General features: G+C 63.7%; 59 protein-coding genes (1 of these 59 cut by a window edge). 31 read left to right on the forward strand and 28 right to left on the reverse strand.

The features are described from left to right. Positions 1–44 precede the first annotated feature (44 nt). Positions 45–410, reverse strand: coding sequence for a hypothetical protein (locus tag BMI91_RS11895; RefSeq protein ID WP_078605036.1), 366 nt, complete (start codon positions 408–410; stop codon positions 45–47). Then, a complete protein-coding gene (gene dapD, locus BMI91_RS11900; RefSeq protein WP_078521584.1) occupies positions 403–1,230 on the reverse strand; it encodes a 2,3,4,5-tetrahydropyridine-2,6-dicarboxylate N-succinyltransferase in 828 nt (275 codons plus the stop codon). The genes BMI91_RS11895 and dapD overlap by 8 nt, the downstream gene beginning before the upstream one ends. An 81-nt stretch (positions 1,231–1,311) precedes the next feature. Here dapD and BMI91_RS11905 point away from each other — a divergent pair, with 81 nt between their 5' ends. Then, entirely contained in the window at positions 1,312–2,133 is an 822-nt protein-coding gene (locus BMI91_RS11905; protein ID WP_078571149.1) for an LOG family protein, read from the forward strand. 10 nt (positions 2,134–2,143) lie between these two features. Here the strand turns inward: BMI91_RS11905 and BMI91_RS11910 are convergent, their stop codons facing one another. From BMI91_RS11910 to BMI91_RS11925, 4 genes are all read right to left on the reverse strand, one after another. Continuing rightward, positions 2,144–2,854 carry a gamma-glutamyl-gamma-aminobutyrate hydrolase family protein gene (locus BMI91_RS11910; protein WP_078521588.1) on the reverse strand — a complete coding sequence of 237 codons (711 nt, stop codon included), beginning with the start codon at positions 2,852–2,854 and terminating at the stop codon, positions 2,144–2,146. Further along, positions 2,851–3,810, reverse strand: a complete 960-nt coding sequence (locus BMI91_RS11915; protein WP_078542488.1) for an amidoligase family protein — start codon at positions 3,808–3,810, stop codon at positions 2,851–2,853. The genes BMI91_RS11910 and BMI91_RS11915 overlap by 4 nt, the downstream gene beginning before the upstream one ends. A 59-nt stretch (positions 3,811–3,869) precedes the next feature. Continuing rightward, positions 3,870–5,051, reverse strand: coding sequence for a dual-specificity RNA methyltransferase RlmN (rlmN, locus tag BMI91_RS11920; protein WP_078600955.1), 1,182 nt, complete (start codon positions 5,049–5,051; stop codon positions 3,870–3,872). Between the two features lie 133 nt (positions 5,052–5,184). After that, entirely contained in the window at positions 5,185–5,706 is a 522-nt protein-coding gene (locus tag BMI91_RS11925; RefSeq protein ID WP_425274937.1) for an invasion associated locus B family protein, read from the reverse strand. A gap of 160 nt (positions 5,707–5,866) precedes the next feature. Between BMI91_RS11925 and BMI91_RS11930 the strand changes: the two genes are divergently transcribed. Next, positions 5,867–6,859 (forward strand): asparaginase, encoded by a 993-nt coding sequence (locus tag BMI91_RS11930; protein WP_078605037.1) that lies wholly within the window; start codon positions 5,867–5,869, stop codon positions 6,857–6,859. 3 nt (positions 6,860–6,862) lie between these two features. Here BMI91_RS11930 and BMI91_RS11935 read toward each other — a convergent pair whose 3' ends face one another. From BMI91_RS11935 to BMI91_RS11960, 6 genes are all read right to left on the reverse strand, one after another. Beyond that, on the reverse strand, positions 6,863–7,681 hold the full coding sequence (locus BMI91_RS11935) for a DUF1217 domain-containing protein (protein ID WP_078605038.1): 819 nt from the start codon (positions 7,679–7,681) through the stop codon (positions 6,863–6,865). Beyond that, positions 7,678–8,082: a flagellar biosynthesis repressor FlbT gene (flbT, locus tag BMI91_RS11940; RefSeq protein WP_078571144.1), complete on the reverse strand. Its 405-nt coding sequence runs from the start codon at positions 8,080–8,082 to the stop codon at positions 7,678–7,680. The genes BMI91_RS11935 and flbT overlap by 4 nt, the downstream gene beginning before the upstream one ends. After that, positions 8,079–8,498: a flagellar biosynthesis regulator FlaF gene (gene flaF, locus BMI91_RS11945; protein ID WP_244176615.1), complete on the reverse strand. Its 420-nt coding sequence runs from the start codon at positions 8,496–8,498 to the stop codon at positions 8,079–8,081. The genes flbT and flaF overlap by 4 nt, the downstream gene beginning before the upstream one ends. A 42-nt stretch (positions 8,499–8,540) precedes the next feature. After that, positions 8,541–9,782: a flagellin gene (locus BMI91_RS11950; RefSeq protein ID WP_078605040.1), complete on the reverse strand. Its 1,242-nt coding sequence runs from the start codon at positions 9,780–9,782 to the stop codon at positions 8,541–8,543. Positions 9,783–9,990: 208 nt separating this feature from the next. Further along, the gene (locus BMI91_RS11955) at positions 9,991–10,329 is read right to left on the reverse strand and encodes a hypothetical protein (RefSeq protein ID WP_078605041.1); all 339 of its coding nucleotides are present in this window, start codon (positions 10,327–10,329) and stop codon (positions 9,991–9,993) included. Continuing rightward, positions 10,322–10,717, reverse strand: coding sequence for a rod-binding protein (locus tag BMI91_RS11960; RefSeq protein ID WP_425274938.1), 396 nt, complete (start codon positions 10,715–10,717; stop codon positions 10,322–10,324). The genes BMI91_RS11955 and BMI91_RS11960 overlap by 8 nt, the downstream gene beginning before the upstream one ends. Between BMI91_RS11960 and BMI91_RS11965 the strand changes: the two genes are divergently transcribed. After that, the gene (locus BMI91_RS11965; RefSeq protein WP_078605042.1) at positions 10,716–12,821 is read left to right on the forward strand and encodes a flagellar hook-length control protein FliK; all 2,106 of its coding nucleotides are present in this window, start codon (positions 10,716–10,718) and stop codon (positions 12,819–12,821) included. The genes BMI91_RS11960 and BMI91_RS11965 overlap by 2 nt on opposite strands. A gap of 9 nt (positions 12,822–12,830) precedes the next feature. After that, entirely contained in the window at positions 12,831–13,514 is a 684-nt protein-coding gene (locus tag BMI91_RS11970; RefSeq protein WP_078605043.1) for a flagellar hook capping FlgD N-terminal domain-containing protein, read from the forward strand. On the opposite strand, the gene ubiB is transcribed toward BMI91_RS11970, so the two are convergent. Together ubiB and ubiE are read right to left on the reverse strand one after the other, a co-directional pair. Further along, positions 13,511–15,040, reverse strand: coding sequence for a 2-polyprenylphenol 6-hydroxylase (gene ubiB, locus BMI91_RS11975; protein ID WP_078605044.1), 1,530 nt, complete (start codon positions 15,038–15,040; stop codon positions 13,511–13,513). The genes BMI91_RS11970 and ubiB overlap by 4 nt on opposite strands. 3 nt (positions 15,041–15,043) lie before the next feature. Continuing rightward, positions 15,044–15,796 (reverse strand): bifunctional demethylmenaquinone methyltransferase/2-methoxy-6-polyprenyl-1,4-benzoquinol methylase UbiE, encoded by a 753-nt coding sequence (gene ubiE / locus BMI91_RS11980; RefSeq protein ID WP_078571138.1) that lies wholly within the window; start codon positions 15,794–15,796, stop codon positions 15,044–15,046. Between the two features lie 76 nt (positions 15,797–15,872). On the opposite strand from ubiE, the gene mutM reads away from it, so the two are divergent. The 9 genes from mutM (at position 15,873) to gyrB (ending at position 25,863) form a co-directional block, all read left to right on the forward strand. Then, on the forward strand, positions 15,873–16,718 hold the full coding sequence (mutM, locus tag BMI91_RS11985) for a bifunctional DNA-formamidopyrimidine glycosylase/DNA-(apurinic or apyrimidinic site) lyase (protein WP_078605045.1): 846 nt from the start codon (positions 15,873–15,875) through the stop codon (positions 16,716–16,718). Between the two features lie 86 nt (positions 16,719–16,804). Beyond that, the gene (locus tag BMI91_RS11990; protein ID WP_075776776.1) at positions 16,805–17,581 is read left to right on the forward strand and encodes an enoyl-CoA hydratase; all 777 of its coding nucleotides are present in this window, start codon (positions 16,805–16,807) and stop codon (positions 17,579–17,581) included. Between the two features lie 208 nt (positions 17,582–17,789). Beyond that, positions 17,790–18,056, forward strand: a complete 267-nt coding sequence (gene rpsT / locus BMI91_RS11995) for a 30S ribosomal protein S20 (protein WP_078521610.1) — start codon at positions 17,790–17,792, stop codon at positions 18,054–18,056. 497 nt (positions 18,057–18,553) lie between these two features. Beyond that, positions 18,554–19,945 carry a chromosomal replication initiator protein DnaA gene (gene dnaA / locus BMI91_RS12000; protein WP_078605126.1) on the forward strand — a complete coding sequence of 464 codons (1,392 nt, stop codon included), beginning with the start codon at positions 18,554–18,556 and terminating at the stop codon, positions 19,943–19,945. Between the two features lie 114 nt (positions 19,946–20,059). After that, the gene (gene dnaN / locus BMI91_RS12005) at positions 20,060–21,178 is read left to right on the forward strand and encodes a DNA polymerase III subunit beta (protein ID WP_078605046.1); all 1,119 of its coding nucleotides are present in this window, start codon (positions 20,060–20,062) and stop codon (positions 21,176–21,178) included. 52 nt (positions 21,179–21,230) lie between these two features. Further along, a complete protein-coding gene (recF, locus tag BMI91_RS12010) occupies positions 21,231–22,289 on the forward strand; it encodes a DNA replication/repair protein RecF (RefSeq protein ID WP_078605047.1) in 1,059 nt (352 codons plus the stop codon). Beyond that, positions 22,286–22,714 carry a VOC family protein gene (locus BMI91_RS12015; RefSeq protein ID WP_078605048.1) on the forward strand — a complete coding sequence of 143 codons (429 nt, stop codon included), beginning with the start codon at positions 22,286–22,288 and terminating at the stop codon, positions 22,712–22,714. The genes recF and BMI91_RS12015 overlap by 4 nt, the downstream gene beginning before the upstream one ends. Continuing rightward, positions 22,711–23,331: a LysE family translocator gene (locus BMI91_RS12020; RefSeq protein WP_078521619.1), complete on the forward strand. Its 621-nt coding sequence runs from the start codon at positions 22,711–22,713 to the stop codon at positions 23,329–23,331. The genes BMI91_RS12015 and BMI91_RS12020 overlap by 4 nt, the downstream gene beginning before the upstream one ends. 81 nt (positions 23,332–23,412) lie before the next feature. Continuing rightward, positions 23,413–25,863 carry a DNA topoisomerase (ATP-hydrolyzing) subunit B gene (gene gyrB, locus BMI91_RS12025; protein WP_078605049.1) on the forward strand — a complete coding sequence of 817 codons (2,451 nt, stop codon included), beginning with the start codon at positions 23,413–23,415 and terminating at the stop codon, positions 25,861–25,863. A gap of 389 nt (positions 25,864–26,252) precedes the next feature. Here the strand turns inward: gyrB and BMI91_RS12030 are convergent, their stop codons facing one another. Genes BMI91_RS12030 through BMI91_RS12040 form a run of 3 tightly spaced genes read right to left on the reverse strand, consistent with a single transcriptional unit; the run spans position 26,253 to position 28,730 of the window. Continuing rightward, entirely contained in the window at positions 26,253–27,002 is a 750-nt protein-coding gene (locus BMI91_RS12030; RefSeq protein WP_078605050.1) for a formylglycine-generating enzyme family protein, read from the reverse strand. A 16-nt stretch (positions 27,003–27,018) separates the two neighbouring features. Further along, positions 27,019–28,242 (reverse strand): copper-containing nitrite reductase, encoded by a 1,224-nt coding sequence (gene nirK, locus BMI91_RS12035; protein ID WP_078549572.1) that lies wholly within the window; start codon positions 28,240–28,242, stop codon positions 27,019–27,021. 59 nt (positions 28,243–28,301) lie between these two features. After that, positions 28,302–28,730 (reverse strand): pseudoazurin, encoded by a 429-nt coding sequence (locus tag BMI91_RS12040; protein ID WP_078605051.1) that lies wholly within the window; start codon positions 28,728–28,730, stop codon positions 28,302–28,304. 210 nt (positions 28,731–28,940) lie between these two features. On the opposite strand from BMI91_RS12040, the gene BMI91_RS12045 reads away from it, so the two are divergent. Then, on the forward strand, positions 28,941–29,648 hold the full coding sequence (locus BMI91_RS12045) for a Crp/Fnr family transcriptional regulator (RefSeq protein ID WP_078605052.1): 708 nt from the start codon (positions 28,941–28,943) through the stop codon (positions 29,646–29,648). Here BMI91_RS12045 and BMI91_RS12050 read toward each other — a convergent pair. Then, entirely contained in the window at positions 29,590–29,856 is a 267-nt protein-coding gene (locus tag BMI91_RS12050; RefSeq protein ID WP_078605053.1) for a DUF1858 domain-containing protein, read from the reverse strand. The two genes, BMI91_RS12045 and BMI91_RS12050, sit on opposite strands and share 59 nt — an antisense overlap. Before the next feature lie 125 nt (positions 29,857–29,981). Here BMI91_RS12050 and BMI91_RS12055 point away from each other — a divergent pair, with 125 nt between their 5' ends. The 9 genes from BMI91_RS12055 (at position 29,982) to BMI91_RS12095 (ending at position 37,455) form a co-directional block, all read left to right on the forward strand. Continuing rightward, positions 29,982–30,434, forward strand: a complete 453-nt coding sequence (locus BMI91_RS12055) for a c-type cytochrome (protein WP_078549580.1) — start codon at positions 29,982–29,984, stop codon at positions 30,432–30,434. A 12-nt stretch (positions 30,435–30,446) separates the two neighbouring features. Further along, positions 30,447–31,796, forward strand: a complete 1,350-nt coding sequence (locus tag BMI91_RS12060) for a cbb3-type cytochrome c oxidase subunit I (protein ID WP_078549583.1) — start codon at positions 30,447–30,449, stop codon at positions 31,794–31,796. Then, complete coding sequence (locus BMI91_RS12065) at positions 31,793–32,596, forward strand: CbbQ/NirQ/NorQ/GpvN family protein (protein ID WP_425274939.1); 804 nt, start codon at positions 31,793–31,795, stop codon at positions 32,594–32,596. The genes BMI91_RS12060 and BMI91_RS12065 overlap by 4 nt, the downstream gene beginning before the upstream one ends. A 10-nt stretch (positions 32,597–32,606) precedes the next feature. Beyond that, the gene (locus BMI91_RS12070; protein ID WP_078605055.1) at positions 32,607–34,511 is read left to right on the forward strand and encodes a nitric oxide reductase activation protein NorD; all 1,905 of its coding nucleotides are present in this window, start codon (positions 32,607–32,609) and stop codon (positions 34,509–34,511) included. A gap of 1 nt (position 34,512) precedes the next feature. Next, the gene (locus tag BMI91_RS12075; protein ID WP_078605056.1) at positions 34,513–34,686 is read left to right on the forward strand and encodes a protein NnrT; all 174 of its coding nucleotides are present in this window, start codon (positions 34,513–34,515) and stop codon (positions 34,684–34,686) included. Then, complete coding sequence (locus tag BMI91_RS12080; RefSeq protein ID WP_078605057.1) at positions 34,683–34,907, forward strand: NnrT protein; 225 nt, start codon at positions 34,683–34,685, stop codon at positions 34,905–34,907. The genes BMI91_RS12075 and BMI91_RS12080 overlap by 4 nt, the downstream gene beginning before the upstream one ends. 12 nt (positions 34,908–34,919) lie before the next feature. Continuing rightward, entirely contained in the window at positions 34,920–36,119 is a 1,200-nt protein-coding gene (locus BMI91_RS12085; RefSeq protein ID WP_078605058.1) for an NnrS family protein, read from the forward strand. Further along, entirely contained in the window at positions 36,116–36,778 is a 663-nt protein-coding gene (locus tag BMI91_RS12090) for an NnrU family protein (protein ID WP_078605059.1), read from the forward strand. The genes BMI91_RS12085 and BMI91_RS12090 overlap by 4 nt, the downstream gene beginning before the upstream one ends. Before the next feature lie 452 nt (positions 36,779–37,230). Beyond that, positions 37,231–37,455, forward strand: coding sequence for a DUF2798 domain-containing protein (locus BMI91_RS12095; protein ID WP_078605060.1), 225 nt, complete (start codon positions 37,231–37,233; stop codon positions 37,453–37,455). A gap of 121 nt (positions 37,456–37,576) precedes the next feature. On the opposite strand, the gene BMI91_RS12100 is transcribed toward BMI91_RS12095, so the two are convergent. From BMI91_RS12100 to BMI91_RS12115, 4 genes are all read right to left on the reverse strand, one after another. Beyond that, positions 37,577–38,635 (reverse strand): 4-oxalomesaconate tautomerase, encoded by a 1,059-nt coding sequence (locus BMI91_RS12100; RefSeq protein WP_078605061.1) that lies wholly within the window; start codon positions 38,633–38,635, stop codon positions 37,577–37,579. An 82-nt stretch (positions 38,636–38,717) separates the two neighbouring features. Continuing rightward, entirely contained in the window at positions 38,718–39,389 is a 672-nt protein-coding gene (locus tag BMI91_RS12105; RefSeq protein ID WP_078605062.1) for a 4-carboxy-4-hydroxy-2-oxoadipate aldolase/oxaloacetate decarboxylase, read from the reverse strand. A 10-nt stretch (positions 39,390–39,399) separates the two neighbouring features. Further along, a complete protein-coding gene (locus BMI91_RS12110) occupies positions 39,400–40,365 on the reverse strand; it encodes a VOC family protein (RefSeq protein WP_078605063.1) in 966 nt (321 codons plus the stop codon). Between the two features lie 93 nt (positions 40,366–40,458). Continuing rightward, the gene (locus BMI91_RS12115; RefSeq protein WP_078605064.1) at positions 40,459–41,190 is read right to left on the reverse strand and encodes a PIG-L deacetylase family protein; all 732 of its coding nucleotides are present in this window, start codon (positions 41,188–41,190) and stop codon (positions 40,459–40,461) included. A gap of 156 nt (positions 41,191–41,346) precedes the next feature. On the opposite strand from BMI91_RS12115, the gene BMI91_RS12120 reads away from it, so the two are divergent. From BMI91_RS12120 to BMI91_RS12140, 5 genes are all read left to right on the forward strand, one after another. Then, the gene (locus BMI91_RS12120; RefSeq protein WP_208607979.1) at positions 41,347–42,228 is read left to right on the forward strand and encodes a DUF1932 domain-containing protein; all 882 of its coding nucleotides are present in this window, start codon (positions 41,347–41,349) and stop codon (positions 42,226–42,228) included. Then, positions 42,225–43,388, forward strand: a complete 1,164-nt coding sequence (locus BMI91_RS12125; RefSeq protein ID WP_078605065.1) for a LysR family transcriptional regulator — start codon at positions 42,225–42,227, stop codon at positions 43,386–43,388. The genes BMI91_RS12120 and BMI91_RS12125 overlap by 4 nt, the downstream gene beginning before the upstream one ends. Positions 43,389–43,522: 134 nt before the next feature. After that, on the forward strand, positions 43,523–44,506 hold the full coding sequence (locus tag BMI91_RS12130) for a TRAP transporter substrate-binding protein (RefSeq protein ID WP_078605066.1): 984 nt from the start codon (positions 43,523–43,525) through the stop codon (positions 44,504–44,506). Then, the gene (locus BMI91_RS12135; protein WP_244176616.1) at positions 44,503–45,018 is read left to right on the forward strand and encodes a TRAP transporter small permease; all 516 of its coding nucleotides are present in this window, start codon (positions 44,503–44,505) and stop codon (positions 45,016–45,018) included. The genes BMI91_RS12130 and BMI91_RS12135 overlap by 4 nt, the downstream gene beginning before the upstream one ends. Continuing rightward, positions 45,015–46,319, forward strand: a complete 1,305-nt coding sequence (locus tag BMI91_RS12140; RefSeq protein ID WP_078605067.1) for a TRAP transporter large permease — start codon at positions 45,015–45,017, stop codon at positions 46,317–46,319. Before BMI91_RS12135 ends, BMI91_RS12140 begins: the two co-directional genes overlap by 4 nt. Positions 46,320–46,822: 503 nt before the next feature. On the opposite strand, the gene BMI91_RS12145 is transcribed toward BMI91_RS12140, so the two are convergent. The 6 genes from BMI91_RS12145 to BMI91_RS12170 are packed head-to-tail and all read right to left on the reverse strand — an operon-like array spanning position 46,823 to position 52,723. Then, the gene (locus tag BMI91_RS12145) at positions 46,823–48,211 is read right to left on the reverse strand and encodes an acetyl-CoA carboxylase biotin carboxylase subunit (protein WP_078605068.1); all 1,389 of its coding nucleotides are present in this window, start codon (positions 48,209–48,211) and stop codon (positions 46,823–46,825) included. After that, positions 48,208–48,456 carry a biotin/lipoyl-containing protein gene (locus tag BMI91_RS12150; RefSeq protein ID WP_244176617.1) on the reverse strand — a complete coding sequence of 83 codons (249 nt, stop codon included), beginning with the start codon at positions 48,454–48,456 and terminating at the stop codon, positions 48,208–48,210. Before BMI91_RS12150 ends, BMI91_RS12145 begins: the two co-directional genes overlap by 4 nt. A gap of 24 nt (positions 48,457–48,480) precedes the next feature. After that, positions 48,481–49,806 (reverse strand): aspartate aminotransferase family protein, encoded by a 1,326-nt coding sequence (locus BMI91_RS12155; RefSeq protein ID WP_078605069.1) that lies wholly within the window; start codon positions 49,804–49,806, stop codon positions 48,481–48,483. Between the two features lie 4 nt (positions 49,807–49,810). Then, entirely contained in the window at positions 49,811–50,893 is a 1,083-nt protein-coding gene (locus BMI91_RS12160; protein ID WP_158522146.1) for a phosphotransferase, read from the reverse strand. Then, the gene (locus BMI91_RS12165) at positions 50,886–51,860 is read right to left on the reverse strand and encodes a 5-oxoprolinase subunit C family protein (RefSeq protein ID WP_078549618.1); all 975 of its coding nucleotides are present in this window, start codon (positions 51,858–51,860) and stop codon (positions 50,886–50,888) included. The genes BMI91_RS12160 and BMI91_RS12165 overlap by 8 nt, the downstream gene beginning before the upstream one ends. Then, positions 51,857–52,723, reverse strand: a complete 867-nt coding sequence (locus BMI91_RS12170) for a 5-oxoprolinase subunit B family protein (RefSeq protein WP_158522147.1) — start codon at positions 52,721–52,723, stop codon at positions 51,857–51,859. Before BMI91_RS12170 ends, BMI91_RS12165 begins: the two co-directional genes overlap by 4 nt. A 170-nt stretch (positions 52,724–52,893) precedes the next feature. On the opposite strand from BMI91_RS12170, the gene BMI91_RS12175 reads away from it, so the two are divergent. The 3 genes from BMI91_RS12175 to BMI91_RS12185 all read left to right on the forward strand — a co-directional run. Further along, positions 52,894–53,556 carry a GntR family transcriptional regulator gene (locus BMI91_RS12175; RefSeq protein ID WP_146673571.1) on the forward strand — a complete coding sequence of 221 codons (663 nt, stop codon included), beginning with the start codon at positions 52,894–52,896 and terminating at the stop codon, positions 53,554–53,556. 87 nt (positions 53,557–53,643) lie between these two features. Next, entirely contained in the window at positions 53,644–54,618 is a 975-nt protein-coding gene (gene pxpA / locus BMI91_RS12180) for a 5-oxoprolinase subunit PxpA (RefSeq protein ID WP_244176618.1), read from the forward strand. Further along, positions 54,615–54,993: the 5' portion of a TCP-1/cpn60 chaperonin family protein gene (locus BMI91_RS12185; RefSeq protein WP_078605071.1), read on the forward strand. The gene runs 1,097 nt beyond the window's last position; the window shows 379 of its 1,476 coding nt (coding positions 1–379); its start codon is at positions 54,615–54,617; the stop codon falls past the right edge of the window. Before pxpA ends, BMI91_RS12185 begins: the two co-directional genes overlap by 4 nt.

Raw genomic sequence — 54,993 nt, forward strand, 5'->3', positions numbered from 1 at the left:
ACGGTTCGTGAGGTTTCAACGGGCGTCACATGACACTCTAAGGCTTACTGGAGCGGCTTCTTGTCGTTGCCGAAAAACGGCTCCATCTGGGCGATGATCACGGAGTTCTCGTCGAGCGCACGCTGCATCAATTCACGTTCCGCATCGTCGATCTCATGGCCCTGTTTCTCGCGTTCCGCGAGCGTGCCGTAACCCGTGACGTCAAGCGGCGCCATCTCGGCCTGCTTGAGGATCGCCACGGTCTCGCGCACGGCCTCTGCCTCGTCCACGCCCGAGGCATAGCACAACAGCCCCGCCCCGGACGCGCCTTTCGGCAGACCGTCATTGGGCGAACGACCAACCTCGACCAGCAGGGTGAAGACCTGCTGGCGCGAGGGTTTCTTCTGCGGCTTTTCCGGCTTCTCAGTCACGCAGCAGCTCGTTGATGCCGGTCTTCGACCGGGTTTGCGCATCGACGCGCTTCACGATCACCGCGCAATAGAGGTTGATGCCGTTCTTGGACGGCATCGAGCCCGACACGACGACCGAATAGGGCGGCACTTCGCCATACATCACGTCGCCGGTCTCGCGGTCGACGATCTTGGTCGACTTGCCGATATAGACGCCCATGCCCAGCACCGAGCCTTCGCGGACGATGCAGCCTTCGACGACTTCCGAGCGCGCGCCGATGAAGCAGTTGTCCTCGATGATGGTCGGGCCGGCCTGCATCGGCTCCAGCACGCCGCCGATCCCGACGCCGCCCGAGAGGTGGACGCCCTTGCCGATCTGCGCGCAGCTGCCGACGGTGGCCCAAGTGTCGACCATCGTGCCCTCGTCGACATAGGCGCCGAGGTTCACGAAGGAGGGCATCAGCACCACGCCCGGCGCGATATAGGCCGATTTGCGCACGATGCAGTTCGGCACGGCGCGGAAACCGCCGGCTTTCCACTCTTTGTCGCCCCAGCCTTTGAACTTGCTGTCGACCTTGTCCCACCAGTGGCCGCCCTGCGGGCCGCCATCCTGCTGTTCCATGTCCTTCAGACGGAAGCCGAGCAGAACCGCCTTCTTGGCCCATTGGTTCACATGCCAGTCGCCGTTCTCGCGTTTCTCCGCAACACGCAGTTCGCCGCGATCCAGCGCGTTGAGCGTATCTTCGATGGCCTCGCGGGTCTCACCGCCGGTCGAGGGCGTGATGGTGTCGCGGGCTTCCCAAGCGGCTTCGATTGCAGTTTCGAGCGCGGCGTTCGACATGGGCAAATCCTCTTTCAGGTGGCCTTTACAGCGTTCACGCTATAGTTGATCAAAGCGAAACGCGCAATGAGCAGGTGCCCCATGAAGGACGACACGACGCATTCGTTCCGCCACTCGCGGGACGACGCGCAGACCGCAAAGAACATTCCCGACACGCCACAGACCCGCGCGCCCGCCTATCGGCTGGCCTATACGGATGTGGATTTCATGCTGCGCGACGAGCTGCGCCCGGTGCGGCTGCAGCTCGAATTGCTCAAGCCGCAGCTGATCATGGACGAGCGCGGCATCGAGTCGACCATCGTCATGTTCGGCGGCGCGCGCATCCCCGCGCCCGAGAACAAGGCCAACGCGAAGACCGAGTATCTCGCGGAACTTTCGGGCTACTACGAAGAGGCCCGCATCTTCGCGCGCGAGATGACCGAACGCTCGATGCAGGAATACGGCCGGGAGAACGTGATCTGCACCGGCGGCGGCCCCGGCGTGATGGAGGCGGGCAATCGCGGCGCGCATGAGGCGGGCGGTCAGTCGATCGGTCTCAACATCGTGCTGCCGCATGAGCAGGCGCCGAACGAATACGTCACGCCCGATCTGACCTTCAACTTCCACTATTTCGCGATCCGGAAGATGCATTTCCTGATGCGCGCCCGCGCCGTGTGCGTCTTCCCCGGCGGCTTCGGCACGCTCGACGAGATGTTCGAGGCGCTGACCCTGATCCAGACGGGCCGGATGTCGAGAATCCCCTTCATCCTGTTCGGGCGGCAGTTCTGGGAAGAGATCATCAACTGGGATCGGCTGGCCGAGGCCGGGACGATCTCGCCCGAGGATCTCGATCTGGTCAGCTTCGTCGAGAGCGCCAAGGATGCGGTCGCGATCATCGACAATTGGAAATACGAGAACTGCTGAGGCGCGGCGCTCAGGCCTTCGCCTCGGCGCTGACCTCGGGCAGTTGCGCGCGGTGCTCATGGCTTGCGCGCGCTGCCGCCACCAGCGCCCGGAACAGCGCACGCTGCCGGTGGGCATAGGTCAGGTATTCCGGGTGCCACTGAACGCCCAGCGCAAATGGCTCCTCGACCCGCTCGACCGCCTGCACCATCCCCGAGCCGTCGCGCGCCGCAACCCGTAGCCCGTCGCCCAGGCGATCCACGGCCTGACTGTGCAGGGCGTTGACCCGCATCGGCGCGAGCCCGGCCAGCGCACCGAGCCGCGAGCCGGGTTCGACACGGACGTCCTTCTTCGGCAGAAGCGTCGTATGTTTATGCGCGTTGTAATGATCGTAGGCGTCCTGATGCAGGTCGCCCCCGAGCGCGACATTGATCATCTGCGCGCCGCGGCAAATCCCCAGCACCGGTTTGCCCTGCGCCATCGCCTCCTCGACGAGGCATTTCTCCAGCTCGTCGCGCGCCGGGTCGAGCACCGCGCTCGCGATCAGATCGCCGCCATAGAGTTCGGGTGAAATGTCATCGCCGCCGCCAACGATCACGCCGTCGACATGCTGCACCTCGGCGCGTTTGCCCGCGACCCAGCGAACCGAGCGCCCGCCCGCCAGCCAGACGCCGAAGGCGATGAACGGGTAGACCCGCCACCCGGTGCGACGCGATGTCGATATGCCGATCAGGGGCTTCATCTATGCCCGGCAAGCCTCAGAATTTTCTCGCAGGTCTCGACCCATTTCCCGCCCAGCAGATGGAATTCGGTCTTCGCCGTCAACCATTCGCGGCACATCAGGCCCAACAGCTCGGGCTCCGCCGCGAGCGTCTCCACGAACCACCAGCGGCGCCATTCGCTGTCGAGTGACCAGGTCTCATCGTCGATACGGCAATCGGGCAGACGGAAATGGAAGGCGGGACGCGGTGAAACGGTGCCCCCCTTCCCTTCCTCCGGTGCAATCAGGTCGGGCCGCAGCTCGCAGAAGATCGGCAGCATATCGAGCCCGTGGTTCCGCGACAGCGTGTGCTTGCGATAGGTGACGATCACCTCGTCGAGCGCAGCATCCGGGCCGAGCCGCGCCAGATCTTCGATCAGCTTCTTCGGATAGGGCGCGGTGAAAGGCAGCACTTCGCGCGTCCTCTCGATCGGCCATGTCTCGCGCATCCACTCCTCGATCAGCGCAAACGCCAGAAGCGGGCGGACGATATCCTCAGCCTTGCGCGATGCGATCTCCGGATTGAGATGAAGGCCGAACCCATAGAGCAGAGACCGCCCCGTGCCCTGCGCGCCTTCGCTGCGCAGCAATTCAATGAAATCAGAGAGTTGCAGAAGGCCTTCGCGGTCCAGCGGCTCGGTCACGATCTCGACCGGAATGACCTCGCGCCCGATGCGCAGACCAAGCTCCTTGAGCGCGCCGTCGGCTTGCTTGCGCACCGAAATGTCGAGATATACCTGCAAATCGCCGAGCTTCGTGCCGGTGACTTCCCAGTCCTGACCGTCGCTGCGCCGCGCCTCGCCCCCAAGGGCCTGCGCGGCGATCTGCGCGATGCGCGCCTCGGTGAGCCCGGCAAACTCGATCTCCACGCCAGTGCGGCGCGGCTTTCCCTCGGCATTACAGGGCTTTGGCAGCGGGGCGATGGCCTCTCGCGTCATGACGTCTCCGGTTACTTCCCACACGCAGCGTCAATGCAGAAGCGGCGAAGCGGGTTCCCTTAAAGCCCCGCTTCCGCCTGAATTTGCGCCCGCGATTTGCGCGCCCGCTCGGTCGCCGATTTCAACTGACCGCAGGCGGCCATGATGTCTTCGCCGCGCGGCGTGCGGATCGGCGAGGCGTAGCCCGCCTTGTAGATGATGTCGGCGAAGCTCTCGATCCGCTCCCAATCGCTGCGCTCGTAAGGCGCGCCCGGCCATTCGTTGAACGGGATCAGGTTGATCTTCGCGGGAATGCCACGGATCAGCTTCACCAGACGGCGCGCGTCCTCGTCGCTGTCGTTCACACCCTTGAGCATGACGTATTCGAACGTGATCCGCTCGGAGTTCGACAGGCGCGGATATTCCCGCAGCGCGTTCAGCAGCGTCTCGATATTCCAGCGCTTGTTGATCGGCACCAGCTTGTCGCGCACCTCATCGGTCGTGGCGTGGAAGGACACTGCCAGCAGACAGCCGATCTCCTCGGCGGTCTTCGCGATCTCCGGCACGACGCCCGAGGTCGACAGCGTGATCCGGCGGCGGCTGAGGCTGATGCCTTCACCATCCATCACGACCTGCATCGCGTCGCGGACATTCTCGAAGTTATAAAGCGGCTCGCCCATCCCCATAAGAACGACATTCGACACCAGACGGGTCTCGTTCTTCGGGCTGTTCTTCTCGGGCCATTCGCCAAGATCGTCGCGTGCGAGCATGACCTGACCGACGATCTCGCCGGGCGTCAGGTTGCGCACGAGTTTCTGCGTGCCGGTGTGGCAGAACGAACAGGTCAGCGTGCAGCCAACCTGGCTCGAGATGCACAGCGTGCCGCGGCTTTCCTCGGGGATGTAGACCGCCTCGACCTCATGGCCGCCCGCGATCTTCAGGAGGTATTTCCGCGTGCCGTCCTCGGAGACCTGCTTCGACACGATCTCGGGCAGGGTAATCTCGAACGTCTCGGCCAGCATCGCCCGGTAATCCTTGGCGAGGTTGGTCATCGCCGCGAAATCGCGCACGCCCCAGTAATAGAGCCACTGCCAGATCTGGCCGACGCGCATCTTCGCCTGCTTCTCGGGCGTGCCCGCCTCGATCAGCGCCGCGCGCAGCTGGTCACGGGTGAGGCCGATGAGGTTCACCTTGCCGCCTTCAGGCAGCTTGCGCGGGATCGTGTGCACGTCTTGCGTGATCGGAGCCTGAGACTGGGTCATCGCATGTTTCCTTGAAATGAGGCGCCTCATATAGGGGATTCGCCCCTGCATTAACAGGGGGCGTCGCGCTTTTGGCTCGAACGCGAAAACCCCGGCGCATGGCCGGGGCTCCAATGTCAGGCGCGACGGTCGCTTACTGGCAGCGCTGCTCGGCTTCGGTGGTCGCGGCGGTGAAGCCCATCAGCGAGAACGTGTCCTCGGTCTGGGTACCACGGCTCGAACGACCGGTCAGCTTCACGTCGGACCCGGCCTTGAGCGCGCCGATGATCTTCGCGTCCTCTTCCGGCGATCCGGCCCAAGCGCCGCCACCATCGGTGAAGAGCGTGTATTTCTGACCGCCGACTTCGAGATCGACCGTCGAGCCATCCGCGAAGGGATAGCCGCCCATGAACGAAATCTCGGGCTTCTTGCCCGGACGGTAGGTCACGAACAGCAGGATATCCCCGCGGTTCACCTGCACAACCTTGCCGCCTTTGGTGTTGACCGTCTTCTTCGGTTTCGACACGCCCCAGCACTCTTTCGGATCGTTATCGACGAAGACGCTCCAATCGGTATTCGCCGCGACGCGGTTGGTGCTTTCCTGCGCCATTGCGCCATGCCCCGCCCCGATCATGAGCACGGCAGCCGCCGCGATCCGCAGACCCTTCATCATCATGCTTACAGCCTCCAGCTGTCACGTTGCCTCTGCATCGCCCGGGCCGGTCACCCTGTTTTCGGTGGCGGATGCGTTTTCCTCTCGATAACACTCATTTAACCTAAAAAAGCCTAGGGGTAAAACCCCGCGATGGCGAGATTTCGCGCATAGGAGGCAGGCGATGACGGCACCGGAGGCAATGATCGAGCTGTGGCGCGGGGGGATGTGTGAATCCGTCCATCATGGACATGCGGTGATCGTCGGTCCTGAGGGGATCGAAGCCTCCTGGGGCGATCCCGAAGCCGTTATTTTTCCGCGCTCATCCGTGAAGATGATCCAGGCCCTGCCGCTGCTGGAAAGCGGTGCGGCGGAGGCTGCCGGGTTGACGACGCGCCAGCTCGCCCTCTCCTGCGCGAGCCATTCCGGCGCGCAGATGCACCGCGCGGCGGTCGAAGACTGGCTCGCGACGCTCGGGCTGGGCGATGACGACCTGCGCTGCGGGGCGCATCTGCCGCGCGACAAGGCCGAGAAGAAGCATCTGATCTGCTCGGATCACGCGCCTTGCCAGGCGCATAACAATTGCTCGGGAAAACATGCCGGGTTCCTGACACTGAACAAGCATCTGGGCGGCGGCCCAGACTATGTGGAGATCGATCACCCCGTGCAGCGGGCCGTGAAATCCGCCTTTGAAGAGGTGACCGAAGAGACCTCGCCGCACTACGGGATCGACGGATGCTCGGCCCCGAATTTCGCGACCAGCCTCGCCGGTCTCGGGCGCGCCATGCAATTTTTCGCGGCAGCGACTTCCGACGGCGATCTGCGGGCGCGCGCTGCGACCCGTCTGGTCGACGCGATGATGGAGCATCCGGAGCTCGTCGCGGGCGAAGGCCGCGCCTGCACCGAGATCATGCGAGAGGCGAACGGGCGCGTCGCCGTCAAAACCGGTGCGGAAGGCGTCTATGTCGCCATACTTCCGGATCAGAAGCGCGGCGTCGCCCTGAAGATCACTGATGGCGCGACTCGGGCCTCGGAAGCGGCGATGATCGCGCTGCTGATCCGCCTCGGTGCGCTCGATGCCGACGCGCCCGTGGTGCACCGCAGATTGACCGGCCCGATCACCAATTGGCGCGGTCTGAAAACTGGCGAGCTGCGCCGTGCTGTGCAGTTTCCTTAAAGCTTAGAGTCGAAGGGACAGGCCCTGCGCCCCCGCGTTTTGCAAAAGGCTGAGCGCTACATTCTGCGACGAGACACTGGTCATGCTAGAGAGCTGCGCACGAAGCAAATAATCCCGCGTCAGGACCTCCAGTGTCTCGGGCCTGGAAAGCTCCGCCGGGTCGGAGGTGCCATAGACGCGTTGCGCCTTGGACGTATAGATCTCGCGCTGCTGATCGACATCAAGCGCGCCAACGCTGTGTGGCAGGTTGAGCGCTGTCTGGAACACCCGGCTCAGGGATGGCGATCCGATAATCGTGTACCACTTCGCAGCCTCGGACATATCCTTCGCCGCGAGCTCAGGTAGATCGCGTTGCAACGACATCGCCATGCGCAGGTCATTATCGACTTCGCCAACCGCGACCTCGAACTCTCGGGTTTGAAATTTCGTCAAAATCTCATCTGCGAAAGTCGAAAGCTTCGTTCGCGGAACGGAGTAATCGCCGAAACCGAAAGCCGTGGTCAGCGCGAGATAGCTTTTATCCGACAGCTTGTTGGCAAGCGTCGTTCTGTCCAAAGAGCCTTCCTCGAGCACTTTTCGGATGAAGTATTTATTGCCGATATCCGCATCGAGACCGAATGCGCCAAGCGCCACACCGAGCAGACGCCGATCGTCCACCAAAGCCTGCGCCGTGTCGATCTGTCCGATCGTCTCCCGGAAATAGCTATCGAGGCGTTGGTTTTCCGTCGACGCCGCGAAAGCGGCTTGCTGCGTCTCCATCGTGCGCGAGAGAAACCGCCACCCCGCAAACCCGGAGAAAGGGACGACCGGCTGATACGTCATGACGCGCCTGCGGCGAGGAGGCGTTCCTCCCGTGGAAGAAGCGTGCGCAGTGCTTTCAGCGCTTGGTAATGCTGGTTCTCGATCACGGCGAGCGTGGCTGCATTGAGCTGCGCACGGCTATCTTGATCCTTGAGAACTTGACTGAGCTGCTCGATCCCCCGAAGCAACTGCATCTTCGCCTCTTGCGGATCGGTGTCGCCGGAGAGCACGAGCTGTGCGATATAGCAAACCCGACGGACCGGGGTGTTCACCTCTCCGGGATGAATCGCGTCGCGCAGCCGAAGAATGTTTGCGTTCGGCGTCATGATCGCGAGTCGCGATCGGCGATCCCCATTTTCGATGACGGCACCGTTGATCAGCACTCTCTCTTTCGGGGCGAGTTTCAGAACGAGGCCGCTCATTGCTTTGCCCCGTCTTGTCGCAACCCGCGCATGATGGCGGTGTTCACGTCGATCAGCGCATCGACCGACCGGTCTTGCGAAAGCACGAGGCGGCTATGCGCGTGCGTGAACTCGTGCAGGAAAAAGATGCGGGCGCGAAGATCTTGCGGCAAGCCATTCTCCGGATCGGCGACATCCGCCGCAAGCGCGGTCCAGAGGCGGCGGTTTTCGAAGATCGCTTCTGCCAGCGCGGCAAAAGGGGCATCTTGCGAAGAGACCTGTTTGAGGCGGCGCGTGATGCGGGCGAAGAGTTCGAATTCGAGCCCTCGCGGCGTGCGCATCGGCTGGCTGGGATTGGAATAGGCCGTTTTGGCCAAAGTCGTCGCGTACACGGGAAATCCTTCCGGTGACTGAAACTGATCATGCGCGCGGCACATGAGGGAAGCGGGGGCGCCAAGTCAGGCGCCCCTACCCGAGCCTTAGCGGAACAGCGAGAGAATGTTCTGCGGCTGCTGGTTGGCGATCGAGAGCGCCTGGATGCCCAACTGCTGCTGCGTCTGCAGCGCCTGAAGACGGGCCGAGGCCTCTTCCATGTCAGCGTCAATCATCGAACCGATACCCGCTTTGAGCGAGTCGCTGAGGCTGGAGATGAAATCGGCTTGCGTGCCGATCCGTCCCTCCACGGAACCGAAGGACGATGCCGCGTCGGTTGCGGTCTGGATCAGCGTTTCGATATTGGAGAGCGCCGCGGTCGCCCCCGCATCACTGGTCACGTCGATCGATGCGACCGCGCCGAGGCCGCCTGCCCCCGCATTGACGAATTGAGACACGATCGTAAGGTCTCCCGCCAGATCGGCGATACCGTCATTTTTGAAGGTGAGAGTCGAATCGCTGGTGGTGCTGACACCGGCCGTGAAGTCGACTTGCAGGTTGGCGATACCCAGCGCATCGATTGCCGATTTGAGGCCTGCTGCGATCAGGTCGGTGCGCGCGGTTCCGGTCTGCGCCGCGTCTGCAGCCGAGAGCGTGTAGCTGACGGTTTGATCACCCAAGGTGACCCTGACGCTATCACCCGCAGCCCAGGTCACCGTATCATCAAGTACGAGGTCTTCCCCGGTCCCATCGGCCTTGGCGAGAGTCGTTGCGGCAACGTCCTTATCGGTGGACACCCCGTCGGACGCCGTGAAGACAGCTTTGGCGGAATACCCACCGACCGACAGGTTCTGCGCGTCGACGTCGATATGACTTGCAGAGACGGTGCCGTCCGACGCGCGATCGAGCGAAGACAGAACCTTGACCGTCGCGGCCGAAGAGCCATCGACCAAGTTCAGCCCGTTGAACTGAGCCGCCCCGACCACCGAGGTCAACTGTTCCTGCAAGGCGTCGATATCGGTCTGGATCTTGTCGCGATCCACATTCGCTTCCTGCGCTGCGACGATCTTGGTTTTCATATCCGTCAGAAGGTCGGTGACGGTTTCGGCCGCCTTACGAGCGACGGCAACGGTCGACTCGCCCAGTGCGAGGCTGTCCGAAATGCCAGAGAAGCTCTTAACATCGGATTCCATGACCTTCGAAATCGCCCAGACAGCCGCGTTGTCTTTCGCCGAGCCGACGGCTTTGCCGGTCGAGATTTCGGACTGCGTGGTGGCGAGGCCGGAATTGATCCCTTTGAGGGTCTGCAGCGCGACCATCGCGCCGGTATTCGTCAGAATGCTGGACATGATTTATCCTTTTAGTGTCGACGCTTTGCGTCACTCGATTGCAAAGCCGCGTGTTCGACGCGGCACTCAAGGCTTTCTGACCAATGCGCCTCCTGAGCCGTGAGGCGCGCCATCGCTTGGATGCGTCGTCACCATGGCCCTCCAAAGGCTAACAATCTGCTAAATCCCGCCCCCGATCTCTCAACAAATTCCTTTCATGATTAACAGCTTATGCACGACGCTCGAAATCTCCGCTGCCGCGGCGGATGGGCCGCGGTCGCCCTTCCTTGTCATAGGACTCGAAGCCTTTCGCCGCCGTCACAATCGTTTTCAAACGAGCCTGCGCCGCGCGAACACCCGCAAGTGCCGAGGCCAATAGCGTCTGATTATCGCGTGCAAGCGCACGGATTTTCTCGACCGTGTCGCCATCAGGTTTCGTCAGCGCAGCCATCGCGCGCTCCTTTCGAGCGCTCAGCCCGACAAGGTCGGAAAAATCCGCCGAACGGATCGCTTCCCGTTCGAGCCGCAGCAGCGAGATCAGCTCTTCCGCAGCATTCGTATCAGACATCCTGCCCTCCGTTCTTGAGCGATTCGAAGATGATTTCCGCAAGGCCAATTCCCCCGGCCTCGACCATGGCCTTGGACTGTTCGGCTCTCAGGAAGGACGTGAATTGCTCTTCGCCAATTCCACCGCCGAAAGCACCGCTTGCGGCTTTCATGCCCACCTCTTTAAGCATTTCCGAAAGGAACCCGGCTTCTAGTGCCTTCGCTTGCGCAAGCAGCTTGGCATCATGCGAAGAGAGACCAGCCGCGTGCGGCAGCGGTGATACGGTCGGACTGTGCATCGAACTCTCCAGTTGCAGATAATTTTCTGCACTCTGCCAGTCGGGCGTAAAGAATCGGTAAGTTCCTGCGGCGATAGTGGCCTCGACACAGACAGAAGTCGTGAGGACCATGATTCCCTTTCCGATTCCAGCAACGCCGAAAGGCCCAAGCGGCCATCTCAAGGCAGCAGCGAGACCTACCGATACGGCGGAGTCGCCGGGCGGAACCTTCACGCTTGAAGAAGACGCCGCACCAAAAACCGTCGCAATCCCTCTTGGCGTTAACTTGGTTGAGGAGCCAGAGGGAGGCGCCGACAAGGACCCGCAGTGTGAGGCTGAAGATGCTCAAGTAGCGCTGACGAACGAATCCGGTGCTCGAGAATTGGCTGGCAGCGATTCTGACATTGTGCTGCCCGGTCAGCAGGGCCCGTTCGGCCCGACGCGGTCGGCGCTCACAGTCGCCCCAGACCATCCCACAAAGCTCGATGGTCAAAAGAAGCCCGTGGAGCGCATTGTCTCGCATGATGGCCGCGCGACGTCTCGACTGAACGAAAAAGTAGACCGGGAGAGGGTTTCGCTCGCTCACACGGAGACGGACAAAATCGAAGCGAATATCCCTGACACGGCTTCGGAAAGCTCATTGCGTTTTGTGCAACTCTCGAACGTGATGACCGTCCAGCCGCAGATCAGTGCACAAAACGCTGGCTTCGTGAACGATGGAACGCTCTCAATACTCGTTAGAAATGTTGCGGCGACCGTTGCGCCTCACGACGCGAGCGGTCGGGTGCAAAGGCCTGCTGAAACTGGCGAAAATTCGGCGATAGTTGTGTCGTCAAAACCCGTGGTGTTTGTCCCAGGGATTGATAGCGCTCAACGTGCCGAGCCCGCATCGAAAGTTCCGACGCTCACAGCATCCGATGCAGAGGGGACAAAGGCAGGGAACGTTGAAACCAAAAGCACACCGCAGGAGAACGCAACTAGCTCGGGCCCTCTTCGTCCCGACGATCGTTCAGAAATGGCGCTTCTACGGGGCCCGAATGCTGCGCCTTCTTTCCATTCACCTGCTGCAACACATAACCCTCTGGCAGGCAAACAACCTGAAAGCGCGCCCGTCTTTGGCCAAAACAGTGCCCAAACCCAACCGACCGAAGCGTCAGCTGGGGCTGCGCGCACCGTTGCTCCAGAAACTGATCCGACGCTGACCGGGATGAAGAGACGCGCAGGAGACCAGGCAGCGCCGGCCTTCTCTCCACTGCCCTCCACGCTCGCCGAGCCGCCCAATGCGAAAACGCGAGCATCGAAGGCTGCAGACGTCAAAGTGAGCGCGAAGGAAGCACCGCAGCCCGTCGAGGCAAGCGTTGTCTCTTCGAGACTGCAGCAGGTCGCGAACGCAAATGCCCCACAGCACGAGCTTGCGACCGAGGCCTCCGCCCCCCCTTCAACTGTCGGCGCCTCTGGAGCGGTTGCGCGCCCCCAGCCTCAGCAGAACATGTCACCGATACTGAGCGTCGCGCAAAGCGATGCGCCGCAGCATGAAAAGGCTGGGGCGCCCGAGAGGTCGACCCGGCTGGAGGCCGCACCCCTCCCTTCGGGTGCCATACCCTATGCCTCACCCGCGCCCGCCCTCAAACGCATGGATCACGCACGGGCAACCTATCTCACGACAGCAGAGTTGGGTGCGACCAAGACCAATATGGACGACGCCGAGCTGACCGCCACGCGGGTCCATGTCGGTGAGACAGCAGAGACATGGGCCGCGGGCTCCGCCTCTCTGATCACCGCGTCGGGTGGGTCCGGGCAGACAAGCGCGGCGGTGCCCCCCGCGCCCGCTTCGATCGCGCAGTCGATCGCCCATCAGATTGGAATTTCGCTGCCACGGATGCCCGATCGACCGGTGGAGATTGCGCTTTCACCGGAGGAACTGGGCCATGTACGCATGACCCTCCATGCGAGCCAGAATGGCATGACGGTGGCGATACACGCTGACCGTGCCGAGACGCTCGACCTCATGCGCCGCCATATCGACACGCTCGCGCGCGAAATGCACGACATGGGCTATGGCTCGCTCGATTTTCAGTTCAGCCAGCGCGACGAGCGTCCGCAGCAACGGCCCGACATGCTCGACGGCTTGGGCGCTGGCCCGGGCCTAGACCCAATTGAGACGCCGATTGCCCCGGCCCCACGCGCGACCGCGCGCCTCGCCCCCCCGCAAAGCGGGCTCGATCTGCGGATGTAGGAGACGACCATGACCACCACTTCCCCCATCACCTCGCCTGCCACCGCCACGTCGGCCGTTACCGCCGCGGAGAACGGCACCAGCACCAAAGCGCCCTCGGCGCTGAGTTCGGATTTCGAGACTTTTCTGACGATGCTGACCGTTCAAATGAAGAACCAGGACCCGCTCAACCCGATCGAAAGCGCGGATTTCGCAGTACAGCTCGCGACCTTTTCGGGTGTCGAGCAGCAGGTCAAGACCAATGACCTTCTGACTGTTTTGTCTGGTCAGATCGGGCTCGGCGGGTTGAGCGAACTGGCGGGTTGGGTCGGGATGCAGGCGCGTGCCGAGGCGCCAAGCTACTTCGACGGCGCGACGCCTGTGGATCTCGCGCCAGCCGCGCGATCGGGGGCCGATGCCGCGGTTCTCGTGGTCACGGATTCCACCGGGCGTCAGGTCGCGCAGAAACCGATCTCGCCCGCACTCGACAGCTATGCCTGGGGCGGCACGAACGACGCAGGTCAGCTACTGGGCGCAGGACAATACAGTTTCGCGCTGCAAAGCTACGCCTCGGGAAGTTTGATCGGCACCGACCCGGTCGCGGCCTACACGCGCGTGACCGAGGTGCAATCCGGCGCGGACGGCGCGCTGCTGACGCTTGAAGGCGGCGCCACGATCGCCGCGGACACGGTCAGTGCGCTACGGGACGGCTAAAGCAATTCGCCCAGCACGACTCCAAGGAGCAGCAAGGCGGTCCCGGCAGAGATCAGCGCGGCATAGCGCCAGCGGGTCACCGTCACGGGGGGCGGCGTCGGCTCGGTCTGTTTGCGGATCGCCGCTTTCACGAGGTCGGGGAGTTCCGGCCCGAAGCGGCCCAGCACCTGCACGGTCTTGCGCAGGTCATTCGCGATGGCGCGCGGGCCGAGGCTTTCGCGGATGTATTTTTCCACGACCGGCTTGGCGACTTCCCACATATTGATCGACGGGTTCAGCGAGCGGGCGACCCCCTCGACAACCACCATCGTGCGCTGCAGCAATATCAGCTGCGTCTGGGTCTGCATCCCGAACCGCTCGGTCACCTCGAAGAGATAAGCCAGCAACCGCGCCATCGAGATATGCGTCGCATCCATCCCGAAGATCGGCTCGCCGACAGCGCGCAGCGCCAGAGCGAACTCGTCGACATCGCGATCGGCGGGGACATACCCGGCCTCGAAATGCACCTCGGCCACGCGTTTATAGTCGCGCTGGATGAAGCCCATGAGAATCTCGGCATAGACCCGGCGGGTATATTCGTCGATCTGCCCCATGATCCCGAAATCATAGGCAAGGATATCGCCGTTCCCGGCCACCTTGAGATTGCCGTGATGCATGTCGGCATGGAAAAAACCGTCGCGTAGCGCGTGGCTGAGAAACAGCTGCAAGACGCGCTCGCCAATGCCGGAAACATCATGGCCCGCCCCGCGCAGACCGTCCGGGTCGCCCATCGGCAGCCCCTCGGCCCAGTCGAGCACCATCACCCGCTTGGCCGAGAGGTTCCAGACCGGCTGCGGCACCACGAAACCTGCATCGCCTTCAGTATTCGCGCCGAATTGCGAGGCCGAGGCCGCTTCCAGACGCAGGTCCAGCTCGCCCAGAACCACGGATTCGAAATGCTTGATCACCTCGCTCGGGCGTAGACGGCGCGACGCGGGCGAAATCCGTTCGATCATCGCGGCGGCGAAGTGGAAGGCGTCGAGATCGCGGCGGAAAGCGCGCTCGATCCCCGGACGCAGCACCTTCACCGCGACGCGCTCGCCCGTATCGGCGCGGCGCGCGGAATGGACCTGCGCGATCGAGGCGGCCGCGACGGGCTCGGAAAACTCCATGAACAGCTGATCGGCGGGCGCACCCAGTTCTTCCTCGACCATGCGTTTGGCCACGGAAGTCTCGAAGGGCGGCAGCTTGTCCTGCAGCACGCGCAGCTGATCGGCCAGCTCCGAGCCGACCACGTCGGGCCGTGTCGAGAGGACCTGACCGAACTTGATATAGGCCGGGCCCAGCGCGGTGATCGCGCGCGTTACCGGCGGCAGGTCCGGATCGCCCTTGTAGCCGAGCCACGCGAAGGGCGCGCTGATCGCATAGGCCACGGCGCGTAGCCGCGGCGGCGCGTCCATCGCTTCGAGCGCCTGATGCATCGCACCCGTGCGGATGAAGGTCGCGCCCGTCCGGATCAGGCGCCAGATATTATGGGGTCCGCGCATCGGTTAAAGTTTCCAGCCCGAATGCAGCGCCGCGATCCCCATCGAGAGGTTCCGGTAGGAGACATTCTCGAACCCGGCCTCGCGGATCATCTGCGCGAATGTCTCCTGCGTCGGGAATTTGCGGATCGATTCCACCAGATACTGATAGCTGTCGCGGTCATTCGCGACGATCTCGCCCATCTTCGGAATCACGTTGAAGGAATAGAGATCATAGGCCTTCTGCATCATCTCGTTCGGAATCTGGCTGAATTCGAGCACCATGATCCGCCCGCCGGGCTTGAGAACCCGGTAGGCTTCCTTGAGCGCATCAGGAATCCGCGTCACGTTCCGGATGCCGAAAGAGATCGTGTAGACGTCGAAGGAATTATCCGCGAAGGGCAGTGCCATCGCATCGCCCACGACCCAATCGAGACTGTCGGCCATGCTTTCGGCCTCGGCGCGTTTGCGGCCCTCGACCAGCATCGATTCGGTCATATCGCAGACCGTGGCGTGGCCCGAGCCCGCGCGCTTGAGGAAGCGGAAGGACACGTCGCCCGTGCCGCCCGCCACATCGAGCAGCTTCTGACCCGGTCGCGGCGCGAGCCAATCCATCATCGCATCTTTCCAGACGCGGTGGATGCCCATGCTCATCAGGTCGTTCATGATGTCGTATTTCGATGCCACCCGCGAAAACACGCCGTGAACCATGCCTGCCTTGGCATCTTCGTCCACGGTCTGAAAACCGAAATGCGTGGTCTTTGATTGCTCTGCGCTCATGGGCCCTTGCCGTTCCTCATTTCACCCCCTTCTTATAGGGGCCCTTTGCCCCAAGACAATGCGATGAGGAGGAACAATGCCCGAATTGCCCGAGGTCGAGACGGTTCGTCGCGGGTTGGTCCCGGCCATGGAAGGCCATCGGATCGAACGCGCCGAAGTCAATCGGCCCGACCTGCGCTGGCCCCTGCCCGAGCGGATGGCGGAGCGGTTGCAAGGTGCCCGCATCGACCGACTGCGGCGACGGTCGAAATACATCCTGGCCGATCTCGATAGCGGGGAGAGCCTGCTGATCCATCTGGGGATGTCCGGGCGGATGCTGGTGTCGGGCGTGACGCTCGGCGAATTTCATCTCGATCATCCGGCGCCTGCCAAGCACGATCACGTTGTTTTGCACATGTCCGGCGGCGGACGCGTGACCTTCAACGATGCGCGCCGTTTCGGGGCGATGGATCTGGTGCTGACCGAGCGCGAGCAGGCCCATTGGCTGCTGGCGGGGCTGGGCCCCGAGCCCTTCGGCAACGACTTCCACGAAGACTATCTGGTCGAGGCGCTCAAACGCCGCGCGACGCCGATCAAATCCGCGCTGCTCGATCAGCATATCGTGGCGGGTCTGGGCAACATCTATGTCTGTGAAGTGCTGCACCGGGCAGGTATCGACCCGCGCCGTCAGGCGAAGCGGATTTCGAACCTGCGGCTCGCCTCGCTCGTGCCGATCATCCGCGAAGTACTGACCGAGGCGATCTCGGCCGGCGGCTCGTCCCTGCGCGACCATCGTCAGGCGGATGGGGAGCTGGGGTATTTCCAGCACAGCTTCCATGTCTACGACCGCGAGGACACGCCCTGCACCACCTGCGGCACGCCAATCCGGCGCATCGTTCAGTCGGGACGTTCGACCTTTTTCTGCCCGTCTTGCCAGAAATGACGCAGCGCCCTCGCGTCATAAGACGCTTGATCTGATTTGATGCTCTGCTAGGAGTCCCGTTCAGAGACAAGGAAAGGCAAGACCGAATGGCCTACCAGACCCTGATCGTCGAGATCGAGGATTACGTTGCCCTGATCCGGCTCAACCGCCCCGACGCACTGAATGCCCTGAACTCCCAATTGCTGGGGGAACTGGCCGAGGCGCTGAAATCGGCGGAAGAGAATGACAAGGTGCGTTGCATCGTCATCACCGGTTCGGAAAAGGCCTTCGCGGCTGGCGCAGACATCAAGGAAATGTCGGAAAAGAGCTTCGTGGACATGTTCACGAGCGACTTCTTCGGCAAAGAAGCGGATGCCATCAATCGCATCCGCAAACCGATCATCGCTGCAGTGGCGGGCTACGCGCTCGGCGGCGGCTGTGAACTGGCGATGATGTGCGATTTCATCATCTGTGCGGAGAACGCCAAGTTCGGCCAGCCCGAGATCAATCTCGGCGTGATTGCCGGGATCGGCGGCACCCAGCGCCTGACGCGCTTCGTGGGCAAGTCCAAGGCGATGGACATGCACCTCACGGGCCGCTTCATGGATGCGGGCGAGGCTGAACGGTCGGGGCTTGTCAGCCGGGTCGTTCCGAACGCCAAGCTGATCCCCGAGACGATGGCCGCGGCGCAGAAGATCGCCGAGAAATCGATGCTCGCCACTCGCGCCGCGAAAGAAGCGGTCAACCGCTCCTACGAGACGACGATGAACGAGGGCATCCTGTTCGAGCGTCGTCTGTTCCACGGGCTGTTTGCGACGGACGACCAGAAAGAGGGCATGGCCGCCTTCCTCGAAAAGCGCGAGCCGCAATTCCGCGACAAGTGAGCCCTTAGGGCTACCAACGCGACAGCAGATGGCGGGGCTTCGGCCCCGCTTTTCATTATTCCCTTTCCCTTTCACGCATTTTGGCTTATGAGGCCGCCTCACATGCGCGTGGAGCCCGCTTAGGCTAGAATCATCTAGGTTCGCTGGAGCCCGGGGTCTGTCGTGCGATTGAAAGATTTGAACAGACCCGGAAAGTGGGAAGATACACATGGCTAACACGCCCCAGTCCAAGAAACGCGCCCGTCAGAACGAGCGCCGCCAAGACGTCAACAAAGCACGTCGTTCGCGCATCCGTACCTTCATCCGCAAAGTCGAAGAAGCCATCACTTCGGGCGACTACGAAGCGGCAACCAACGCCCTGCGCGCGGCTCAGCCCGAACTGGCTCGCGGCGTCACCAAAGGCGTTCTGCACAAGAACACCGCATCGCGCAAAGTCTCGCGCCTCGCTTCGCGCGTGAAGGCCCTCAAGGCCTGATCTGCGTCCCCGAGCGAACTGGCTCGGGAATACGCTGGATTCCTTAAGAAAAACGCGTCTGCCTATCTGGCAGGCGCGTTTTTTCTTGGACAATCAACGCCTTGACACAAAACTGTTGCAGTTTTGCGCAGCCCCCTCAGATTCGTTTCGGGGAATCTCACGTCAAGCGCAAAGGTCGGTTGCCTGCGGGCTCACCAGCTTGCTAGCTTCTACCTGCGATTCACGTCGCCTTGGGGGACATGACGCATTTATCTGGCCGTCGAGGGCAAATAAGTCTGCCACGACAAATGAAAAAGCCTGGCGGCGACCAGCGAAATGCGATTCCGATTCTCGAGGGGGTATAACCCCTCACTTTCGGCAACTCTGCCTGACACCGGGTTTTAGCCCCGGCAGGTAGGTCGTGTCTGTTTGTATTCGAGTTTGGCCTGCCAGCCGGACTCACCGCAAAGCCAAGGGACGAAGACGCACCTGATTTGTGTTTGGCGATGGGCGGAAAAATGACGGACGACACTTGGGGGCAGGTTTGCAATGAGCTTCAAAAAGCGGTTGGGCAGAACAACTACACGACCTGGATCGCTCCGCTCGAGCTGATCGACCTCGAGGATGGTATCGCCTCGTTCCAAGCACCGACGAAATTCATGTGCGACTGGGTCTCGCGCAACTTCGCGGAACCGATCCTGAGCGAATTGCGCCGGGCTGGCGTCTCCGCCGAGCGCGTCAACATCTCGGTCCCGTCGCGCCGCCCGATGAACGGCACGGCGAATGGCGCCACGCGCCCGACCGTTCCGGCCCCTGCCCCGGCCGCTCCTGTCGCGAAGCCGCGCAAGACCCCGCGCCCCGACGAGCCGCTTCCCGGCGCGCCGCTGGATTCGCGTTTCACCTTCGACAGCTTCGTCGTCGGCAAACCGAACGAGCTGGCCCATGCCGCCGCCAAACGCGTCGCCGAAGGCGGCCCCGTCACCTTCAACCCGCTGTTCCTCTATGGCGGCGTCGGCCTTGGTAAGACGCACCTCATGCACGCCATCGCGCATGACCTGCAGCATCAGCGCCCCGATCTGCGCGTGCTCTACCTCTCGGCCGAGCAGTTCATGTATCGCTTCGTGCAGGCGCTGCGCGAAAAGCAGATCATGGACTTCAAGGAGATGTTCCGCTCGATCGACGTTCTCATGGTCGATGACGTGCAGTTCATCGCCGGCAAGGATTCCACGCAGGAAGAGTTCTTCCACACGTTCAACGCGCTTGTGGATCAGGGCAAACAGATCGTCATTTCGGCGGATCGTGCGCCGGGCGAGATCAAGGACCTCGAAGAGCGCATCAAGTCGCGCCTGTCCTGCGGCCTCGTCGTCGACCTGCACCCGACCGATTACGAACTGCGCCTTGGCATTCTGCAGACCAAGACCGAAGCCTATAAGAGCGAGTATCCCGATCTAAAGATCGCCCCCGGCGTTCTGGAATTCGTGGCGCACCGGATCACGTCGAATGTGCGTATCCTCGAAGGCGCGCTGACCCGCCTGTTTGCCTATGGCTCGCTGATCGGGCGCGAGATCACGATGGATCTGGCGCAGGAATGCCTCAAGGACCAGCTGCGCCAATCCGAGCGTAAGGTCACCGTCGAGGAAATCCAGCGCAAGGTCGCGGAACATTACAACGTCCGCCTCTCGGATCTCGTGGGCCCCAAACGCCTGCGTGCCATCGCACGGCCGCGTCAGGTGGCGATGTTCCTCGCGAAATCGCTGACCACCCGTTCGCTGCCCGATATCGGACGCCGCTTCGGTGGGCGCGATCACACCACGATCATGCATGGCATCCGCAAGATCGAAGAGCTGCGCGGCACGGATTCGCAGCTCGCCGAAGATATCGAGTTGCTCCGCCGCCTCCTTGAAAGCTGATCTGGCCCGCTGGGCTTGACGCTCCGGACAAAGCGACCGAATGTCTGCGAAAACCGTTGTGCCGGTGGCGCGAGGTGCTACCTTGCCAGCCCCGGAAAGTCGTGAGGGATCGACATGAAATTCAGCATCGAACGCGCCGCTCTGCTCAAGGCCGTCTCGCAAGCGCAATCCGTTGTGGAACGCCGCAACACGATCCCGATCCTTGCAAACGTCCTGATCGAAGCCGAAGGCGACACCGTCCAGTTCCGCGCGACCGACCTCGATATCGAGGTGGTCGACAAGGCGCCCGCACAGGTCGAACAGGCCGGGGCCACGACCGTCTCGGCGGTCATGCTGCATGAAATCGTGCGCAAATTGCCCGACGGCGCGCTGGTCTCGATCTCGGACGATCCGACCGCCGGACGTCTGAACGTGCAGGCCGGCCGGTCGAGCTTCAACCTCGCCACGCTGCCGAAGGAAGACTTCCCGGTGATGGCCTCCTCGGAATACACCGCGAATTTCACGGCCAAGGCCGGGGTGCTCAAGCGCCTGTTCGACAAGTCGAAATTTGCGATCTCGACCGAAGAGACCCGTTATTACCTCAACGGCGTCTATATGCATATCGCCACCGGCGAAGACGGTCAGGTCTTGCGCTGCGTCGCGACAGACGGCCACCGTCTGGCACGCATCGATTCCGGCCTGCCGGAGGGCGCCTCGGGCATGCCCGGCGTGATCGTGCCGCGCAAAACGGTGAACGAGCTGCGCAAGCTCTTGGAAGATGACGATCAGGAAATCGCGGTCTCTGTGTCGGAAACCAAGGTCCGTTTCGCGACCCCGGTGATCACGCTGACCTCGAAGGTCATCGACGGCACCTTCCCCGATTACACCCGCGTCATCCCGACCGGAAACACCCGCCAGCTGGAAGTCGACGCGTCCGAATTCGCGAAAGCCGTGGACCGTGTGGCGACCGTCTCGTCGGAGCGCTCGCGCGCGGTGAAACTTGCGCTGGAAGCCGACAAGCTGGTGCTGTCGGTCAACGCGCCCGACGCCGGTGCTGCGGAAGAAGAGCTGGTCGTGGCCTATGCCGACGAACCGCTGGAGATCGGTTTCAATGCGAAATACCTGCTCGAAATCGCGAGCCAGGTCGATCGCGAGAATGCAGTCTTCCTGTTCAACTCGTCGGGCGATCCGACCCTGATGCGCGAAGGTGGTGACACCTCGGCGGTCTATGTGGTCATGCCGATGCGCGTGTGACATCTGCCGGGAGCCTCCGGCGGGGATATTTTGACCAACACGAAGAGGCGCGATGCTGCGTGAACTGAAGATATTGCAGTTCCGCTCGCATCGCCGTGCCGAGATTGCGCTCGATGGTCGGCCCGTGGCGATCTATGGGCCGAACGGCGCGGGCAAGACGAATATCCTCGAGGCCGTGTCTCTGCTCTCGCCCGGGCGCGGGTTGCGCAGGGCGCAGGCCGATGAGTTGATGCGCCGCGCCGAGGCCGTGGGCTGGAAGCTGCGTGCCGTCACCGACACCCATGAAATCGAGACCTCCGCCCTGCCCGGTGAATCCCGCCGCGTCGAGATCGACGGGAAAGCCGCGCCGCAGGTCGCGCTGGCGCAGATCCTTCGCGTGCTCTGGCTGGTGCCCTCGATGGACCGGCTCTGGATCGAAGGCGCGGAAGGACGCAGGCGGTTTCTCGACCGGATGGTGATGAGCTTCACCCCCGCCCATGCCGAGGTGACGCTGGCCTATGAAAAAGCGATGCGCGAGCGGAACCGCTTGCTCAAGGACATGGTCCGCGATCCGAACTGGTATCACGCGCTGGAGGCGCAGATGGCTGAGGCTGGCGCTGCGATCCGGGCGAACCGGGCCGAGGCTCTGACGCGGATCATGCAGGCGCAGGCCGATGCGGCGACCGCGTTTCCCGCGGCGCATCTGGTCCTTGAGAACGAAGGCCCCGAGGATTTGGCCGCTGCGTTCGACGCGAACCGGCATCGTGACATGTCCGCGGGCCGGACGCTGGAGGGACCGCACCGTGCCGATCTGCTGGCCACTTACGTCGAAAAGGACGCCCCCGCCGCGCAATGCTCCACCGGGGAGCAGAAGGCGCTGCTGATCTCACTGATCCTCGCCAATGCGCGGGCGCTTGCGGGCGAGGATGTGGTGCTTTTGCTCGACGAGGTCGCGGCCCATCTGGACTCCGGCCGGCGCGCGGCGCTTTATGACGAAATCTGCGCAATGGGCGCACAGGTGATGATGACGGGCACCGGCGCGGAACTGTTCGAGGCGCTTGGCCCCCGCGGTCAATATCTGGAAGTGATCGAGGGGCCGCAGGGCTCTGAAGTGAGGGAGGCAACGCCATGAGCTATCCGCAGCAACGCGTGACGCTGATCACACTGGGCGTGGCCGATCTCGATCAGTCCAAGGCCTTCTACGCAGCCCTCGGATGGCAACCCCAAGCCGAGCAGGACGACGTCGCCTTCTACCAGCTCCACGGGATGGCGCTGAGCCTGTTCTCTCTGCCCGCGCTGGCCGCCGATCAGGGACGCACCCGCGCGCGGCTGGGCACCGGAGCGATGACGCTGGCGCAGAACTTCGACAGTCCTGAAGAGGTGGATGCCGCCTTCGCTGCCGCGCTCAAAGCGGGCGCCACCGAATTGAAAGCCCCGGAAAAGACCTTCTGGGGCGGCTATGCGGGCTATTACGCCGATCCAGACCACCATGTCTGGGAACTCGCCCATAATCCTTTCTGGCCGCTGGCCGACGACGGAAGCCTCACCCTGCCATGACCCTCACGCTCTCGCAGATCGCACTCTATTCCGGCGCACTTCTGGTTCTCTTCCTCACCCCCGGGCCGGTCTGGCTCGCCCTTCTCGCCCGCGCCATGTCGGGAGGGTTTGCCGCCGCCTGGCCGCTCGCCTTCGGGGTCACCGTGGGCGACATGATCTGGCCCGCGCTCGCCATCCTCGGGGTATCTTGGCTGGTGGGCGAATTCAGCTGGTTTCTGGATGCCCTGCGCTGGGTCGCGGTGGCAATGTTCGTCGGGATGGGCGCGCTCCTGATCCGCCATGCCGACCATCAGATCAGCTCCGACAGCCGCCTGACGCGCCCCGGCATGTGGGCAGGCTTCGTCGCCGGGCTCATCGTGATCATCGGCAATCCCAAGGCGATCTTGTTCTACATGGGCATCCTGCCGGGCTTCTTCCCGATCGCCACGATGACATGGGTCGACATCGCCACGGTCAGCCTGATTTCGGCCATCGTGCCGCTGACCGGCAACCTGATCCTCGCCGCCTTCGTCGACCGCATCCGCAACTTCGTGCAAAGCCGCGGCAAGCTGGCAAAGCTCAACCGGATCGCGGGCGGGCTGATGATCCTTGTAGGCCTTCTTATCGCCGTGACGTGACCCCCTAAATCTTGTGTCTGACACGTGACATTCCTCTGCCCAGCCGATATAAAACCGGCAACAGATAAAGGACGGGCAGGCATGACCGACGACACCCCGAAGAAGAACGCATACGGCGCCGATTCCATCAAGGTTCTCAAAGGCTTGGAAGCCGTGAGAAAACGGCCCGGCATGTATATCGGCGATACCGATGACGGCTCGGGCCTGCACCACATGGTCTATGAAGTCGTGGATAACGGGATCGACGAGGCCTTGGCGGGTCACGCGGACTACGTTGCCGTGAAAATTCACGCGGATTCTTCGGTCTCCGTGCGCGATAACGGGCGCGGGATTCCGGTCGATATCCACGCCGAGGAAGGCGTCTCCGCAGCCGAGGTCATCATGACCCAGCTGCACGCGGGCGGGAAGTTCAACAACACCGACGACGACGGCAACGCCTATAAGGTGTCGGGCGGTCTGCACGGCGTGGGCGTCTCGGTGGTGAACGCGCTGTCGGACTGGCTGGAACTGACGGTCTGGCGCGACGGCAAGATCCACAAGGCGCGGTTCGAGCATGGCGAATGCGTCGAGCATGTCCATGTCGTGGGCGACGCCCCGAACGAGAGCGGCACCGAAGTGCGTTTCCTCGCGTCGAGCAAGGAAGACGATCCCGAAGGTACCTTCTCGAACCGTGAGTTCGTCTTCGCCACGCTGGAAAAGCGTCTGCGCGAACTAGCCTTCCTGAACTCCGGCGTCCGCATCATCATCGAAGACGAGCGTCCTGCCGAGCCGATCAAGACCGAACTGCACTACGAAGGCGGCGTTCGGGAATTTGTGAAATATCTGGATCGCTCGAAAAACGCCGTGATGGAGGACCCGATCTACATGGTCGGCGAAGTCCGCGGCATCGGCGTCGAATGCGCGATGTGGTGGAACGACAGCTACCATGAAACCGTGCTGCCCTTCACCAACAACATCCCGCAGCGCGACGGCGGCACCCATATGGCGGGCCTGCGCGGCGCGCTGACCCGCACGATCACCAAATACGCGCAGGAGAGCGGTATCGCGAAGCGCGAGAAGGTCGACTTCACCGGTGACGACGCGCGCGAAGGTCTGACCTGCGTGCTCTCGGTGAAAGTTCCCGATCCGAAATTCTCCAGCCAGACCAAGGATAAGCTGGTCTCCTCCGAGGTCCGCCCGGCGGTCGAGAACCTCGTGAACGAGAAGCTCGCCGAATGGTTCGAGGAGAACCCGAACGAGGCCAAGCAGATCGTCGGCAAGATCATCGAAGCCGCGCTCGCGCGTGAGGCTGCTCGCAAGGCGCGCGAACTGACGCGCCGCAAGACGGTGATGGATGTGGCCTCCCTGCCCGGCAAGCTCGCCGACTGTCAGGAAAAAGACCCGTCGCTGTCGGAAGTCTTCCTCGTCGAGGGTGACTCCGCAGGCGGTTCGGCCAAGCAGGGCCGCGAGCGTAAAAACCAGGCGGTGCTGCCGCTGCGCGGTAAGATCCTCAACGTCGAGCGTGCGCGCTTCGACCGGATGCTCGGCTCGGATCAGATCGGCACGCTGATCACCGCGCTCGGCACCGGCATCGGGCGCGACGAGTTCAACATCGACAAGCTGCGCTACCACAAGATCGTCATCATGACCGATGCAGACGTCGACGGTGCGCACATCCGGACGCTTCTGCTGACCTTCTTCTTCCGCCAGATGCCCGAGATCATCGAGCATGGCTATCTCTACATCGCGCAGCCGCCGCTCTACAAAGTCGCGCGCGGCAAGTCCGAGGTCTATCTTAAGGACCAGACCGCGCTGGAGGACTACCTGATCGACATGGGTGTCGAGGGGGCCATCCTGCGGCTCAACACCGGCGAAGAGATCAGCGGTCAGGATCTCAAGCGCGTCGTCGAAGAGGCGCGCCTGATCAAGCGCATCCTCGCGACCTTCCCGACCCATTACCCGCATCACATCCTCGAGCAGGCGGCGATCGCGGGCGCAATGGTGCCGGGCAAGATCGACGGCGATGCGCAGGGCGTCGCGAACTCGGTGGCCGAGCGTCTCGACCTCGTCGCGCTGGAATACGAGCGCGGCTGGCAGGGCCGTCCGACGCAGGATCACGGCATCCGCCTCGCCCGCGTTCTGCGCGGCGTCGAAGAGGTCCGCACGCTCGACGGCGCGGTGTTGCGCTCGGGCGAAGCGCGCCGTCTCGGCAGCCAGACCGAACAGTTGCAGGAGGTCTATGACCGCCCGGCGAAGCTGGTACGTAAAGAGCGCGAAATCCTCATCCACGGCCCGCTCGAACTGCTCGACGCGATCCTGAACGAGGGCGAAAAGGGCCTGAGCCTGCAGCGCTACAAGGGTCTGGGCGAGATGAACCCCGAGCAGCTTTGGGAAACCACGCTCGATCCGTCTGCCCGTACGCTCCTGCAGGTCCGCATCGAAGACGTGGCCGAGGCCGAGGATATCTTCTCGAAGCTGATGGGCGACGTCGTCGAACCCCGCCGCGAGTTCATCCAACAAAACGCCCTCACGGTGGAAAACCTCGACTTCTGAGGGGCTGTAGGGCAGCGCATAATGCTTCGCGCTGCCCATAAGTTTTCGCGAAACGCCCATAAGACTTCGTTTCCGCGGCTTGAGCCGACAAGGCGAGCACGAGAGATTCTCGGCTTCTGATCAGTCTCTTTTGAAGGGTTTCAGGCCCAGTTTCGGTTCCTGAGCAACAGGTTGACTTCACCCTGGGAGGACACTCTGTTTGGCGCTTACTCTGTAAGAGATTCGATCGGCAGTTATTGATCTCGGCGCGACAAAGGGCGAGAAGCGGTCGTTCGCTGCGCGAGGGCCCAAGGTCCAGGCATGCGAAATCGACTGGAGAGCGAGTGTCGACTTTGGCCAACTGGGAACGGCCATACGGCCAGGCTCCGCAGAACTGTCGCCGACACTCATCATATCCGGGTTTCACTGACCAGACGCAGGCCCAGATGCGCGGGCGGGCTTCCGACAGCGCAGCCGCCGCGCGCGGGGTCGCGGACGAGGAACGGGATCGCTGCGACATGCTCGCCACCTGCGAAGAAGGCCGCGCATTTCTTCGGATCGACGGGGCCGCCGCCCTCCCCACCATAACAGTCCTGCGTCCATTCCCAGACCGAGCCGTCGAGATCCACGATCCCCTCGGCGCTGGTGGAGAAGCTGCCTCGCGGCGAGAGCCTGCGCGGCGCGAGACCCGTGGTCAGGTAGGTCGACGCCCATGTCAGGTCGGGATCGGTGAAGATCGGATCTTCCTTCTCGGGCAGGACATCCTTGGCCATGTACTGCCATTCGGCAATCGTCGGCAGCCGGAAGTCGTGGCGCGCCTTGCGATTGATCCAGCCGAGATACTGCTCGACATCGACATGGCTCAGCCCGGTGGCTGGCGTCGCCGCCGCCTCGCTGGCGGGCGGAGCGCGCAAGGCAAGCTCGCAGGCGCCGTCCGCTTGGCACCGGTTCCACTCCGCGACTGTCACTTCGTATTTCTGAACGTAGATCGTATGGCCGTCGGGCAGCGTCACCGCTCGCTCGGCCATCTGCGGCACGTAGTCGAGATCGGGGCCGCGCAGGAAACCCCACGCGGCCCCGAGGGCGATGATCGCCGCCCCCGCCGCAAGCACCTTCCGAAGGGAAAGACGGGGCGCGAGAGAGGCGAGCTTGGCGATCATCTCCGGTCTCCCTGGCTCAGGTTTCCACCACATGGGGCGGCGTCACCTGCTCCATCAGGGCGTTGTCCCATGCGCCGTCCACCACGAAGTGGGCCGTGGCACCCAGCAGGGCCGCCTCGATCAGGTTGTGGTTGACATAGGCGTAGACGCCCGGCTGCAGGAAGGTATACATCGCGGCCCCCGCGCTGCCGCCGCGGATGAACCAGGTCTCCTGATCCTTCTGCGGGGGATTGGCGAATTTGCCGTTCTCCCAGACATGGTCGCCATGACCGCCGATCAGGTGCGGACGGCTGTCGCGGTTGGCCTGATTGTGGACCATCAGAACCGTGTCGCCGACCTTGGCCTTGAAGGCGTTCTCGCCCGTCAGCGCCCCGACGGAGCCGTTGAACACGGAGTGGGTCGGCGTGAGCGTCCGCATCGCCTCGACGCTGTCGGCGAAGTCCTCGCCGGCGACCTCGTAAGTCTTGTAATCGCCGTTCTCGTCCATCGGCAGATAGAAGTCCTGCTCGCCGATATAGGCGATCGTGTCGTAGCGCAGTGGGTTGCCCTCGGCATCCTTGAGCCCGTCACGCGGCAGCACCATCAGCGTGCCGTTCATGCCGTGGGTGACGTGGTAGGGGATCATCGCTCCGCCCGGCGCGCAGTGATAGGTGAACACGCCCGGCCGCGTCGCTTTGAAGCGCAGCACCGTTTCCTCGCCGGGATAGACATGGGTCAGGCCACCGCCGCCCAGAGCGCCCGAGGAGGCGTGGAAGTCGATATTGTGCTCCATCTGCGACGCGGCGGGGTTGCTCAGGGTCAGTTCGACATAGTCGTCTTGGTGCACGATGATCAGCGGGCCCGGGACCGAGCCGTTATAGGTCAGCGCCCAGATGCTGGCGCCGGTATCCTCGTCCACCGTCAGCAGGACCTCGCGGGTCTCCATCCGGATCTCGACGATCTTCGGGCCACCGGTCGCGACCTGCTCGTGCTTGGGCGCGAAGGGCGGAGCGACCAGCTCCTGCCGGACGCGGGTATAGCCAGACAGGTCCACCTTGGGCGCGGCCACCTGAGCCTCGGCTTCGGCGAGGATGAATTTCGGCGCGGCAGGGCGCGGCGCGACATGGGGTGCCATACGTTTGGACGCGGTTCCGGCCATCCCGGCCCCCGCGGTCATCGCCGCGGCGCCTGCCAGAAGAGAGCCGCGCAGCACGTTGCGGCGGTTGGTTTTCACGAGAGCTGGATTGACATATTTCGGCATTTTAGCCTCCACTGGTTAAACGTAGCAGGAAGATGTCGCGCGTTTCCTGCCGCGGGCGCTCACAGCGCGCCCAATTCCTCTTCAAAGCGTTCCTTGGCTTTCTTCGGCACGCGGCCTTCGAAGAAATTGTCGGGGGTGGTTGCGTCGCCCACCGCGATCACCATCACCATGCCCATCGCGTAATGCGGCTTGCAGCGCACGGCGTAGAGCCCTTCGGTGTCGAGCGTCACTTCGACCTCTTTGTTGACCTTGCCGGCGAAGCCCTCGGCCCCGTCCGGGATCATCCCGTCGATGCTTTCGGCGTTGTGCCCCTTGTCGGTCGGGATGAAGCGGATCGTATCGCCGGGAGCGGCTTTCACGAGGGCGGGTTCGAAGACCATCACGCCCTTTTCGCCCTTGTTGAGCATATGGACTTCGTGGGTCTCGGCGCTCGCCGCGCCGCTCAGAAGAGCGGTCATCGCGAGGGCGGAAATCAGGGTGCGGATCATCTTTTCGTCCTTTCGTGGATCCTTGGATTGCCCCCTGTCTAACGAGGTTCGGCGCGCGGCTTTTTGTTCTGGCGCAAACTTCTCGGCGCTTTCTCACAACGTCGCGAGAATTTTTGACGGCGCGCTCGCGACCGCGTGACGTTTGATATTGAACGCGCCGCGAGGCCTGTGTTTAGAGAGGACATGAGCGCGCCTACTCCCCGCAAGACGATGCCCAGGCTCGACGAGAGTCTGCTGACGCCGATGCCGCCTTTCTCCCGTCTGGAGAAACGGCAGATCCGCGAGATTCTCGACCTCGCCAGCGTGCGCCGCTTCGACGAGGGCGTGGCGGTCTTCGAGGAAGGCGCTCCGGCCGAGCGGTTCTACATGCTGCTCGACGGCTATATCCGGGTGATGCGGATCACGCCCACGGGCGAGCAGGTGATCGCGCTGCATATCCCCTCGGGGCAGCTCTTCGGGATCGCGCAGGCGATCGGGCGCACAACCTACCCCGCGACGTCCGTCACCGCCTCGGAGGCGATCGTGCTGGGCTGGCCGATGCGGCTCTGGGATCAGTTCGTGGCGCAATATGATGGCTTCGCCTCTGAGACCTACAAGACCGTCGGCCAGCGCCTCGGCGAGATGAACAACCGCATCGTCGAGATGGCGACCCAGCAGGTCGAGCAGCGGGTGGCCAATTCGCTCCTGCGCCTGATCAATCAGACCGGGCGCAAGGTGGAGGCCGGGATCGAGATCGACTTCCCGATCACCCGGCAAGATCTTTCGGAGATGACCGCGACGACGCTGCACACGGTCTCGCGGCTATTGAGCGCGTGGGAAAAGCAGGGAGTGGTCGCGAGCCGTCGCAAGCGGATCACCGTCACCGATCCGCACCGCCTGGTGCTGATTTGCCGGGGCGAGGCGCCCCCGTCTCGATAGATGCCGCAATAGCCGCGTCCAGCTCGGCGATGAAGTCGTCGAGATCCAGCCGATACTCGGTGCAGGCATCGTCGATCGTGTGGAACGGGTTCACGAGGCAGCCCACACAGAGCATCTTGTGACGCATGAATACCTCGATCGTGGCAGGCCAATCGCGCATCAGCGCGTCGAGCGTGGCATCGGGGTTTTTCCAGCTGGCTTTTGACATGGCGGGACCTCTCTGCCGACCAAGCTAATCCCGGCAATCCAGTCAAACGTTGTGCTGGCGCAAACTTCCCAACTGCGAACGCCGCTATCCCTCGGGCCATCGACTGACCCCCAAGGGAGGCCCAAATGGCTGAAATCCTGACCAAGTCGCGGGCGCGAAACATCTTTTACGGAGGATCCATTTTCTTCGTGCTGGTGTTCATCGCACTGACCGCGCAGAGCCACTTCTATATCGTGAACCACTCGACCGCCTCCGCGCCGCTGACCGAACAGATCGCACGCGGCAAAGGCGTCTGGGAACGCAATTCCTGCATCAACTGCCACACCCTGCATGGCGAGGGCGCCTATTTCGCGCCCGAGGTCGGCAACGTGATGACCCGCTGGGGCGTCGCCGACGATCCGCAGGGCGCCTACGAGACGCTCGACGCCTGGATCGCGGCGCAGCCCTCCGGAATCGAGGGCCGCCGCCAGATGCCGCATTTCGACATCAACGAAGAGGACATGCGTGCGCTCGCGGAATTCCTCCGCTGGGCCGATCACACCGACACGCAGGGCTGGCCGCCCAATGATGCGGGCTGAGGAGAGACACCGATGAAATACCAATCCCAATCCGTGGCGAAAGCCTATTTCTACTGCGCGATGCTGCTGTTCGGCGTACAGGTTCTGGGCGGTCTTCTGGCCGGCTGGATCTATGTCTCGCCCAACACGCTCTCCGAGATCCTGCCCTTCAACGTGATCCGGATGATTCACACCAATGCGCTGATCGTCTGGCTGCTGCTGGGCTTCTTCGGTGCGGCCTATTTCCTCGTGCCTGAGGAAAGCGAGCGCGAGATCTTTTCGGTCAAGCTCGCCTATCTGCAACTCGCGATCCTGATGATCGGGACGCTGGGCGCGGTCGGCTCCTATCTCGTCGGTATCCATGGCGGGCGCGAATTCCTCGAACAGCCCCTCTGGGTGAAGTTCGGCATCCTCGTCGCCGCCGTGATCTTCCTGATCAACATCTCGCTGACGGTGCTGGCGGGCCGCAAGACCGCGATCACCAATGTGCTGCTGATGGGTCTGTGGCTGCTGTGCCTGCTGTGGATCTTCGCCTTCATCAACCCCGACAACCTGTCGCTCGACAAGATGTATTGGTGGATGGTCGTCCACCTCTGGGTCGAGGCGACCTGGGAGCTGGTGATGGCCGCGATCCTCGGCTTCCTGATGCTCAAGCTGACCGGCGTCGACCGCGAGGTGGTCGAGAAATGGCTCTATGTCATCGTCGCCACCGCGCTCTTCTCCGGCATCCTCGGCACCGGGCACCACTTCTACTGGATCGGCACGCCGGGCTACTGGCAATGGGTGGGCTCGATCTTCTCGACCTTCGAGGTAATCCCGTTCTTCCTGATGATGTCCTTCGCCTTCGTGATGGTCTGGAAGGGCCGCAAGAACCACCCCAACAAGGCAGCACTCCTGTGGTCGCTGGGCTCATCGACCGTGGCCTTCTTCGGCGCAGGCGTCTGGGGCTTCCTGCACACGCTTCACGGGGTGAACTTCTACTCCCACGGCACGCAGATCACCGCCGCGCACGGCCACCTCGCCTTCTACGGGGCCTATGTCGCGCTCAACCTCGCGGTCTTCACCTATGCGATGCCGATGCTGCGCGGGCGCGATCCCTACAACCAAGTGCTCAACATGGGGGCGTTCTGGCTGATGACCGGGGGCATGGCCTTCATGACCTTCGTGCTGACCTTCGCAGGCACGATCCAGACCCACATGCAGCGGGTTGTGGGCGACTACTACATGGATGTGCAAGACAGCCTGTCGATCTTCTACCTGATGCGCTTCGGCGCAGGGGCGGCGGTCGTGCTCGGGGCGCTTCTGTTCATCTACTCCCTCGTCGTGGTGCGTCGGCGTGAAGTCATCGCACCCGGTCCCGCAACCCCCGTGGCAGGAGAATGACGATGTCCCTCGACATGACCAACGACCGCATCCCCTACTACCACCCCACCGGTCGCGAATGCGCCCTGTTCGAGCGCGCCCATGACAACGGTTTGCCCCTTCTTCTGAAGGGGCCGACCGGCTGCGGCAAAACCCGCTTCGTCGAGCATATGGCGGCGCGGCTGAACAAGCCGGTCTACACCGTCGCTTGCCATGACGACCTCTCGGCGGCGGACCTGATCGGGCGCTACCTGCTGAAGGGCGGCGAGACCGAATGGGTCGACGGGCCGCTCACCCGCGCCGTGCGCGAAGGCGCGATCTGCTATCTCGACGAGGTGGTGGAGGCGCGCAAGGACGTGACCGTGGTGCTGCACCCGCTCACCGACTCGCGCCGCCGCCTGATCATCGACCGCACCGGCGAGGAACTGGTGGCCCCCGAGGGGTTCATGCTCGTGGCCTCCTACAACCCGGGCTACCAGAGCGTGCTCAAGCGGCTCAAACCCTCGACCCGGCAGCGGTTCCTGTCGATCGCCTTCGACTTCCCCGAACCCGAGGCGGAGACCCGCGTGATCACCGCCGAGACCGGCTTGCCGGTCCCGCAGGTGGTGCCGCTGGTGCGCCTCGCCGGGCATATCCGCAAGCTCTCGGGCATGGATCTGGAGGAAGGCGTCTCGACCCGGCTTCTGGTCTATGCCGCGCGGCTGATCGGCGCGGGCATTGCGATCGAGGAAGCGCTGGAGACCGCCGTGGTTCAGGCGCTCAGCGACGAGCCGGACGTGCAGCAGGCGCTGCGCGATCTGATCGCCACGGTCTACGGCTGAGGAGCACGCCATGAGACTGATGGACCTGATGGAGCCCGAGGAAACCGTAGGCGAGATCTGGCACGATCTGGCCAAGGATATCGGGCAGGACGATCGCCATCCCGACGCCGCGGTCGAACTGGCCGCGCTGCGCCCCTCGCTCGCGCTCCTGCTGCGCGCGCTTGGAGGCGGCGCGGATGTCGAGATCGTCGAGGCCCCGGTCACGCCGGTCCGTCACCGCCAACCCGTCCGGCGCCGCCTCGGCGCCGGGCGCGAGACCGAGCGCGTCGCGCGTTTCGACGGTGCGCGGCTGCGCCTGCCGCCGGTGATGGATGTCTTCCCCCGGCCCGATCTCAACCGTGCCGCCTATTTCTGGCTGACGGCGCTGGCGGCCCTCAGCCGCGACGCGATGCCCGAGCTGCCCGACGAGGCCGACGGCCCGGCGATGGATTGCGCGCAGATCAGCGCCAATGCGCGAGCCTGCGATTTGGCCTATCGCCGCTGCATCGGACTGCGCGCGCCCTACCGCGAGATGGCGGCGCTCACCCTCGCAGGTCGGCGCAGGTTGTCGCGCCCGGCGGCCGAGGCCGCGCTGGAAGCCGCGCTCTGCGACCAACTCTCCGCCGATGGCAACCGCGCCCCGCTGCCCGAGACTGCGGAGGGCGCACGCGGTTACATGCCGCTCGCCCCGGTGCCGATCTGGCTGCGCTTCGCCCCCAACACCGCGGGCCGCAGCGCCGCCTCGGAAGAGGCCGACGCCCCCGCCCCCGCCCCGACCGCGCTGGCCAGCACGCAGCGCAAGCATGGCGAGCGCCGCGATCTCGATCAGGCGCGCCGCCGCGACAGCTTCATCATCCACCGCTTCGAGTCGATCCTGTCCTGGGTCGAGGCGCTCAACGTCAATCGCTCGGTCGACGATGATGACGAGGACAACGCCGCCAAGGCCGCCGAGGATCAGGACCAGATCACCCTGACCCGCCACGACCGCAAGGCTGCGACGCGGCTGCGGCTGCATCTCGACCTCTCGCCCGCCGAGGCGGAGCACGAGGCGCTGGCGGGCGAGCATGTCTACCCCGAATGGAACCACCGCAACCGCGCCTATATGGAGGGCCATTGCCGGGTGCTCGACGCGCCCGCCCGGCCCGAGGCCAAGCAAACCTTCCGCGCCGATCCGCGCTATATCCGCGCCGTGCGCCGCCAGTTCGAGGCGCTGCAACCGCGCCGCATCCTGCGCCCGCGCCAGATCGACGGGACCGAGCTGGATCTCGACGCCGTCATCGCCACCCGCGCCGATCTCGCCGCGACCGGGCGGGGCAGCGACCGGATCTGGCAGAGCCTGCGCAAGGTCGAACGCGACCTCGCCGTGGCCTTTCTGATCGACACCTCGCGCTCCACCGAGGCCGCGATCGGCGAAAGCTGCGTGATCGACATCGCGCGCGAGGCGATGTCCGCGCTGGCCGAGGGGCTGGATGCGGCGGGCGACCGTTTCGCGATCTGGGGATTTTCCTCGCTCCGCCGCGACCGGGTCTTCCTGACGCGGGTGAAAGGCTTCGACGCCCCGATGGCGCCGCCGATCCACGCCAATATCGCGGCGCTGCGCCCGGGCCATTACACGCGGCTCGGCACCGCGATCCGCCACGTCTCGGCGCAGCTCGCGCAGGAGAGCGCCAGCCGCAAACTGCTGATCGTGCTGACCGATGGCAAGCCCAACGATCTGGACCATTACGAAGGCCAGCACGGCATCGAGGACAGCCATATGGCCGTACGCGAGGCCCGTCGCGCGGGCCAGAGCCTGCACGGCGTTATCATCGACGAGGACGGGCAGGACTGGTTCGCGCGCATCTTCGGGCGCGGCGGCTTCACGCTGCTGCCCCGGCCCGAGAGGCTGCTGCGCGCCCTGCCCGACATTTACCGCTCGCTCACACAGGAGACCTGAAATGCGCAAACTGACCCTTCTTCTCGCCCTCGCCCCGGCCGCCGCACAGGCGGCGAGCTTCGATCGCCCGATCCCGCAGGCGCAATCGGCCACCACCGAGTTCTGGTTCGCGCTGGCGGCGCTGGCGCTTATCGCGGCGCTGGCAGTGGTGGCGCGGGTGGTCGCCCGGCGATGAGCGCGCGCTGGCCCCCCGCCCGGATCGCGCTGCTGCTCTACCCGTTCGGCTGGGGCGCCTTCGCGGTCAACGTGTTCTTCGCCTCGCTCATCGGATCGTGGGTCGGGCTGCCGGTCGCGACCCCGGTCGTCTCGCTGGGTCTGGGCGCGGTGGTCGCCGTGCCCGCGACCTACGCTTTCGCATGTCACATCCGGCGGCTGATGGACGCCGCCGAAAGCTGAAAGGAGCCGATCATGGCCCTATCTTCCGCAGAACAGATGCGCCGCTGGCAGGGCCCGGCGCTGCTGTCGGGCGGCTTTCGCCCGTTCTTCTTCTTCGGCGCCGTCTGGGCCGCGCTGGCGATGGCGCTTTGGGTGCCGGCACTGACTGGGCTGATCGAGCTGCCGACGCGGCTCGACCCGGTCAGTTGGCACGCCCATGCCTTCCTCTTCGGCTATCTCGGCGCGGCGATCGCGGGCTTTCTGCTGACGGCGGTGCCGAACTGGACCGGACGACTGCCGGTCGTGGGTTGGCCGCTCCTCGGCCTCGTCACGCTCTGGGGGCTCGGGCGGCTGGGGTTGCTGGCCTCGGCGCATCTGCCTTTCGCACTGGTCGCGAGCTTCGATCTCGCCTTCCCGCTCGCGCTTGGAGGCGTCGTGCTGCGTGAGATCGTGGCAGGGGAGAACTGGCGCAATTTGCCAGTGCTGGGATTGCTGAGCGTCTTCACCCTCGCGGACCTTCTGTTCCTGATCGAAGCCGCCCGCGGTGGCTATGCCGCCGACGGGCTTGGGATGCGGCTCGGCCTTGCCGCGGTGCTGATGATGGTCGCGCTGATCGGGGGGCGGATCATCCCCTCCTTCACGCGCAACTGGCTGGTCAAGGAGAACCACCCCGCGCGCCCTGCCCCGCCGATGCAACGCTTCGACAAGATCGCCATGGTCGCTGCGGGTGCGGCGCTGCTGGCTTGGGTCACCTTGCCCGAAGCGCAGCTGACCGCGGCGCTACTGCTCGCGACCGGGCTGCTGCATCTCGTGCGGCTCTGGCGCTGGAAAGGCGGGCTGACGCTGCGCGCGCCGATCCTGTTCGTGCTGCATCTGGCCTATGTCTGCCTGCCGCTCGGGGCGCTGGCGCTTGGGGTCGCGATCCTGTTCCCCGCCGCCCTCACCCCCGCGACCGCGCTGCATCTGTGGACGGCGGGCGCGCTTGGCGGGATGACGCTGGCGGTGATGAGCCGTGCCTCGCTCGGCCATACAGGCCGCCCGTTGGAGGCCAGCCCCGGAACCGTCGCGGTCTATGCCGCCCTCTTCGTCGCAATGGTCGCGCGGCTCCTCGCGGGCTGGCTCGGCCTGAGCGCGCTATATTCGGTCTCGGGCGCGGCGTGGTGCGCTGCTTTCCTCGGCTTCGCGATCCTCTATGCTCCGGTGCTGTGGCAACCCAGACGGAGGGCGCAATGATGTGGCTGGCATATGGCGGAGTCTTCGCGGCCTTCCTCGCGACCCATTCGATCCCGACGCGCCCGACAGTGAAGGCGCGGCTGGTGGCGGCGCTCGGCGCGTCCGGTTTCACCCTTGGCTATTCGCTTCTGTCGACGGCGATGCTGCTGATCCTGATCCGCGCCGCCGCATGGCCGGACCCGATCTACCTCTGGCCGCCCACCCTTTGGGCGATTGAGGCGACGCGGGCCGGGATGGCGCTGGTTTGCATCTGGTTTGCCGTCGCGCTCGGCCACCCGAACCCGTTCTCCTTCGGCGGCAGTCGTCGCAAGGAGTTCGACCCCAAGCGCCCCGGCATCGTTCGGCAGCATCGCCACCCGATGCTGCTGGGCCTCGCGAGCTGGGCCGGACTGCACCTTCTGCCGAACGGCGATCTGGCGCATGTGCTGCTGTTCGGGGCGCTCGGAGGTTTCGCGCTGCTTGGCATGCGCCTGATCGACCGCAAGCGACGCCGGGAGATGGGGCCGGAGGTCTGGACCCAAACGCTGCGCCGGACGAAAGCGGCGTCCCCCTTCGCGGGCCTCACGCTGGCCGATCTCGGGCGTGCGGCGCTTGGCCTCGTGGCCTACTTGGCGCTGCTGCATCTGCATGAGTATTTCGCTGGTGTCGCCTTGGTGTAGCGGGCGCGCGTTTCGAAAGCCTCGAGGATGACCGTGAAGGCTGACACGCCCCATCAGTTTCCATGACGGGAAGCGGACATTCGTTGCGCTTGGCACTGCCGTCCGGTTCGGGCTGTCAGCTGATAGTCAAACTATAGGAGCGGCCAGCCGATACGCGTTGCGCGCTGGCCGAGAGTCTGTCGGCGTATTCCAGAACGCAGCAAAGTCTTGGATCAGATTCATAAAGAGTAATGATCGCTTCGAGAAGAACTCTCGCTGGGCTTGCGGGGCGTGATCTGCAGTAATATCTCACATGAGCCGAGAAGATTTCGAGGCCGGTGTGGTTATTCCGGCCCTCTGTCAAACAGAGATCCAGTCGCACCAGTCTGCGAACCCGCGGCATCGACCTATCATTGGTCGGTGTCGGGGGAGTCGCGTCTGCCCCGTCCGACCACAACTTGGAAAAGACGGAAATGAAACGAAAGACTCTCATTCTTGCGCAATTACTGATTACCTTCATGATGGCTTTCCTGATGTCTGGCACCATGTCCCTCATCGCCATTGGGCCGACTGCGGAATGGCTCGCGAACTGGCCGCGGCAGGCGCTCATCGCGTGGCCAATCGCCTTCATCTTCACGCAAGTCACCACCCCTTTGGCCTTCGCGTTGGCAAACCGTGCGACGACAGAGAGAGCCTAGCCTCAAGCTAAGAACATGCACCGGGGTTTTGGCGTCGGTGCATGAAACTCGGCCACTGTTCAGAGATCATTCAGACCAAACCAAGATTTCGGCGCACTTATGCGCGTAAAAGTTTGTGCGGCTAAAACCTCGGAAAGACCCAACCGTCCATCAACTTGCGCGCCGTGCGCAATGTGCCTGCATTGGTAACGCGTCCGGTCTCATCCTGTGCAATCAAAACCTCTGCCGCGCCTGTAGGGTGTTCGATTCTGAAGCTGCCACCGGCAGGCAATATTGCGAGCTCCGCCGCGGACGAGCCCTCCAACGTGCAAGCGGTCGCGACCGACACGGCCGCGAAAACCCCGATCGTCGCGTGGACGCGATGCGGGATGAGGCTGCGGGTCGAAATCGCGCCTCCTTTTCGGGGAGTCGAAACCAGCGTCATCTTCGGCACGGATTTCTCGGTGACATCACCAAGGTTCATCATCGGGCCAACTTCTCGGCGGATCGCCTCGATCCGCACTTTAACCTCTTCCATAGCCTCGATCTCGTCGCGGCTTTCCTCGCCCGTCAGACCGAAATCGGAGGCGCGCATCACCACGACGGGCATTCCGTTATCAATCAGCGTGCAGTCGATGCCCCGCACCGTGTCACATGTGCGCCCCGTCGGCAGCAGCGCACCGCACATCGAGCCCGCGAGCCCTTCGAACATCAGCGGCACTGGAGCGGCCGTGCCGGGCACGCCGTCGATCGCCGCATCACCTTCGTAGCGCACGCGACCGACCGGCGTCTGGATCGTCGCGACCGCCACTTCTCCGGTGTTCACCATGTGGATGCGCACCTGCGTCTCGCCCTCTGTCGCCGCAACCAATCCGCGCTCTATCGCCGCCGGCCCGACCCCGGCGAGGATGTTGCCGCAGGCCTGAGCATCCGACACCAGCGCACGATCGACAAAGACCTGCAGGAAAAGGTAATCGACATCGGCATCGTTGCGCGTGGACGGTGAGAGCACCGCAACCTTCGAGGTCAGCGGATCGGCACCGCCGATCCCGTCGATCTGGTTGGGATCGGGAGAGCCCATGATCCGCAGCAAGAGATCGTCGCGGGCCGCAGGATCAGAAGGCAGATCGGCGGCGAGGAAATACGCGCCTTTCGACGTGCCGCCCCGCATCCACAGGCAGGGAATACCCTCGTCGCTCATATCGGTCTCCCTTCGACTTGGTCCAAATATCCCGGGGGTGAATTCGCGGAACGCGAAGAGGGGGCAGCGCCCCCGGCCCCGCTCAGACGTATTTCAGCCCCTTCGCCTCGAGCCGCGGGCGCATGTCGTAAATGTCGAGCCCGAGCTCGCCCGCCGCAAGACGCTTGCGCTTGGCCTCTTCCGCGTCGAGACGCTTTTGCGTTGCGGCAAGGACGACGTCGGCATCGACACGTTTGACGACGCAGACGCCATCATCATCGGCCACGACGATATCGCCTGCCTCGATCGTTTGTCCGGCGCAGACGATCGGGACGTTGACCGATCCGAGCGTCTCCTTGACGGTGCCTTGCGCGGAGATCGCCTTCGACCAGACCGGGAAATCCATTTCCTTGAGATCGCGCACGTCTCGCACGCCACCGTCGATGATCAGCCCGCGACAGCCGCGCGCTTGCGCCGAAGAGGCCAGAAGATCGCCGAAATAGCCGTTATCGCAGGGCGAGGTCGGTGCCAGCACCAGCACATCGCCTGCCTGCAACTGCTCGATCGCGACATGGATCATCCAATTGTCACCCGGCGGTGCGGAGATGGTGACTGCCGAGCCCGCGATGCGCGCGCCCGGATAGATCGGGCGCATGTAGCTGTGCAAGCAGCCGATGCGGCCCTGCGCTTCGTGAACGGTAGCCACGCCAGCCTCGCCGAGCGCGTCGATGACCGCCTGATCGGCGCGGGCGATGTTCTGAACAACAACGGGCATTCGCCTCTCCTTATTTCTTGACCGGCGGGGTGCCGTGGGTGTGGAAGGTCTCGATCGTCTTGAGGCCCCAGGCCTGCCCCTTCTTGCGGTCGGCTTCGGTCCAGACGATTGGCTCCCAGTCAGGATCGAGGATCAGCCGCGCGCCGGCATTTGCGATCTCGACACGGTTCCCGGCGGGCTCCCAGACATAGAGGAAGAACGTGTTCTGGATCGCGTGCTTATGCGGGCCGGTCTCGATATGGACGCCGTTCTCGAGGAAGATGTCGGCGGCGCGCAGGATGTCCTCGCGCTGATCGGCGGCGTAGGTGACATGGTGGAATCGGCCCTTACCGCCGCCATGCTCCTCGGTGCAGGCGAGGTCGTAACCCTTGTTGTTCACGGTGAACCAGCAGCCGCCCAGTCGCCCGTTGTCGAGTTGGATCATCTCGGTCACGCGCGAGCCGAGACAGGTCTCCATGAAGCGCCGGAATTCGGTCACGTCCTCGGACAGCAGGTTCAGGTGATCGAGTCTGCGAGGGGCCGCGCCGGTATGGTGGAAGCGCGAAGCGTTGTTCTTCAGCGCGGGCTTGTCTGCTTCGCCATGCTGGTATTTCACCGTGTCGAAATAGATCTCGAAGACATGGCCGAACGGGGCTCCGAAGCGGAAAGCGCGTCCGTGGCTCAGATCGCCGTCGTTCCAGCCGATCACCTTGAAATCAGACCCCTCGATCGCGGCGACACGGCGTTCCAGCGCGGCCTGCGAACTGGCGCGATAGCCGATATGGCCGACGCCGGTCGTGTCGGAGCGGGTGAGTTTGAGGGTGGCGAACTCGTAATCGTCCCATGCCCGCAGATAGGCCGAGGTCTCGTCCTGACCCGAGACGGTCAGCCCGTAAACCCGGGTGAAGAAATCGAGGCTCGCCTCGAACTTGTCGGTCAGCATCTCGACATGACCCAGATGGGCGATGTCGTAACAGGGTTCCTGCGGTTGGCTCATCGTTTTCCTCCTCTCACGCCTGCCCGGCAAGGCATTGGCAGCGCGTGGCATTGATACCGTGTCGGCCCATGTGCCCGGGCCGGGGCAAAAACCTCACAACTCGTCGACCGGGCGCGGGAAGATCGACTGGAACCCTTCGGCATATTTGCAATCGCGCCCGCCCGACTGGCCGCCGGAATTCCGCTTGAAGTGGTTCGCGCGCTGCTGGGCGACCCGGGTGTAATACTCCCACAGGTGGACCTGCCCGTTCATGCATTCCATCGCGGCGCGCTTCTTGTCCCAGACGGGGGTGATGTCGAGGAAGGTGTCGGGCTTCCAGCCCATCTGCTCGGTCTGGTGCGGCTCAAACAGGTAAAGCTGCGGCGCGCCGAGCACCTTCTCGCCCGGATTGTGCCCCCAGGCCTGCGCGATCATCCGCGCCTCGAGCGCGATCCGCGTCGTATACATGTGGTCGGTGTTATAGGGGTCGTATTGCGAATGGCTCAGCATGAAACGCGGCTGAACCTTCCGGATCACGTCCACCAGCTTCATTTTGTCGTCCTGGCTCAAATGCAGGGGATAGTCGCCCAGATCGAAACTCACCAACTCGTGCACGCCAAGCGCCTTGGCCGCGGCATCGGCCTCCGCGTGGCGGATGTCCTTGACCTCCTGAAGCGATTTACCTTCCTTCCAGAGCCGCGCGCTCTCGCCGCGCTCACCAAAGGAGAGGCAGGCGACCGTCACCTCGTAGCCCATCTCGGAATGCAGCGCGATTGCACCGCCGCAGCGCCAGACGAAATCGGCGGCATGGGCGGAAATGACGAGGGCGGTTTTCTTCTCCGACATGGGAACCTCTCGAGAAATGCGTTGGCCCGTGATAAGGCGCGACGGCGCGAAAATCGCAAATTGGAAAGCCTTGCCCGGGTATAAGCTAAGGCTATACTGACTTTGAATTCGGACCCGTTTGCGCGAGATATCCCCCAAGCAGGGAGGGCTTTGCGCATGAAGGAAAATTCGATGCAGGAAATCGCGGTGATCGGCTTCGGCGAGGCGGGGCGCGCCTTCGCCACGGGTTGGGGGCGCGAAACCTGCGCGCGTGCAACCTGCTATGACCTCAAGCTCGATACGCCCGAGACCGCCGCACCGATCCAGGAGGCCGCCACGGCGCTCGGCCTGCATCCGGCGGCGAACCGGGCAGAGGCGTTGACCCATGCGAAAGCGGTGTTTTGCCTCGTCACGGCGGATCAGGCGGTGACGGCGGCGCGGGAATGCGCCCCCCACCTGCCGAACGGGGCGCTTTGGCTCGACTGCAATTCCTGCGCGCCCGAAAGCAAGCGCGCGGCGGCGGAGGTGATTGCCGAGGCCGGCGGCCTCTATGTCGATGTCGCGGTCATGTCGCCTGTTCATCCGAAGCTGCATCGCACACCGCTTTTGCTCTCTGGACCGGGTGCCACAGAAGCGATTTCCTGGCTCGACAGGCTCGACATGGAAGCGCGATGGATCGGCGAACAGGTCGGCTCCGCGTCGTCGATCAAGATGATCCGCTCGGTGATGATCAAGGGGTTGGAGGCGCTGACGGCGGAGTGCCTTCTCGCCGCACGTAAGGCGGGTGTCGACGCGGAAGTTCTTGGGTCGCTCATGGCATCCAACCCTGAAATGAGCTGGGACAGCCGCGCCGCCTATAACCTCGAGCGGATGATGGAGCATGGCATTCGCCGCGCGGCGGAGATGCGCGAAGTGGTGCGCACACTTGATGGTTTGGGCTTACCCTCAAACCTGACCGCGGCAGTATCCGAATGGCATGATCGGATCGGTGGGATGGGATTGAAAGGGCGCGACGGTGACCTCGATACCCGCGCGCGGGAGATCTTGGAGCGACTATGATCGACGCCAACCTTCGCCACCTTCGGGTGTTCCTCGCGGTTGCGGAAGGCGGCTCGATCACCCGCGCGGCGGAGCTCTGTCACGTCTCGCAGCCCGCCGTCACGCAGGCCATCGCCAAGCTCGAGGCGGAAGCGGGCACCGCGCTCTTCACCCGCACGACGCACGGGCTGTTCGCAACCGAGGCGGGCGAGGTGCTACGCCACCGGACCTCGCGCGCGCTCGACGCGCTCGATACGCAACTGACCGAGTTCGCGCCGCGTCTGAAGCTCACCGCGACCCGCGCGCAATTGCAGGCGCTCATCGCGGCGGCGGAGGCGCAGAACTTCTCGCTCGCCGCGCGACGCTTGGGCGTCTCCCAACCCACCGTCCATCGCGCGATCACCCAGCTCGAGAAAGAAGCGGGACGCGCGCTGTTTCAGCGCAGCCCCTTCGGGATCGTGCCGACGCGCGGCTGCGCCAATCTTGCGCGCATCGCGCGGCTGGCCTTTGTCGAACTGGAGCAGGCCCGCGCGGAACTGGGAGATTTGAGTGGACGCGAGGTCGGCCAGATCGTGATCGGGGCCATGCCGCTTTCGCGCAGTCATGTCCTGCCGAAGGCCATCGTGGCCTTCCGAAAGATGCGCCCCAACATGGCGGTGAAGGTGCTCGAAGGCAGCTATGACGAACTGCTCGGCGGTCTGCGCCGCGGCGAGATCGACTTCCTGATCGGCGCGCTGCGCGATCCGGCCCCGATCGGGGATGTCGTGCAGGAAAAGCTCTTCGACGACACGCTGGTCGTCCTGGCGGGACGCGATCATCCGCTTCTCGGCCAACCGCTTCCCGCGGCGGACGAACTCGCCAATTGGCCCTGGCTCGTGACCCGCGAAGGCACGCCGACCCGCGCACAGTTCGAAGCCTTCTTTTCCGATGCCGGGGTGAACCTTCCGCGCGGGCTGATCGAGACCGGCTCGGTGATCCTGATGCGCGAGATGGTGCAGGATGGCCGCCACCTCGCTTGCGTCTCGCGCGCGCAAGCCGAGGGCGAGATCGAACGCGGGCTCGTCGAAGTCCTTACCGACAACTTCAGCGGCACCCGCCGCCCCATAGGGCTCACACTTCGCGACGGGTGGGAGCCCACGCCCGCGCAGGCGCAGATGCTGATGGCGGTGCGCTCCACCTGAGGCGGCTATAGCCTCCCCTTATGCCTGATCGGATCGTTTCTATTGGTCATGCCGGCCCGCTCGCGCGATGGAAGAGGCATGAAACGTGACGGGCGGAGGAGAGCCTCGCCACGTCCATCCACCGGGAGGAAATTATGACCATTCGCAGCAAAGTCGCGGCTTTGGCCCTGGGTGCAGCACTCGTTGCAGGCAGCGCATCGGCCGAGGAAATGAAATTCGCCAACTTCATGCCGGCGGGGCATCCCTATGTCGGCTCGACCTTCCAGCCCTTCGCGGATGAGGTTGCGGCCAAGACCGATGGCGACGTCACGGTGAAGCTCTACAATGGCGGCGAGCTGGGCGCGGGTCCGGTCGAGCAATATAGCCGTGTGGTCGATGGCGTCGCCGAATTCGCGGTGTCCCTGCCGGGCTATACCGCGTCGCAATTCCCGCTCACGCTGCTGGCGGAGCTTCCGGGCGTGTTGGACGAGCAGAGCGGTACTGCGGATCTCGAAAAGCATCTCGATCTCTTCAGCTCCGAATATCGCCGCACCCATCTGGTGGCGCTGTGGTCGAGCGCGGAGAACCTGCTGTTCACCCGCGACAAGGCCGTGCACAGCCCCGACGACCTCAAGGGAATGAAGATCCGCGTGCCCTCGCGCAACACCGGCCTGCTGGTCGAAGCCTGGGGCGGCACGCCGGTTTCGATGCCGGTCTCTGAGATCTACAACGCGATGCAGACCGGCGTGATCGACGGCGCGATGATCGACGGCACCGGCATCAACGCCTTCAAGCTGGGCGAAGTCGCCAATTACATCACGATGGGCATGAAGACGACGAACTCGCCCTTCTTCATCCTGATGAACCGTGACGCCTACGCCTCGCTCTCCGACGAAGACAAGGCCGCGATCGATGCCGTCGGCAAGGATGCCGCGATGCACGGTCAGCAAAGCCAGCTTGCCGTTGCGCAGAAGGGCATCGAGGGCTTCAAGAATACCGAGGGCAAAGAAGTGATCGAGCTGAGTGCGGATGAGGCCAAAGCCTTTGACGAGCTCTCGGCCGGTATCGTCTCCGACGTCGTCGAAAAGACCGGCGGCGACGCACAGAAAATCGTCGATACGCTGAAGGCGGACAAGTGAGCGCCGCTTCCGAACATACGAAGCTCCCGGCCTGGTTGATATGGTTCAACCGGGCCAACCTCCTGCTGGCGACGCTGTCGGGGATGTTCCTGATGCTGGTGCTGGGGTTGGTCTTTGTCGGGGTCTTCACGCGCTATGCGCTCGCCATGCCGATCCTCGGGATCAACGAGGTGGTGCAGCTGGCCTCGGTGGGCGTGGTGATGCTCGCTCTGCCCTATTGCACCTCCTATGAGGGCCATGTCCGTGTCGACGTTCTCGACGGGGTGATCGGCCGCTGGGGCCGCTTTCTCGGTGACCTGATGTCGCGCGCGCTGTCGGCCTGGGTGCTGAGCGTGCTGGTGCAGCGGGCGTGGCTGAAGATGCTCGATGCGCGCGAATTCGGTGACACCACCAACATGCTCGGCATTCCGCTCTGGCCGTTCTACGCCTTCATCGCCGCCGGCATGTCTCTCTGCGTGATCGTGCTTGCCGTGCAATTCCTCATCATCGCTATCGGAAAGGGCCGTCCATGACGCCTCTGGAAGCCGGTTTGACCGGGATCGGCGCGCTCTTCGCGCTGATGATCCTGCGCACGCCCGTCGCCTTTGCCATGCTGCTGGTGGGCTATTTCGGGCTGTGGATTCTGGAAGGGACCCGCGCAGCAGGCGCCGTGATGCTGACCGAGAGCTATTCGACGGTGTCCAATTACAACCTGATCGTCGTGCCGATGTTCATCCTGCTGGGCAATATCGCCTCGGTCGCGGGGTTCTCGCGCGCGCTTTACGACGCGGCCTTCGCATGGGTCGGACGGTTCAAGGGTGGGCTCGCCTCCTCCTCGGTGCTGGGCTGCGCGGTGTTCTCCGCTGTGTCGGGCTCGTCGGTCGCGACGGCCGTCACCATCGGCAAGGTCGCCCTGCCCGAGATGAAGCGTCTGGGCTACGGCGATGCGCTGTCCACCGGCGCCATCGCGGCAGGCGGCACTTTGGGCTTCCTGATCCCGCCCTCGACCGGCTTTGTCCTCTACGCGATCCTGACCGAGGAATCGATCGGGCGGCTGTTCATGGCGGGCATTCTGCCGGGGCTCCTGCTGATGGGGCTGTTCATGGGGACGATCTGGCTGATCGCGACGCTGAACCCCAAGGCCGGGCCGCGCGGCGAACCGGTATCCGCAGGCGAGAAGTTCCGTCTGCTGGGGCGCGCAGGCCCGCTGATGGGGATCATCGCGGTCTCGATCGGCGGTATCTACGCAGGCGTCTTCACCCCGGTCGAAGCCTCGGCCATCGGCGCGGGTCTCGTGCTGCTGCTGGCGATTGCGATGCGTGCGATCGACTGGACGGGGTTCAAATCCGCCGTGCTGGAGACGCTAAAGACCTCGGCGATGCTCTACATGATCGTGATCGGGGCGAATGTGCTGAACCCATTCCTCGCGGTCACGCATATTCCGGAAACGCTGGGCAATGCGATGGTGGGGCTCGGCCTCGGGCCCTATGGGACGCTCGTCATGATCATCGCGGCCTATGTGGTGCTAGGCATGTTTCTCGACGGGCTGTCGATGCTGGTGGTGACGATCCCGATCGTCTTCCCGGTGATCCAGGAGTTGGGCTTCGACCCGATCTGGTTCGGCGTCGTTGCGGTGATCGTGATCGAGATGGGGATGATCACCCCGCCGGTCGGGCTCAATGTCTTCGTGGTGAAAGGGGTCGCGCAGGATGTGCCGATGACCACCGTCTTCAAAGGCGTGCTGCCCTTCCTCTTCGCGATGATCCTGGCACTTCTACTGATCATCATCTTCCCGCAGATCGCGACGCTGATCCCGGACTCGATGTTCGGGTGAAGCGATTTCCGGCAATCGTTAAAGAAAAAATTGAATGCGGACATCGGTCTCGCGGGACATGAATGACAGCAAAGGGCCAACTGCGACGCTCTGACGGCGATGGGCGGGAAATGGAAATTCGCTGCGCTTTACCGCAATGTCTGCTATGCGAAGCTGTCCGTTCAGATCAAACGCGCCGGAAATGGAATAGCGCGTCGATTTGCGGTTTTGTGTATCGACTCTGGGTGAGCTCAGAGACCTGCTCCCAAAACGCGTTGAAGTGCTTGGCGTGCGCGCCATGTCCGACACTTTCGAAACGTGAGGCAAATTGATACGCGCGCCCGCAGCTTCAGCAGCGCCGATTATCGCCTCATCTTCAAAGCCGACGATACGGCTTGTGGCGATGGCTTTCAGGTCGCCGCGTGCAAGGCCGGATGCACGGGCGAATGACCCTCAAGAGAGCGCCCCGATCACCGCGAGCGATCGGAGGGTTCCTTCCTCGGGAACCGCGATCCGCCCGGTCGTCAGGCGGACTTGCGAATGTCTTCAGCCCGCGTCGCCAGCCAGTCTTCGAGCCAAAGCGTCGACACCGAGCCGGAGATGATGTCCGGCGCCATCAACAAGGCGGCATGAAGACTCGCTGTGGTCGGTTTCGGACCGATCTGAAGTTCGCCGAGCGCGCCTGCCAGCTTCGCCAAGGCGGCGTCGCGAGTACGGTCCCAGACGATGAGCTTTCCAAGGAGTGAATCGTAATAAGGAGGGATCGTGTCGCCCTCGCAGACGCCGGTGTCGAAGCGCACGCCCGGCCCGCCCGGAACCTTTAAAGTTTCGAGAACACCGGGGGCGGGGAAGAAATTCTTGTCAGGATTCTCGGCGTTGATGCGAACTTCAATCGCATGCCCCCGCGCGGTGATATCCTCTTGCTTGAGCGACAGCGGCTCGCCGCCCATGATCAGAAGCATCTCGCGCAGGAGATCGACGCCGGTGATCATCTCGGTGATCGGGTGCTCGACCTGGATGCGCGTATTCATCTCGATGAAATAGAACGCCTCTCGGTCCATGTCGTAGAGATATTCCAGCGTCCCTGCCCCGCGATAGGAAACGCCCTCGGCCAGGCGCACCGCAGCTGCGCAAAGATCGGCGCGCACGGAATCGGGCAGCGCCACGGCTGGCGCTTCTTCCCAGACCTTCTGGCGGCGACGTTGGAGAGAGCATTCCCGCTCGAACAAATGGACCGCACGGGTGCCGTCGCCGAGAATCTGCACTTCGATATGACGCGCGTTACGAATGAAGGCCTCGATATAGACCCCGTCATCGCCGAACCCGGCCCGAGCCTCGTTCATCGCCGTGGGGAGCGCGGCGATCAGCTCTTCTCGGGTATTGGCGATACGGATACCGCGCCCGCCACCGCCAGCGGCAGCCTTGATCATCACCGGGTAGCCGATCCGTTCAGCCACCTCGACCGCCGCGTCGAGACCGGCGACACGTCCGTCGCTGCCCGGGACCACTGGCACGCCCGCCTCGATGGCGGCCGTGCGCGCGTTTACCTTGTCGCCCATCCGTTCGATCGTGGCCGCGTCGGGGCCGCAGAAGGTCACGCCCAACTCGCTTACGCGGCGGGCGAACTCGGCGCTCTCGGAGAGGAAGCCGTAACCGGGATGCACCGCATCCGCACCGCTCTCCGACACCGCTTTCAGGACCGCGTCGATGTCGAGATAGGACTTCGCCGCCTGCACCGGGCCGATCACCATCACTTCGTCCGCCATCCGCGCGGCCAGCATCTCGCGGTCGGCTTCCGACACGACCTGTACGGTTCGAATACCCAGATCTCGCGCTGCTCGGATGATGCGCACGGCGATCTCGCCGCGGTTCGCGATCAGAAGCTTCTTAATGCCGGAACCCTGCGACGTCATTCGGACACCTCGATCTCGCACAGCACATCGCCCGGCTCGATGCTTTCGCCATCGGGCGCTGCGTAACCCTTGAAGGTTCCCGCCACCTCGGCCTCGATCGGAATGAAGGACTTCATGACCTCCACGAGCGCGAGAGTATCCCCCACAGCCACGGCATCGCCGGGCGCCTTGAACGGCTCGGCTTCAGGCGACGGGCGGTGAAAGACGAGCCCCGGAAGTGCAGCTTCGATTTGCGTGATGGCCATATCGGGCCTCCTGTTGGTCTCGTGTTACTTGATGCGGGCGAGAACCCGGTCGAAGGCGGCCAGGAACTGGTCTGCGTTCTCTCGGGTGAAGACGAGCGGCGGGCGTATTTTGAGAACGTTATGCGTCTTCGAGCAGGCCGAGATCAGCACACGTTCCTCCCGCAGACCGTTGACGATGACCGACGTCGCGGCCGCATCCGGCGTCTTGGCGGCGCGGTCAGACACGATCTCGACCCCGAGGAACAGCCCAGCGCCCCGGACGTCGCCGATGCAAGGATGGGCCTCCGCCCGAGCGCGGATCCCGTCCTGAAGATAGGCACCGATCTCGCGCGCGTTCTCGGTCAGCCCCTCGCCTTCGATCACGTCGAGCACGGCGGTCGCGGCGGCGATCGCGACCGCGTTGCCCCCGAAAGTGTTGAAATACCGCGCCTTGCGCCCGAACTCCTCGACCAGCTCCGGGCGCACGGCAACGCCCGCGACCGGGTAGCCATTGCCCATCGGCTTGCCCATGGTGACAAGGTCGGGGACCACGTCATGACGCTGGAAGCCCCAGAGCGCGTCTCCGGTCCGCCCGAAGCCCGACTGCACTTCGTCGGCGATGTAGACAGCACCAGCCGCGTGTGCCGCGTCGACCGCCCCCTTGAGGAAACCGCGCGGCCCGTCAAAGACCCCGTCACTGGCAAAAATGCCGTCGCAGATGAAGAGTGCGGGCTTGATGCCGTGCCGCTTCAGATCGGCGAAGGCGGCCTCGACGGCGGCGGCGAAATTCGCCGCCATGTCCTCGCCCTGACGATAGGCATCCGGCGCGGGCACGGTACGCACATGCGGACCAAGGTCGACATTCGCGCCGAGCGAGGGAGAAAACTCGGATACCGACTGGGTGATGCCGTGATAGGCCGTCTCCGTCACGACGATCCCGAGCCCCCCGGTATAGGCCTGCGCGATGCGCACGGCGAGGTCGTTGGCATCGGACCCGGTGCAGGTGAACATCATGTGCCCGATCTCGTCCGGCATCGTGTTCAGAAGCCGTTCGGCATAATCGAGGATACTGCCGTGGATATAGCGGGTGTTGGTCGCGAGGATGCCGGCCTGCGTCGCGATCGCCTCGACCACCTTGGGATGACAATGGCCGATGGAGGTCACGTTGTTATAGGCATCGAGATAAGCGTTATCTTCTTGATCGAAGAGCCAGGCCCCCTCGCCGCGCACGAGATGCAACGGCTTGTCGTAGAAGAGACGATACGCCGGGCCAAGCAGCGCCTTGCGCCGCTCGATCATCTCGCGCGTTTCAGGGTCGAGATCCGTGGCGCCTTCTTGGAAGGCATTGACCATGCCGGTGTCAATATTCATGCGTTCACTCCATATCGCACGCGCTGAGCAAAGCCCGGGTCACGTCCTGGGTGGGAAGGGTCGCGAAACGGGCCATCGCCGTGCGGGCAGGTCCGTTGTTGCGCAGGATGTAGGCAGCGTTTTCGGGGTAGCGCGCTGCACGCCAGTTGGTGATCGTGATCGAAGCTACGAGGCGCGCCACCGTCAGATCGCGTAGCAGCTCCACCTCCTCGCGCTCGAGCGGCAGGACGGCGTGATAGGAGGCCACGAGACGTGCGATTGCGTCGAGCGGATCGTCTTCGCTCGCCAGATAGGAGGCGGCGACGGCCACATCGATGGCGAGATAAGTGTTCACCATGTCGCCGAAATCGAGAATGCCGGTGATCCGGTCCTGCTCGCTCGCATCCACGAGGATGTTGTGGTGGTTCATGTCGTTATGGATCACCTGACGGCGCAGACCGCCGAGCGCAGGGGCAACCTGCGCCTCGAAATGATCGAGCTCGCGCCGCACCGCATCCGCCACCGCATCCTCGCCGAGGCTCTCGGTCAGTGGGCGCAGGCGCGGGAGATGCTGGATGTCCCACAGCAGTTCATGGCGCGCACCCGGATGGTCGAACCCTTCGAGCGCCCGGCCCAGCCGCGCCGTCATCGCGCCGATCCCGGACTGCATCCGCGCCGTCATCGGCACGTGATGCAGCGGCGTGCCGTCAAGCCAGGACAGAACCCGCACCACGCTGGTGCGCCCCGACGGCAGCTTTAGCCGCTGCGTGAACGCACCGTCGAGCGCAGCCACCGCGCGCGGAAGTGGAAGCTCGGGATCGACCCGGGCAACCCAGCGCAGCGCCGCGGTCTGGAACTCCGTGTTGAGCGGGTCCTCGACCGCATTCGAGATCTTCAGGATGTAGTCCTGCCCAGTCCCGGTCACGATGCGGAAATTCTGGTCTCGCTCGCAGGCGATTTCATGTGCGGAACCGTCGATCCCCCAGTGATCGTGCAAAAGCGTCTGGGCCTGATCCGGCGTCAGCCGCGGCGGCGCGCTGGCCAACAGCCCAGCCAGAAGGGAGTCTTGGTCGACCGCAGAGCCGTCTGTCATCATCGCTTCAGGCATTTTCCAGGATCTCGGGTTTGGTTTTTGCATCGATTTCGGCCCGCAGCGCCGCTGCGCCGTCGCGGTCCACACGGCGGAAACGCAGGGTCTCGTTCGGCTTGGCCTGCGCCAGCTTCCAGAAGGCGGCGCTCGCGATGGTGAAGGGGTTGATGAAGCCGCCGGTGCTCGGCGCGTCATTGACGAGGATGATCGGCGTCTGACCGGCAAGGTTCACAGCCCCCATCGGATAGCCGTGGTCGATGATGTTCGACGGGTCCTGCCCGTGATCCGGGGATTTGTTCAAAGCCTTGTCGGAAAACCCGAAATCCGGGCCGGTCAGGCGAATGCCGGTGCGACTGCTCTTTGTCTGAATCTGCCAGTCGGTCGAAAAGAACATCTCGATCGTCGCCTCGTCGAGCCAGTCGTCATTCGGCCCGCACAGCGCCTCGACCTCCCAAACGCGGTCGGTGCCGATCACCGGGCGCGCGGATTCGGGCAGAACGTAGAGGGCGCTCGTCTCCGAGACGCCGACCGGCAGCGTCTGACCCGCGATGAGGGCATGACCGCCGACGCCCGCCTGATGGAACACGGCGCGCGAACCCAGAACCGGCTCGGTCGCGATCCCGCCGGACACCGCGAGATAGGCCCGCGCGCCGGTCTTGGCGAAGCCCATGGTCAGCGTCTGGCCCGCCGAGACCGCGACGGTCGCGTACATCGGGATCGGCGCGCCATCGAGCGCGGGCGACATGTCCGCGCCGGTGACGGCGATCAGCATGTCGGCATCGAAGGTCAGGGTCGGCCCCATGAACTGGCACTCCAGCGCAGCAGTGTCGCGGTCATTACCGACAAGGATATTGGCCTGGCGGAACGACCAGGCGTCGAAGGGCCCCGAGAGCGGGAACCCCTGCTCCAGAAAGCCCTCGCGCCCCGGAAGCTCCTGCACGCAGGTCTGAAGACCCGGTTTCACCGTGGTGATGGTGCGGCTCATTTGGAGGCCTCCTCTTGCGCCTTGGCCCAGTCGAGATAGCGGTCGACCGAGAAGACCTGGTAATCGACGATGTCGTGACGGAACGTCCCCTCGGCGACGCGCGCTTCGATCTCGCTGTATTCATCGCGTTCGACGGGCTTGAACCGAACCCGGTCGCCAGCCCGAAACAGCGCGAGACTGTCCCTGAAGTCGGGAAGCCGCTGCGCCCCGTCATAGGTCGGCGCCGGCGTATGGCCGATAAGCTGATAGCCGCCCGGCGTCGCGTCCGGATAGATACAGGTTAACGCACCACCAAGACCGACCGCCCCTTTCGGGGTATGGGTGCGCGGCGGATTGTATTTCGGCGCGATGATCCGCGCAGTGGGATTGAGGGCGAGCAACGAGCACAGACCGGGCCAGAAGCCGAGCGCCGCAACCCAGTATTCGGTCGAGGCGTGACGGCGGCGCAGCGCGGCACGATCCGGCAACCCGTTCAACTCGCAGATCAACTCGGGATCGGGCGTCTTCTCGGGATAGTCCTTGCGGTAGTCTTCGACGCAGGCTTCCGTCTTCTCATCGAAATAGAGCACAGGAATGGTGATCAGCCGACTTGCGAGCGTTCCCGTCACCCCGCGCCCCATCTCCGCATAAAGCGCTTCGATCTCGTGGCACAGGTCTTCGTAGGAGATACGGTCGGGATCGTAGTTCACCTGGAACGAGGCCAGCTCGGGGATCAGATCGACAAGGCCCGCGATTCGCGCCTCTCGCACAGCAGCGACAAGTCGGTGAACGATGAAGTTGATGGTGAAATCCATCCCGTCACCCAGCTCGACCTCGATCGCGCGATCTCCTCCGGGATAGAATCGCAGAGCTTCGTGAAGCATTCGACCTGTTCTCCTCTCGGCTATTTTTCGACGCATCCGCGCGACTTTGCCGCTGGATCTTCCCTAGTTGGAGTATATGATATATCAATTAGCGTCAACGGCCTTTACCCGTCGATACAAAGTAAGATACCAAGTTGGGAAGCGGACCACGCGCAGCGAAAGGCATTCGAGTGAAGAAGATTGAGCACCAGTCATTGAGCGACCAGGCGTATCACGCGATCCGGGACGGGATGCAGGAGGGCCTTTTTATCCCGATGGAGCCGCTGGTCATCCGCACGCTCGCGGCGAACTACGGAATCTCTGCCACCCCGATCCGCGAAGCGCTTCAACGGCTCGTCGCCGAGCGCCTTTTGACGGTGCTGCCGAATCGGTCGATCGTGGTGCCCCGCATGACCCAGAGACGATTTCGCGAGCTCATGCCAATCCGCGCAGCGCTTGAAGGAATGGCGGCGGAACTGGCCGTCGATAAGTTCACCGAGGACGAGATCGCACAGCTCTCGGAGCTGACCGCGCGAGTGGAAGAGGTCGCGAAACGCCATGATTCCGCGGGCTATCTGACCCTCAACCGCGAATTCCACTTCACCGTCTACCGCCGCGCGAACAATCCGGAACTTCTTCTTCTTATCAATGACTTATGGCTAAAGGTTGGCCCGGTTTTTACCGGCCTTTTCGACGATGAGCACTTCAAACACCACGCCAATGACGAACACCGCAATATCCTCGCAGCGATCGAGCGGCGCGACGCGGAAGCAGCGGGTCGGTTCATGCGGCAGGATATCGACATTGCCGCGAAAGCATTGCTTCCGCTGATGCCGCTGACTGAGGGGGCCTGAGCGCGACCCCGGCCAGAACCCAAGTAGACACCCACCGGGGCGGCATCTTGCCGCCCTTCTTTTTTTGCGCAGCAGGCCCTGCGCAAAATGCCCCGGCAGCACCCGGCGACCAAACCGCGCCTCACCCACCTCGCTGCCGACATCCCTGCCCTGCCCAAAAAACAGCCACCCGCCCAGATTCGCTCTCGTCACGCGATTTTCGTTTGCGACGCAAAGAGGCGCCATACGTTTTCGGCCCCGACCTGCTTCCCCCTGGGAAAGATTATCTTGACACAAGGTGATGATATCGTCGTTATAGGATACATGATATATCATTTGGAGGCGAAGATGGTGACGATCAATTGCGATATGGGCGAGTCCTTCGGGATTTACGCGTTCGGCGACGACGCGGCCTGCATGCCCTTCGTCACCCACGCCAACATCGCCTGCGGCTTCCATGCCTCCGATCCGGTGGTCATGCGCGACACCCTGCGCAAGGCGAAGGCCGCGGGCATCAATGTCGGCTCCCACCCCGGCCTGCCCGACCGTGAGGGCTTCGGACGGCGGCGGATGCAGATGCGGCGCGACGAGATCTACGCGCTCATCATGTACCAGACGGGCGCGCTGCAAGCGCTGGCCGCGGCCGAAGGGCTCACGCTCTCGCACATCAAGCCGCACGGCGCGCTCTTCGGCATGGCTCAGAACGAGATGCACGTGGCGGAAGGCGTTGCGGATGCGGCCGAAGCGCTCGGCCTGCCAGTGATCGCCTATTCCGACTGCTGTATGTCGGAGGTGTTCACCCGCCGCGGAATCCCTTTCAGCTGCGAGTTCTATGCTGATCTCGACTATGGTGACGACGGACGCCAGATCATTTCGCGCGCGCATGAGAGCGTTGCGCCTGAGGCCGTCGCCGAGAAGGTCCGCCGCGCCGTGCTCGAAGGCATGACCACCGCCGTGAGCGGCAAGGACGTGTCGGTCGTCGCCGAAAGCATATGCGTCCACTCCGACACCCCGAACGCGATCGCCGTCGCGAAGGCGGTTCATCAGGTTCTTATGGATGAGGCGAGGCTGACCACAGCATGACCGCCGTGCGCATCATATCGGGCAAGCCGCTTCAGGCGGAGCTGGCAGACGATCTCGCGCCGGTTCTGCGCGCGATTGCGGCCAAGCTCGGCCCCGACGGGCGCGCGGCGCTCTACACACTGGGCGCGCGCGTGCGACGCGCCACCACCGGCACGGAAATCGCCCGTCATTTCTGCGCGGACGGGACGAGCGAGGTGCTTCTGCGGGAAGCGCTGGTGTCGGCGGACCGCGATCTGGGCGACGGCACCTCGCGCATGGCCGTGATGACCGGCGCCGCGCTGGCGACCGGACGTCGGTCCGTCGCCGCGGGTGTGCATCCTTCGCGCCTTATCCGGTCGGTCGATGGGCTGCGCCCCGAGATCACGCGCCATTTCG

This window comes from Thioclava sediminum (assembly GCF_002020355.1).
In the GTDB taxonomy this organism is placed as follows: Bacteria; Pseudomonadota; Alphaproteobacteria; order Rhodobacterales; family Rhodobacteraceae; genus Thioclava; species Thioclava sediminum.

Coding starts and splice junctions, on each gene's coding strand:
- BMI91_RS11990 (WP_075776776.1), top strand. CDS start 16,805: ATGGCCTACCAGACCCTGATCGTCGAGATCGAGGATTACGTTGCCCTG.
- dnaA (WP_078605126.1), top strand. CDS start 18,554: ATGACGGACGACACTTGGGGGCAGGTTTGCAATGAGCTTCAAAAAGCG.
- BMI91_RS12130 (WP_078605066.1), top strand. CDS start 43,523: ATGACCATTCGCAGCAAAGTCGCGGCTTTGGCCCTGGGTGCAGCACTC.
- BMI91_RS12015 (WP_078605048.1), top strand. CDS start 22,286: ATGAGCTATCCGCAGCAACGCGTGACGCTGATCACACTGGGCGTGGCC.
- rpsT (WP_078521610.1), top strand. CDS start 17,790: ATGGCTAACACGCCCCAGTCCAAGAAACGCGCCCGTCAGAACGAGCGC.
- ubiB (WP_078605044.1), bottom strand. CDS start 15,040: ATGCGCGGACCCCATAATATCTGGCGCCTGATCCGGACGGGCGCGACC.
- BMI91_RS12145 (WP_078605068.1), bottom strand. CDS start 48,211: ATGACGTCGCAGGGTTCCGGCATTAAGAAGCTTCTGATCGCGAACCGC.
- BMI91_RS11965 (WP_078605042.1), top strand. CDS start 10,716: ATGATTCCCTTTCCGATTCCAGCAACGCCGAAAGGCCCAAGCGGCCAT.
- BMI91_RS12160 (WP_158522146.1), bottom strand. CDS start 50,893: ATGCCTGAAGCGATGATGACAGACGGCTCTGCGGTCGACCAAGACTCC.
- BMI91_RS12155 (WP_078605069.1), bottom strand. CDS start 49,806: ATGAATATTGACACCGGCATGGTCAATGCCTTCCAAGAAGGCGCCACG.
- BMI91_RS11930 (WP_078605037.1), top strand. CDS start 5,867: ATGACGGCACCGGAGGCAATGATCGAGCTGTGGCGCGGGGGGATGTGT.
- dnaN (WP_078605046.1), top strand. CDS start 20,060: ATGAAATTCAGCATCGAACGCGCCGCTCTGCTCAAGGCCGTCTCGCAA.
- BMI91_RS12060 (WP_078549583.1), top strand. CDS start 30,447: ATGAAATACCAATCCCAATCCGTGGCGAAAGCCTATTTCTACTGCGCG.
- BMI91_RS12105 (WP_078605062.1), bottom strand. CDS start 39,389: ATGCCCGTTGTTGTTCAGAACATCGCCCGCGCCGATCAGGCGGTCATC.
- BMI91_RS12040 (WP_078605051.1), bottom strand. CDS start 28,730: ATGATCCGCACCCTGATTTCCGCCCTCGCGATGACCGCTCTTCTGAGC.
- gyrB (WP_078605049.1), top strand. CDS start 23,413: ATGACCGACGACACCCCGAAGAAGAACGCATACGGCGCCGATTCCATC.
- pxpA (WP_244176618.1), top strand. CDS start 53,644: ATGCCCCGGCAGCACCCGGCGACCAAACCGCGCCTCACCCACCTCGCT.
- BMI91_RS12100 (WP_078605061.1), bottom strand. CDS start 38,635: ATGAGCGACGAGGGTATTCCCTGCCTGTGGATGCGGGGCGGCACGTCG.
- BMI91_RS12110 (WP_078605063.1), bottom strand. CDS start 40,365: ATGAGCCAACCGCAGGAACCCTGTTACGACATCGCCCATCTGGGTCAT.
- BMI91_RS12020 (WP_078521619.1), top strand. CDS start 22,711: ATGACCCTCACGCTCTCGCAGATCGCACTCTATTCCGGCGCACTTCTG.
- BMI91_RS11950 (WP_078605040.1), bottom strand. CDS start 9,782: ATGTCCAGCATTCTGACGAATACCGGCGCGATGGTCGCGCTGCAGACC.
- BMI91_RS12140 (WP_078605067.1), top strand. CDS start 45,015: ATGACGCCTCTGGAAGCCGGTTTGACCGGGATCGGCGCGCTCTTCGCG.
- flbT (WP_078571144.1), bottom strand. CDS start 8,082: ATGAGCGGCCTCGTTCTGAAACTCGCCCCGAAAGAGAGAGTGCTGATC.
- BMI91_RS12170 (WP_158522147.1), bottom strand. CDS start 52,723: ATGCTTCACGAAGCTCTGCGATTCTATCCCGGAGGAGATCGCGCGATC.
- BMI91_RS12080 (WP_078605057.1), top strand. CDS start 34,683: ATGAGCGCGCGCTGGCCCCCCGCCCGGATCGCGCTGCTGCTCTACCCG.
- BMI91_RS12120 (WP_208607979.1), top strand. CDS start 41,347: ATGAAGGAAAATTCGATGCAGGAAATCGCGGTGATCGGCTTCGGCGAG.
- flaF (WP_244176615.1), bottom strand. CDS start 8,498: ATGTGCCGCGCGCATGATCAGTTTCAGTCACCGGAAGGATTTCCCGTG.
- BMI91_RS11970 (WP_078605043.1), top strand. CDS start 12,831: ATGACCACCACTTCCCCCATCACCTCGCCTGCCACCGCCACGTCGGCC.
- BMI91_RS11910 (WP_078521588.1), bottom strand. CDS start 2,854: ATGAAGCCCCTGATCGGCATATCGACATCGCGTCGCACCGGGTGGCGG.
- BMI91_RS12165 (WP_078549618.1), bottom strand. CDS start 51,860: ATGAGCCGCACCATCACCACGGTGAAACCGGGTCTTCAGACCTGCGTG.
- BMI91_RS12150 (WP_244176617.1), bottom strand. CDS start 48,456: ATGGCCATCACGCAAATCGAAGCTGCACTTCCGGGGCTCGTCTTTCAC.
- ubiE (WP_078571138.1), bottom strand. CDS start 15,796: ATGAGCGCAGAGCAATCAAAGACCACGCATTTCGGTTTTCAGACCGTG.
- BMI91_RS12075 (WP_078605056.1), top strand. CDS start 34,513: ATGCGCAAACTGACCCTTCTTCTCGCCCTCGCCCCGGCCGCCGCACAG.
- BMI91_RS12115 (WP_078605064.1), bottom strand. CDS start 41,190: ATGTCGGAGAAGAAAACCGCCCTCGTCATTTCCGCCCATGCCGCCGAT.
- BMI91_RS12125 (WP_078605065.1), top strand. CDS start 42,225: ATGATCGACGCCAACCTTCGCCACCTTCGGGTGTTCCTCGCGGTTGCG.
- BMI91_RS12050 (WP_078605053.1), bottom strand. CDS start 29,856: ATGTCAAAAGCCAGCTGGAAAAACCCCGATGCCACGCTCGACGCGCTG.
- BMI91_RS12055 (WP_078549580.1), top strand. CDS start 29,982: ATGGCTGAAATCCTGACCAAGTCGCGGGCGCGAAACATCTTTTACGGA.
- nirK (WP_078549572.1), bottom strand. CDS start 28,242: ATGCCGAAATATGTCAATCCAGCTCTCGTGAAAACCAACCGCCGCAAC.
- BMI91_RS11915 (WP_078542488.1), bottom strand. CDS start 3,810: ATGACGCGAGAGGCCATCGCCCCGCTGCCAAAGCCCTGTAATGCCGAG.
- BMI91_RS12030 (WP_078605050.1), bottom strand. CDS start 27,002: ATGATCGCCAAGCTCGCCTCTCTCGCGCCCCGTCTTTCCCTTCGGAAG.
- BMI91_RS11935 (WP_078605038.1), bottom strand. CDS start 7,681: ATGACGTATCAGCCGGTCGTCCCTTTCTCCGGGTTTGCGGGGTGGCGG.
- BMI91_RS12065 (WP_425274939.1), top strand. CDS start 31,793: ATGACGATGTCCCTCGACATGACCAACGACCGCATCCCCTACTACCAC.
- mutM (WP_078605045.1), top strand. CDS start 15,873: ATGCCCGAATTGCCCGAGGTCGAGACGGTTCGTCGCGGGTTGGTCCCG.
- rlmN (WP_078600955.1), bottom strand. CDS start 5,051: ATGACCCAGTCTCAGGCTCCGATCACGCAAGACGTGCACACGATCCCG.
- BMI91_RS11955 (WP_078605041.1), bottom strand. CDS start 10,329: ATGTCTGATACGAATGCTGCGGAAGAGCTGATCTCGCTGCTGCGGCTC.
- BMI91_RS12090 (WP_078605059.1), top strand. CDS start 36,116: ATGATGTGGCTGGCATATGGCGGAGTCTTCGCGGCCTTCCTCGCGACC.
- BMI91_RS12045 (WP_078605052.1), top strand. CDS start 28,941: ATGCCCAGGCTCGACGAGAGTCTGCTGACGCCGATGCCGCCTTTCTCC.
- BMI91_RS12095 (WP_078605060.1), top strand. CDS start 37,231: ATGAAACGAAAGACTCTCATTCTTGCGCAATTACTGATTACCTTCATG.
- BMI91_RS11925 (WP_425274937.1), bottom strand. CDS start 5,706: ATGATGATGAAGGGTCTGCGGATCGCGGCGGCTGCCGTGCTCATGATC.
- recF (WP_078605047.1), top strand. CDS start 21,231: ATGCTGCGTGAACTGAAGATATTGCAGTTCCGCTCGCATCGCCGTGCC.
- BMI91_RS12070 (WP_078605055.1), top strand. CDS start 32,607: ATGAGACTGATGGACCTGATGGAGCCCGAGGAAACCGTAGGCGAGATC.
- BMI91_RS12085 (WP_078605058.1), top strand. CDS start 34,920: ATGGCCCTATCTTCCGCAGAACAGATGCGCCGCTGGCAGGGCCCGGCG.
- dapD (WP_078521584.1), bottom strand. CDS start 1,230: ATGTCGAACGCCGCGCTCGAAACTGCAATCGAAGCCGCTTGGGAAGCC.
- BMI91_RS11905 (WP_078571149.1), top strand. CDS start 1,312: ATGAAGGACGACACGACGCATTCGTTCCGCCACTCGCGGGACGACGCG.
- BMI91_RS11960 (WP_425274938.1), bottom strand. CDS start 10,717: ATGGTCCTCACGACTTCTGTCTGTGTCGAGGCCACTATCGCCGCAGGA.